Annotated in this window: 35 protein-coding genes and 2 pseudogenes; 18 read left to right on the top strand and 19 right to left on the bottom strand. The window is 69.1% G+C overall.

Features of this window, described 5'->3' with window-relative positions; translation table 11 throughout:
• Window positions 1–134: 134 nt before the first annotated feature.
• From AMK16_RS33515 to AMK16_RS33505, 3 genes are all read right to left on the bottom strand, one after another.
• Entirely contained in the window at window positions 135–338 is a 204-nt protein-coding gene (locus tag AMK16_RS33515) for a cold-shock protein (protein WP_073921114.1), read from the bottom strand.
• Window positions 339–667: 329 nt separating this feature from the next.
• Window positions 668–964, bottom strand: a complete 297-nt coding sequence (locus AMK16_RS33510; protein WP_073921113.1) for a helix-turn-helix domain-containing protein — start codon at window positions 962–964, stop codon at window positions 668–670.
• A 508-nt stretch (window positions 965–1,472) separates the two neighbouring features.
• Window positions 1,473–1,730, bottom strand: coding sequence for a hypothetical protein (locus AMK16_RS33505; RefSeq protein WP_073921112.1), 258 nt, complete (start codon window positions 1,728–1,730; stop codon window positions 1,473–1,475).
• A 128-nt stretch (window positions 1,731–1,858) separates the two neighbouring features.
• Here AMK16_RS33505 and AMK16_RS33500 point away from each other — a divergent pair, with 128 nt between their 5' ends.
• On the top strand, window positions 1,859–2,113 hold the full coding sequence (locus tag AMK16_RS33500) for a hypothetical protein (RefSeq protein ID WP_073921111.1): 255 nt from the start codon (window positions 1,859–1,861) through the stop codon (window positions 2,111–2,113).
• A 68-nt stretch (window positions 2,114–2,181) separates the two neighbouring features.
• On the opposite strand, the gene AMK16_RS35595 is transcribed toward AMK16_RS33500, so the two are convergent.
• The gene (locus tag AMK16_RS35595) at window positions 2,182–2,661 is read right to left on the bottom strand and encodes a hypothetical protein (RefSeq protein ID WP_199885687.1); all 480 of its coding nucleotides are present in this window, start codon (window positions 2,659–2,661) and stop codon (window positions 2,182–2,184) included.
• Between the two features lie 276 nt (window positions 2,662–2,937).
• On the opposite strand from AMK16_RS35595, the gene AMK16_RS33490 reads away from it, so the two are divergent.
• Complete coding sequence (locus tag AMK16_RS33490; RefSeq protein ID WP_073921109.1) at window positions 2,938–3,234, top strand: hypothetical protein; 297 nt, start codon at window positions 2,938–2,940, stop codon at window positions 3,232–3,234.
• Window positions 3,235–3,488: 254 nt separating this feature from the next.
• Here AMK16_RS33490 and AMK16_RS33485 read toward each other — a convergent pair whose 3' ends face one another.
• A complete protein-coding gene (locus AMK16_RS33485) occupies window positions 3,489–7,742 on the bottom strand; it encodes a ricin-type beta-trefoil lectin domain protein (RefSeq protein ID WP_079191909.1) in 4,254 nt (1,417 codons plus the stop codon).
• Window positions 7,743–8,551: 809 nt separating this feature from the next.
• Here AMK16_RS33485 and AMK16_RS33480 point away from each other — a divergent pair.
• Both AMK16_RS33480 and AMK16_RS38705 read left to right on the top strand, forming a co-directional pair.
• The gene (locus tag AMK16_RS33480; RefSeq protein ID WP_073921108.1) at window positions 8,552–15,355 is read left to right on the top strand and encodes an RHS repeat-associated core domain-containing protein; all 6,804 of its coding nucleotides are present in this window, start codon (window positions 8,552–8,554) and stop codon (window positions 15,353–15,355) included.
• Window positions 15,352–15,801: a DUF6896 domain-containing protein gene (locus AMK16_RS38705; RefSeq protein WP_443333635.1), complete on the top strand. Its 450-nt coding sequence runs from the start codon at window positions 15,352–15,354 to the stop codon at window positions 15,799–15,801. The genes AMK16_RS33480 and AMK16_RS38705 overlap by 4 nt, the downstream gene beginning before the upstream one ends.
• Window positions 15,802–15,914: 113 nt before the next feature.
• Here the strand turns inward: AMK16_RS38705 and AMK16_RS33475 are convergent, their stop codons facing one another.
• From AMK16_RS33475 to AMK16_RS37950, 5 genes and pseudogenes are all read right to left on the bottom strand, one after another.
• On the bottom strand, window positions 15,915–17,030 hold the full coding sequence (locus tag AMK16_RS33475) for a tyrosine-type recombinase/integrase (protein WP_242439054.1): 1,116 nt from the start codon (window positions 17,028–17,030) through the stop codon (window positions 15,915–15,917).
• Window positions 17,031–17,188: 158 nt separating this feature from the next.
• Window positions 17,189–17,716 (bottom strand): annotated as a pseudogene (locus tag AMK16_RS33470) (aldo/keto reductase); the annotation flags it as partial.
• Window positions 17,616–20,357, bottom strand: coding sequence for an RNaseH domain-containing protein (locus tag AMK16_RS33465; protein ID WP_073921107.1), 2,742 nt, complete (start codon window positions 20,355–20,357; stop codon window positions 17,616–17,618). The pseudogene AMK16_RS33470 and the gene AMK16_RS33465, both read right to left, overlap by 101 nt.
• 259 nt (window positions 20,358–20,616) lie before the next feature.
• Window positions 20,617–21,237, bottom strand: a complete 621-nt coding sequence (locus tag AMK16_RS37955; RefSeq protein ID WP_242439053.1) for a hypothetical protein — start codon at window positions 21,235–21,237, stop codon at window positions 20,617–20,619.
• Between the two features lie 176 nt (window positions 21,238–21,413).
• Window positions 21,414–21,857, bottom strand: coding sequence for a helix-turn-helix domain-containing protein (locus tag AMK16_RS37950; RefSeq protein ID WP_242439052.1), 444 nt, complete (start codon window positions 21,855–21,857; stop codon window positions 21,414–21,416).
• Between the two features lie 484 nt (window positions 21,858–22,341).
• On the opposite strand from AMK16_RS37950, the gene AMK16_RS33455 reads away from it, so the two are divergent.
• Together AMK16_RS33455 and AMK16_RS33450 are read left to right on the top strand one after the other, a co-directional pair.
• On the top strand, window positions 22,342–22,581 hold the full coding sequence (locus AMK16_RS33455; protein WP_073921106.1) for a DUF397 domain-containing protein: 240 nt from the start codon (window positions 22,342–22,344) through the stop codon (window positions 22,579–22,581).
• A 116-nt stretch (window positions 22,582–22,697) separates the two neighbouring features.
• Entirely contained in the window at window positions 22,698–23,633 is a 936-nt protein-coding gene (locus AMK16_RS33450; protein WP_206780528.1) for a helix-turn-helix domain-containing protein, read from the top strand.
• On the opposite strand, the gene AMK16_RS33445 is transcribed toward AMK16_RS33450, so the two are convergent.
• The 3 genes from AMK16_RS33445 to AMK16_RS33435 all read right to left on the bottom strand — a co-directional run bounded on the left by AMK16_RS33445 (window position 23,630) and on the right by AMK16_RS33435 (window position 25,610).
• Entirely contained in the window at window positions 23,630–24,421 is a 792-nt protein-coding gene (locus tag AMK16_RS33445) for an SAM-dependent methyltransferase (RefSeq protein ID WP_073921104.1), read from the bottom strand. The two genes, AMK16_RS33450 and AMK16_RS33445, sit on opposite strands and share 4 nt — an antisense overlap.
• 244 nt (window positions 24,422–24,665) lie before the next feature.
• The gene (locus tag AMK16_RS33440) at window positions 24,666–25,133 is read right to left on the bottom strand and encodes a hypothetical protein (RefSeq protein ID WP_143196931.1); all 468 of its coding nucleotides are present in this window, start codon (window positions 25,131–25,133) and stop codon (window positions 24,666–24,668) included.
• Window positions 25,134–25,352: 219 nt separating this feature from the next.
• A complete protein-coding gene (locus AMK16_RS33435) occupies window positions 25,353–25,610 on the bottom strand; it encodes a hypothetical protein (protein ID WP_073921102.1) in 258 nt (85 codons plus the stop codon).
• Between the two features lie 744 nt (window positions 25,611–26,354).
• On the opposite strand from AMK16_RS33435, the gene AMK16_RS37945 reads away from it, so the two are divergent.
• Window positions 26,355–26,648 (top strand): hypothetical protein, encoded by a 294-nt coding sequence (locus tag AMK16_RS37945; RefSeq protein WP_242439051.1) that lies wholly within the window; start codon window positions 26,355–26,357, stop codon window positions 26,646–26,648.
• A 430-nt stretch (window positions 26,649–27,078) separates the two neighbouring features.
• Here the strand turns inward: AMK16_RS37945 and AMK16_RS37940 are convergent, their stop codons facing one another.
• Window positions 27,079–27,630 carry an excalibur calcium-binding domain-containing protein gene (locus AMK16_RS37940; protein ID WP_242439050.1) on the bottom strand — a complete coding sequence of 184 codons (552 nt, stop codon included), beginning with the start codon at window positions 27,628–27,630 and terminating at the stop codon, window positions 27,079–27,081.
• A gap of 393 nt (window positions 27,631–28,023) precedes the next feature.
• On the opposite strand from AMK16_RS37940, the pseudogene AMK16_RS37930 reads away from it, so the two are divergent.
• Window positions 28,024–28,222 (top strand): annotated as a pseudogene (locus AMK16_RS37930) (PfkB family carbohydrate kinase); the annotation flags it as partial.
• Window positions 28,223–28,499: 277 nt separating this feature from the next.
• Here the strand turns inward: AMK16_RS37930 and AMK16_RS33415 are convergent.
• Entirely contained in the window at window positions 28,500–28,688 is a 189-nt protein-coding gene (locus AMK16_RS33415; protein WP_073921101.1) for a hypothetical protein, read from the bottom strand.
• Window positions 28,689–28,989: 301 nt separating this feature from the next.
• On the opposite strand from AMK16_RS33415, the gene AMK16_RS33410 reads away from it, so the two are divergent.
• The 4 genes from AMK16_RS33410 to AMK16_RS33395 all read left to right on the top strand — a co-directional run bounded on the left by AMK16_RS33410 (window position 28,990) and on the right by AMK16_RS33395 (window position 31,812).
• Complete coding sequence (locus AMK16_RS33410) at window positions 28,990–30,423, top strand: PP2C family protein-serine/threonine phosphatase (protein ID WP_242439049.1); 1,434 nt, start codon at window positions 28,990–28,992, stop codon at window positions 30,421–30,423.
• A complete protein-coding gene (locus tag AMK16_RS33405) occupies window positions 30,420–30,791 on the top strand; it encodes an STAS domain-containing protein (protein ID WP_073921099.1) in 372 nt (123 codons plus the stop codon). Before AMK16_RS33410 ends, AMK16_RS33405 begins: the two co-directional genes overlap by 4 nt.
• 395 nt (window positions 30,792–31,186) lie before the next feature.
• Window positions 31,187–31,450, top strand: a complete 264-nt coding sequence (locus tag AMK16_RS33400; protein ID WP_073921098.1) for a hypothetical protein — start codon at window positions 31,187–31,189, stop codon at window positions 31,448–31,450.
• Window positions 31,447–31,812 (top strand): hypothetical protein, encoded by a 366-nt coding sequence (locus AMK16_RS33395; RefSeq protein ID WP_073921097.1) that lies wholly within the window; start codon window positions 31,447–31,449, stop codon window positions 31,810–31,812. The genes AMK16_RS33400 and AMK16_RS33395 overlap by 4 nt, the downstream gene beginning before the upstream one ends.
• Before the next feature lie 698 nt (window positions 31,813–32,510).
• Here AMK16_RS33395 and AMK16_RS33390 read toward each other — a convergent pair.
• Window positions 32,511–32,981 (bottom strand): lamin tail domain-containing protein, encoded by a 471-nt coding sequence (locus AMK16_RS33390; RefSeq protein ID WP_073921096.1) that lies wholly within the window; start codon window positions 32,979–32,981, stop codon window positions 32,511–32,513.
• Window positions 32,982–33,848: 867 nt separating this feature from the next.
• Here AMK16_RS33390 and AMK16_RS38700 point away from each other — a divergent pair.
• Window positions 33,849–34,328, top strand: a complete 480-nt coding sequence (locus AMK16_RS38700; RefSeq protein ID WP_443333634.1) for a hypothetical protein — start codon at window positions 33,849–33,851, stop codon at window positions 34,326–34,328.
• Window positions 34,329–34,351: 23 nt separating this feature from the next.
• Window positions 34,352–34,717 carry a hypothetical protein gene (locus AMK16_RS38695; protein ID WP_443333633.1) on the top strand — a complete coding sequence of 122 codons (366 nt, stop codon included), beginning with the start codon at window positions 34,352–34,354 and terminating at the stop codon, window positions 34,715–34,717.
• Here the strand turns inward: AMK16_RS38695 and AMK16_RS33380 are convergent.
• A complete protein-coding gene (locus AMK16_RS33380; protein ID WP_073921095.1) occupies window positions 34,656–35,060 on the bottom strand; it encodes a hypothetical protein in 405 nt (134 codons plus the stop codon). The genes AMK16_RS38695 and AMK16_RS33380 overlap by 62 nt on opposite strands.
• A 64-nt stretch (window positions 35,061–35,124) precedes the next feature.
• The gene (locus AMK16_RS33375) at window positions 35,125–41,949 is read right to left on the bottom strand and encodes a ricin-type beta-trefoil lectin domain protein (RefSeq protein ID WP_242439048.1); all 6,825 of its coding nucleotides are present in this window, start codon (window positions 41,947–41,949) and stop codon (window positions 35,125–35,127) included.
• Window positions 41,950–42,616: 667 nt separating this feature from the next.
• On the opposite strand from AMK16_RS33375, the gene AMK16_RS33370 reads away from it, so the two are divergent.
• Window positions 42,617–45,616 carry an FG-GAP-like repeat-containing protein gene (locus AMK16_RS33370; RefSeq protein ID WP_073921094.1) on the top strand — a complete coding sequence of 1,000 codons (3,000 nt, stop codon included), beginning with the start codon at window positions 42,617–42,619 and terminating at the stop codon, window positions 45,614–45,616.
• Between the two features lie 336 nt (window positions 45,617–45,952).
• Here the strand turns inward: AMK16_RS33370 and AMK16_RS36470 are convergent, their stop codons facing one another.
• A complete protein-coding gene (locus tag AMK16_RS36470; RefSeq protein WP_073921093.1) occupies window positions 45,953–46,405 on the bottom strand; it encodes a DUF4344 domain-containing metallopeptidase in 453 nt (150 codons plus the stop codon).
• On the opposite strand from AMK16_RS36470, the gene AMK16_RS36465 reads away from it, so the two are divergent.
• From AMK16_RS36465 to AMK16_RS33350, 3 genes are all read left to right on the top strand, one after another.
• A complete protein-coding gene (locus AMK16_RS36465) occupies window positions 46,397–46,657 on the top strand; it encodes a hypothetical protein (RefSeq protein WP_073921092.1) in 261 nt (86 codons plus the stop codon). The two genes, AMK16_RS36470 and AMK16_RS36465, sit on opposite strands and share 9 nt — an antisense overlap.
• Window positions 46,647–47,777, top strand: coding sequence for a GNAT family N-acetyltransferase (locus tag AMK16_RS33355; protein ID WP_079191905.1), 1,131 nt, complete (start codon window positions 46,647–46,649; stop codon window positions 47,775–47,777). The genes AMK16_RS36465 and AMK16_RS33355 overlap by 11 nt, the downstream gene beginning before the upstream one ends.
• Window positions 47,774–48,794: MFS transporter (locus AMK16_RS33350; RefSeq protein WP_073921090.1), on the top strand; the 1,021-nt coding region annotated here is incomplete at its 3' end. The genes AMK16_RS33355 and AMK16_RS33350, both read left to right, overlap by 4 nt.

The raw sequence follows: 48,794 nt of genomic DNA, 5'->3' as shown, positions 1-48,794 counted from the left end.
GGTGACCCCGTTTCACGGGGTCCGGGCTTGCAGCCTGTTGGGGTGTCCGCTTCGCTCCCACCCCTTGGGTCCTTCCGGCTCCGCCTCTAGGACCTGGGCCCGCTGACGCGGGCCCGGCCAGCAGCGAGGAGGGGTTAGAGGGGGTGGATCTGCTGGGCCTGGGGGCCCTTCTGGCCCTGGCCGACCTCAAACTCGACCCGCTGACCCTCCTGCAGCTCCTTGAACCCGTTGCTCTGGATCTCCGAGTAGTGCGCGAACACGTCCGGACCGCCACCATCCTGCTCGATGAACCCGAACCCCTTCTCCGCGTTGAACCACTTCACAGTGCCCTGAGCCATGTCTGTTCCTTCGCCTTTCACGCCCGCGATCCCATCGCCGCGGTACGCTCCCCTCCTGCCCAAGCCCCAAGAACGAAAACGTGAGTACTCGATCACAACCGACCGCTGAGCCAAGGTGCCGGAACCTTCACGGGCCATCCCCGTGCAGCGAGAGCAGACCTAACGTGTTTCAAAATGGGCTCCAGATTAGCTCTGGAACGAAGGGCCTGCCCCGGAGAGCAGACATCCCCGGCGGCTATGACACGTATCGAGCTTCGGCACACCGGGGCGTCGTACGCGACCTCATCGACGCATCACCCGGCCGGCTCGACGGAGGCCTGCTCTCCCTCCTACGGGGTGATGGTCGTCTGAAGGCCGCCGACCGTGGCCGCCCGGCGGTGGGCCGGGAGGCACTTCACTGCATGGTCCACCCCGCAGAACAGGTCGGACACCGGGATGCCGTAGTGCGCGGACAGCCGGTCGAGGTCGGCCAGCGTCCACGACGACCCGCCGGACTCCCCCGACTGTTTGCGGGAAACCTGCCCCTGACTCAGCCTCAGGCCCTGGCCGAGATCGGTTTGCGACTCCCCCGTCGCGTACATCAGTGCCGCAACCGTCAACCGCAACAGAGCCTCTGAACTCGACATATGGGCAACTCCCATCAAAGATGCACTGGTTGCATACAGGGTAGCCGGTCCGGGCCCCCGAGAGCCGCAGGCGACCGGCTCCCGGATACCGCCCGGGACACTGGGGGGTGACCGAACGTCGCCGCGCCCTGGGTACTGTTCCGGGTACCCCACCTGCTCTGCTTCAGCCATCGGGCGCGGCCGGCCGTGCCGGTGAACGCGCCCGAAGGCCGCCCGGCGATTCGCCCGTAGGGGGCGGCGGCGGTGCGTGGTGTGGCACCCTGCGGCAAGCACCCAAAGCAAAGACTGGGACGGGGCCTTGGGGCGTCTACTGCGCCCCGCTGCGCGTCGACCGAGCAGGGTTGCGCGCGTAACCCCGCGCCCCGCTGCCCGTTGGAGACTGCGGCACCGTCCGTGCCCCCACGGCTGACGGCCGCCCGCTCCCGGCGGTGGGCTCCCCGCCCGGACACCCGCCGCCGGACCCGCCCCGACCGCGCCAAAAGTGCCCCGCTCACCGCAGGCGGGAAGCTCAGGTGACGGTGACGCGCAGAACGTACGGCTCCCCGCCGCTGATCGCCCGCGCCTGCTCCCGCAGGCCCGCACGCGAGAACCCGAGCAACGCACGGTCCGCGGCGCGTGCCAGCAAGGGCAGGATCTCGGGCGCGGGACGGCCGCGGTGCATACGGGCAAGCTCCGCGAAGGCCTGCTGATAGGGGGCGCCGTAGGTGCCAGAGCTGTCCGTGAGCAGCCGGTCCAGGTGCTCCCCGCTCACGCTGATTTCACCCATGTCTGCTCCCTTCCCGCCGGGTCGGCCGGTCCGGGCCCTCGTCTTCGACGGTACGGAGGGGCACTGACAGGCAGACCCCGGCGGGGGTACCGCGCCCGTCGCCGCTGGTCGCGCGGGGGTGGTGACCGGTGGCGGCGGCACGAGTTGTCCCGGTATGGACATGGACGACGAAGAATTTCCTCGGCGTACTCCTGGACGCCCTCACCGAGACCCGCCTGAAGCTGCTGACCGGCGACGAAGCCAGAACGGTCATGATGCTGCTCGGCGCCCACGAGGAAGAGACGCGCTCCGAAGAGGTCCGCGCCGCCGCAGGCGAGATGCGCTTCCGCCTCGGCTCACGCCTCGCCCTGCCCGCCGACACCGCCGGGGCCGCAGCCGTGTGACCGCAGACCGCGCCTTCACCCGGACGCCGCGGAACGCCCCTCCCCGAACCCGACCACGTCCCCGGCGGTCACATCCAGGCGCAGCCGCCGGAATCGCATCGGGTGCCGGAAGACGCCGCCCAGGTCCACGCTGGTGTCGGCGCTGAACTCCGCCCCCAGCTCGGGGCGGACCAGGGTGACGTCCAGGACGTCACGGGCCCCCCACGCCGAGGCGAACCGCACCCCCTCCCACGCATGCCCGGGTCGGCCAGGACCAGGTGCTCACCGACGGACCGGGAGGCGTCCGGGCGCAGGGGGATGGTGCGGCCGATCGCGTGCAGGCGGCCCGCTTGGTCGCGGCGGCCGAGGACGAGAAGCTGCGGGCGGGCCAGGCTGCCGGTGACGGAGCCGATGATCCCTTCGGTGGTGTCACGGCGGCGCACCTTCGTCCAGCCGCGGACCGAAGGCCGGTAGGGCTGGGACATGCCCTTGACCACGACCCCTTCGAGACCAGGCACATCCGTCCACGACTCCAGCCACTCCCGGGCCTCGGCGACGTCGGTGGTCATCGGACAAACGGCGCCGCGGTACAAGGTGGCCACGCCTGCCGCGCCGGCCAGGGCCGACAGTACGAAACCGCCTGCGCCAGACCGGGTGGCCCACCCGCCAGGCGGCCGCGAGCAGCACGCCGGTCAGCAGCAGGCCGTCGACAGCGATCCGGTCCCGGGCCGACAGCGCCCACCAGGCCGCCCGTACCCGGTCCGCGTATGCCCGGAAGCCGCGCCGTCCGGGTGCGGGCGACAGCCGCCACCGACCGCGAAGTGTGTGGGCGGTAGGCGCATTACATGACGTTCTCCGCCCCCGGTGGGGTGCCTGAGAGCGAGCACTTCTTTCCGGGGGAGCTGACGAGCGAGATGGTCAAGGCGTACAACGCCGACCATGAGAATGTGGACCTCGTCAGGATGCGGTATGCCTTTGAGATAGAAGGGGGCGAGCTGCCGGTCCTGCGACTGGCTGATGGAAAGACCCTGGTGACATGCTCATTCGTACGCACTGACCAGTGGGCGGGCATGAACGCGAAATTTCGGTACGGGACCAAGGGGCATGGGGATGTACGCGCGCGCCTGGGCGAGAACGTGTGATGGGAGCGCACGACAGTGAAGCGGAGCGTGACGGTGACGTTCGAGGTGTCACCGAACGCTTCGGCCGATGTGGCGGGTGCAATTGCCCCACCGCACCGCTGCTGTCTGCGGAGGGAGACCCGGCGTAGGCTGGCGGGCTGTGCCGAGCGTGGTCGACGGCGCCCTCGAAGGCGGTGTGAGCGGCGGCAGCGAGACGGTGGCCGCTCCCTGGGACTCAAGGGAGCGGCCACCGTGCGTGTGGACAGTGGATCTGACTACGGGGTGGGCACGGGGAGTGGGGCCGTGCTCAGAGTGGGGATGGTCCAGCGTTGGGCCGGGCTGGTGTTGCAGTCGAACAGCCAGAGCTGGTGTCCGGGGGTGGTGTCGAAGTTGCCGAGGTCGAGGCAGCGGCCGGAGGCCGGGTTGTGGATGCCGTTGTCGGCTCGTGGCTGGAACTGCTGGCTCGGAGCCGCGTTGTCGCAGGTGCGGAGCTCGATGAGGGTGGTGTTGGCGGTGCCGGCGTTCGCCGCGTTGAGGCATTTGCCTGCGGTGCGGATGGTTCCGTCGGCCCGTATCTGGAACTTCTGGGCGTCGGTGCCGTTGCAGGCGGCGATCTGGATCTTGTTGCCGTCGTCGGCCCGGTTGTAGTCGTTGTCGGCGCAGTTGGCGGCCGAGTCCGTCAGCGCGATGGGGCTTGCCGCGTCGGGGGCAGTGGGGGCGGCTGCGTAAGGGTAGACGGCGAGGTTGCTGATGCCGCCCTTCTGGAGGAAGGCGCTCCCGGCCCCGTTTGCCTTGTAACGGCCGAGGACGAGCGGTCCGCTGGGCGCCGGGCTCGTGGACGCCCGGTGCTGGCCGCTTCCGGCGAGGGTGTCGTTGACGTACAGGCTCATGCGGCCGGTCTCGGCGCTGTAGACGGCCGTCAGGCGGGTCCACGTGTCAGGTGTGACGCGGGCGGCGTCGCTGACCGTGCTGGTGAAGTCGAACGGCCAGCTGTTGTCATCGGCGTAACCGAGGGCGAAGTACCACCGCTTGTTCCCGGAATCGGCGTAGAGGATGAAGGAGCTGGTGCGGTTTCCGTCCTGGCTGGCGATGACGCCGCCGTTGGAGTCGGTCTTGGCCCACGTGCTGAGGGTGAAGCTCCTGCGCGTGTCCACGGCCAGGCGGGAGGCAGTGACGGTTGACGGGGCCTTGCCGTCGAACGCCGCGTACTTCGTCGGGCGTCCGCCGACGGTGGCGTCCGTGAACGTGACGCCGGAGGCAGTCGCGTGGTTGGTGCCGACCGCGTCAGGAGTGGTGGTGCCGGTCTGGCCCGTCAGCTTCCACTGGGCTGTCGGCATGTTGAGGTTGCCCAGCGCGACTGTGGCCGGAACGATGCCGGTGACGGTCGGGTGGGGGACGGTGGTTCCGTTCGGCGCGGTGCCTGCGCCGGTGAAGGCGGTCAGCTGCTGGTTGGCGTCGACGGCCCACAGGTCGGGCAGCCCGTCTCCGTTCAGGTCGCCGTCGGAGCCGATCCGCGAGTACGTCTTCGGGTCGATCGTGCCGGAGATGAGGCCCGCTGCCGGATTGGTGAAACCGGTGAGGTCGGGGGTTTGGGGCGTGCCCTTGACGGAGAAGGCGTGCAGGGTGCCGTCGGTCTTGGACCGGGCCCACAGGGTCGGGAAGTCGGTCCCCTGCGCGCGACCGGGAGTGACCACCTCGTATTCGTCCCACCGCGTGTCGTTGGCGGACAGCAGGATGGATCGCGAGGCGAGCTTGTTGGCGGTTCCGGCCGTTGCGAGCCAGAGGCGTCCGTTTTCGACGAACACCAGGGAGGTTCGTTCCAGTGCCCCGTCCTTCGCGGTGTCACCGGAGATAGAGCCAAAAGCCGCGATTTGGCTGGTCTTTGACCAGTCGGCGCCGTAGCCGTGGGTGGTGCAGTCGAGTGCCGTTCCGGCGGGGGTGACGCAGCTGCCGGGCTTGGCCACGGAGACCGGTGCTGAGCCGTCGAGGCCACCGGTCGCGTTGTTGAGGTAGAGGTAGAGGTTGGACTGCCCGGGCTGGTGGGCGAAGAGGTCGTCGACGTTCTTGTCGCCCAGGCTGCCGCGGTGGGTGGTGTGGATGCCGGTCCAGCCGTTCCATCCGGGGGCGAGCTGCGGACGGGCGCTGGGCGCCGCAGCCGGGTCCGTGCCTCCGCCGATCACGCGCAGCGCGCCGGAGCTGTCGGGCAGGAGGATGTCGGTCTTCCGGTCGCCGGTGAGGTCACCGAAGATCGGCGCCGGGCTGTTGGGGTTGGCGGGTACGTAGAAGCTGTAGGCGACGGGCTGGGAGAGATTGCCGGCGTTGTCCTGGGTCTGCAGGTAGAGCTGGTTCGTGCCCCATCGCTGCGGGGTGAGCCTGACGGTGGCTTTGCCGTCGGTGAGCTTGGCGATGTTGGTGTCGGTGTCGGTGCACTTCCAGTTGACCGCGGCGGCCTTGACCGGGTCGGTGGTCCAGCGCGCGCAGGCCAGACCGGAGGAGCGGCCGCCGGCGGCCGGCGCGGGGTCGGTGCCGGAGAGGGTGAAGGTGCCCTCCTCGTTCACCCGCTTGGGGTGGGCGTCGATGCTGCCGGAGGCGGGGAAGTCGGTGGATGCGACGGCTGCGGTGGGCGGGGTCCGGTCGACGCGCAGGAAGCACCACTCCGTTGCCGCGCTGGTCAGCGTTCCGTCCGTGGTGTGCGCCATCCAGCCGTACTGGTGTCCGTCGGTCAGCGGACCGGCGTCGACGGTAGCGTCCCCGTAGTCGCCGTTCCAGCCCGTCTGCAGGTACGTGCTCTTGCCCGAGTCGTCGTCGTCCCAGTACTGGAACGTCGTCTGCAGCGGCCGATTCGTGGGCGACCAGGTGGCGGTGGTGAGGGTGACGTTGTTGTTGGCGCCGACCCAGCCGGGGTTGTCCCACGGGTTCGCGGTGCCGGGGGTGCGGCAGTCTGCGTACGCGGCGGTGCCGGCGAAGCCGGGGGTGGGCCGGGTGCGGGGCCACCACACGGTGGGCGTGATGTCGTACTCGACGACGATGTGCGGGGTGTTGTTGTAGCGCTGGCGGTAGTACTTGTTGTACTCGTCGTCCGGTGCCAGGCCGAGGGTGATGGTGGGCCAGTTGGAGCGGACCGCGTTCTTGACCAGGTCCGTGACGTTGAAGTCGATCTGGCCGGTTCCGGACATGGTGGTGTGCCCGGCCTGGCCGCAGCCCTGCATGGTGGAGCCGGTGCCGCAGGGCTGCCGGTTCCAGCTGGTCGGGTTGCCGATGGCGCTGGTGGAGTACAGGCCCATCGGGGTGGGCGTGCTGGGGCTGGAGGAGGAGATCACCGTGGCGGAGAACGTCGCGTTGATGACCTCGGCGTTCTGGAGCCTGGAGTCGACGCCGATCTGGAAGTAGGCGCGGGTGCGGCCGATACCGGTGCACGGCGGGTTCCCGATGTTGTAGCCGCAGTAGCCGGTAGCCGGCTTGTCCTGCCCGTACTCGGTGCCGTTGAACTCGTTGGTGTCCGGATATGCCTCCTGGACCTGGGCCCAGGCCTGGTTGGTGTTGTCGAGGACCGGGTTGATGCCCGGATCGATGTACCAGGGGCCGGTGCCCTTGCCCAGCAGCTCCGCATCCGGGACGAGCTCGATGCCCTTGGCGTCGGCGGTCGTCCGGACGGGCTTCACCAAGGCACCTGCGCCCGGGCCGTCGGCGCTGGACGTCGCAGGCGGCTGCTCCGCGGTCGGCGCGGACTGCGGTGCGTCGGCCCCGGCCGACTTGCTCAGGCGCGGAGCCGCAGCGGCGGCCGGGGCCGGCGCGGTCGCCGCCGAGTCCCACATGAAGGAGGTCGGGCCGCTGAAGCGCGTCCGGCCGTCGGCGTCCTTGATGGCGAGGTTGCCCGCGAAGTCACTGGTGACGGTCAGCCCGTCGGCTTCCACGTCCAGCCGGAGCTTCTTGACCGCGGGGTTCGCCGCGGCCTGGGCGGTGCGGACGGTGAGGACCTGGCTCCAGCCGCCCTGCCGGTTGGCCGTCAGCCGCAAGTCCACGTCCGGGAGCACGTTGGCGTACAGCGCGCTGTCCCCGAGCAGGGTGGGCCTGGGCAGTGCGAACGGTGCCTTGAAGGCCAGGCGCTTGCCGTCGGCCGTGGACATGGTGGCCATGGGGCCCGTGCCGCCGCCGGAGAAGCTGAGCTTGGAGGGCACGGCAGCCGGGACCACGGTGCCGTCCGCAGCGGCGCCGAGGGTGGCGTCGAGCGGGCGCCACTTCCCGTCCGCGCCCTTGAGGCGCTCGGGAACGGGCGCGGCGTCCCTGGTCAGCGTGCCGCCGGGGGTGGCGAAGGTTTGGGAGTCCGCGGTGGTCAGGTCGGCGACGGGCACCCGCTTCCCGCTGCTCCTGGCCTCGTCGAGCGCCTTGGTGATGGCCGTGTCCTGCGCGCTCGGCGCCGGGGTGGATGCAGGCGCGGGCCAGGCCGTCTGACCGGGTCCGTGACCGCGGGCACCGGTGTCGGCCGCGGCGGCCGGAGCCGCGATGAGCCCGGCGGCGAGGGAGAGCACGGCGGCTCCGGCAGCGGGTAGGACACCTACGCGCTGCGCCCTTCGTCTGAGGCCCCCCGGCCGCAGTGTCCATGGTGCAAGAAATGACGGCCTCACGTGTATGGCCCCCCTGAGCTGTGAGACGGACAGAAGTCAACGGCACTTTTTCTTCACGACTGCAATCCTGTCAACGCATTTCGGGCGACGTGTGTCCGTTTTGGGGGGCGAACATCCGCGATACCCGATGAGTGACATGAGTCACGCCAGGGGAATCTGAGACTCCGCTGATAAATCGAACGGACAGTACGTAAGGTGCGTGTGCTCCGGATCCCGTCGGCCCGGACTTTGCGCTTTCTGTGTCCTGTGGGGGGATTCGGTTGTCTCGTAGACGTGGTTTCTTCGTGCGCTTGCGCCCGGGGCGGTCGCGGGTAGCGGTCGTTGCGGCGCTGGCCGTTCTGGTTTCCGGATTCGGGCTGCCCGTGGTCGAGGCGGCGGATAAACCGCCCGCGGTGTGGGTGCCGCCCAATACGCCGCTGCCGGAGGCGAAACCGGTCAAGGGGGCGAACGCCAAGCTTCCGGCCAAGCAGACTCAGGCTGGCCGGAAATGGATCCCAGATTCGAACAGCAAGCTTCCTTCCGGGACTGTGACCCTCGCCCTCGGTGGGAAAAGTGCTGCCCGCGGAACGCCCGGGGCCGGAGCGATTCGGGCGGGAGAGCTTCCTGTCTGGATCGCACCTGTAAATGGCGTGAATCGATCGGCAAGTCTATCCTCTCTGGCCATCGGCGGAACGGGAGCCGACTCAGGCCAGGGCGACACCCTGCACATCGACGTGAAGGACCCCGTCAAGACCCGCGCCGCCGGGGTCCACGGCGCCCTCGTCTCACTGAGCGGCGCTGCCGGCTCCGCCCTCCCGGGCAAGGTGGAGGTCGGCCTCGACGTCTCGGCATGGGCCAGGGCCGCCGGCGCCAACTGGGCCGACCGCGCCCGTTTGGTGCAGCTGCCCCCCTGTGCCTTGACCACCCCGGGCGCCCCGGGGTGCACCACTCGTACGCCCCTGGCCTCGCACCGGGACGCTTCCGGACGCCTGGTCGCGCAGGTCGACGTACCCGAGAACCGCGCGCCCTCCGCCCTGACGCGCACAGCGCAGCCCGGCGAGACCGGCAGCGCCGCGGCTGCCCCGCAGGTGCTCGCCACCCAGGACGTGGCGCTCGCGGTCGAGGCGGCCCCGAACGGCCCCAGCGGCGACTTCTCGGCCACGCCGCTGCAGCCCTCCGCCTCCTGGCAGGCCGGGGCCAACGCCGCAAACTTCACGTACGGCTACACCGTCGAGGTCCCCAACGGCATCGCCGGCGCCGGGCCGGGCATCTCCCTCGGCTACGACTCCTCCTCCGTGGACGGGCGCACCGCATCGACCAACGCGCAGGCCGGCCCGTTCGGCGAGGGCTGGGAGTGGAGCCCCGGCTCGGTCTCCCGCTCGTACAAGGGCTGCAAGGACGCGGGGATCAAGGACTCGGGCGACGAGTGCTGGGCCGGCGACATCCTCTCGCTGAACCTCGCCGGGCACTCCGGGCAGATCGTCCGCGACGACACCACGTGCGTGTACCGCCTCGAGGGCGACGACGGCACGAAGATCGAGCGGCTGACCGGCCAGCGCAACCCCGCCTGGAAGGGCGAGGCGTTCAAGGTCACCACCACCGACGGCACGCAGTACTACTTCGGCTCCAACCGCCTCCCCGGCGGTGACGGCACCGACCCCGAGGCCAAGTCGGTCTCGACCGTGCCGGTGTACTTCAACAGCGGCCAGGACAAGTGCCTCGGCGCCGCCACCCCGGCCAACGGCTCCTGGCAGCAGCTCGGCTGGCAGTGGAACCTCGACTACGTCGTCGACCCGCACCAGAACCTCATCACCTACCGCTACGAGCAGGAGGACAACTACTACGGCCGTGGCGGCGGCCAGAACAACGGCACCGGCACCTCCACCAAGTACCAGCGGGGCAGCTATCCCACCCGGGTCGGCTACGGCCAGCGCCTGCCCGACCAGATCGCCGCCAAAGGCGCCGCCAAACCCGCGGCGCAAGTGTGGCTGGACACCGCCGAGCGCTGCTTCGCAGCCGGCCCCATCACCTGCGCTCCGGCGCAGCGCACCAAGGCCAACGCCAAGTCCTGGCCCGACACCCCCGTCGACCAGGAATGCGCGGCCACGGGCCAGTGTCTGAACCTCTCCCCCACCTACTTCACGACCAAGCGCACCACGAAGATCAACACCGAGGTGCTGGCCGGCAGCAGCTACCGACCGGTCGACACCTACGTCCTCAGCCAGTCCTTCCAGGACCCCGGTGACGGCACCTCCCCCACGCTGTGGCTCGACTCGATCGTCCGCAAGGCCTCCAACGGCATGCCGGAGCAGGCGCTGCCCGCGGTCTCCTTCCAGCCGCTCCAGATCCCCAACCGCGTCGACGGCGTGGTCAAACGCCCCGACGGCACGGAAGCCTCGGCGCCGCGCTACTACCGGCCCCGCATCCAGAAGATCACCACCGAGACCGGCGGCCTGATCAACGTCGTCTACAAGGCGCCGGAGTGCTCCCGCAACAAGGGCACGATGCCGTCCGCCGAGGACGCCAACACCATGGCCTGCATGCCGGTCAAGTGGTACCTGCCCGGCCAGTCCTACGCGGACCCCGTGAGCGACTGGTTCAACAAGGTCGTGGTCCAGTCGGTCACCCAGCAGGACATGGTCGCCGGCCAGGTCACCACCGTCACGGACTACGAGTACGGCGGCGGCATCGCCTGGCACCGCAACGACTCCGAGTTCACCGACCCCAAGACCCGCACCTGGGACCAGTTCCGCGGCTTCGCCACCGTCACCACCCGCACCGGCAACGGCAACGCCGCAGAGGCCCCGCGCACCAAGAGCGTGGCCCTGTACCTGCGCGGCATGGACGGCGACGTCCTCGCCAACGGCAGCAAGCGCAGCGTCACCGTCGCCGACGCGCAGGGCGGCACCATCAAGGACGAGAACGTCCTGTCCGGACGGGTCCGCCAGACCGTAACCTACGACCGCGATGGCGGGAGCGTGGTGTCTGACGAGGTCACCACCCCCTGGCTGGGCAAGAACGCCACCGCGACGCGCACCCAGTCGGGCGGCCTGCCGGCCATCACGGCCCGCGCGCAGAACACCGCCAAGGTCACCACCCGCGCCAAGCTCGCGGACGGCACCTGGCGTACCAGCGAGCGCACCTCCGAGTACGACGACACCCTCTTCTCCCGGCCCACCGTCGTCGACGACAAGAGCGACCTGTCCCGGCCCGACCAGCGCCTGTGCACCACCTTCGAGTACGCGGCCGGCCCCGGCGGCGCCCTCAGCGAGCTGGTCTCCCGCACCCTGGTCCTCAAGGGCGCCTGCGGCCAGACCCCGACGACCGCCAACATCGTCGGCGACACCCTGACCGCCTTCGACAATCAGCCCGCCGGGCAGGCCGGAGCCACGGCGGACCAGACCGGCACCTCGGTCCTGGAGGCGTACGACGCCGCGGGCAAGCCGGTCTACCGCCTCAACTCGACCTCCACGTACGACGCCTACGGGCGCGTCATCGGCAACACCAACAAGACCCGTAAGGACGCCGCCCACCCCGACGGTGCGCTGACCACCACGCAGTACACGCCGGCCATCGGCGCCCTGCCCACCGAAGTCACCCACACCAACCCGCTCGGCTGGAAGACCACCACCACCCTCGACGCTGGCCGCTCGCTCCCGCTCAAGACCACCGACGAGAACAAGCACGTCGCCGAACGCGAGTACGACGCCTTCGGCCGGATCACCGCCGTCTGGCAACCGGGCCAGGAGAAGGCGAACGCCGCCCTGCCCGTGCGCAAGTACGCCTACGCGATGAACGGGACGAACGCGCCGTCCAGCGTCCTGAGCCAGGCTCTGATGAACGACAACTCGTACACGTCCAGCTACACCGTCTACGACGGGCTCGGACGCATCCGCCAGACCCAGGCGAACCCCGCCTCCGGGACCACGGGCCGCCTGATTACGGACGCGTTCTTCGACTCCCACGGCTGGCAGGCCAAGACCAGCGCCGCCTACTACAACGACGAGGCCCGGCCCTCCGGCACCCTCTTCTTGCCCAACGGCGGCGTCAACCCCGACAGCAAGCTGCCCGCGCAGACAGTCTCAGTCTTCGACGGCCTGGGCCGGACCACCGCCTCGATCTTCCAGTCCTACGGCGTCGAGCAGTGGCGCTCGAAGACGGAGTACCCGGGCGCCGACGAGACCCGCACCATCCCGCCGAACGGCGGCTACGCGACGGCAACCATCAGCAACGGCACCACCTCGCTGCTGCGCCAGTACAAGGCCAACACCCCCACCGGCCCGTACGACGAGACGACGTACGAGTCCAACACGCAGGGCCAGGAGCTGCGCCGCAAGGACGCCGCAGGAAACGAGTGGACCTTCGCCTACGATCTCCTCGGCCGCGTGGTGAAGACCACCGACCCGGACGCCGGCACCAGCACCACGGTCTACGACGACGGCAAGAACCTCACCACCGTCACCGACGGCCGGAACAAGAGCGCCACCACGGTCACGGACCTGCTCGGCCGCCCCGTCGCGACGTACGAGGGCACGACGGTCGACCCGGCCAAGCAGGTGGGTGCCTTCTCCTACGACACCAAGGCCCTCGGTAAGCCGTCCACGAGCACCCGCTACGTCGGCGGAGCCGCCGGCAGCGCCTACGTCTCCGAAGTCACCGGCTATGACGCCGGTTACCGCCCCCTCGGTACCAAGACCACCATCCCGGCCGTCGAGAAGGCGCTGGCAGGCACCTACGAGACCAAGAACACCTACGACGCATACGGCCAGCTGGCGACCACCGAGCTTCCCGGCGTTCCGAAGGCCGGACTCGGCGTCGAGAGCATGGCGTTCTCCATGGACGCCGCGGGCAACCTCACAGCGTTCGACGGCACGATCGGCACGAGCCGCTCCCCGTACGTGGTGGACCTGCGGCGTGACCCGTACGGCAACGTCATCCGCACCACGGTCGGCAAGAGCGCCAAGCAGATCGTCTCCACGGTCGCCTACGACATCGCGACCGGCCGGCAGATCCGCTCGACCCTCGACAAGCAGACCGACGCGACATCCAGCGTCGACGTCGTCGACTACACCTACAACCAGGTCGGCCAGCTGACCTCGATCGGCAACACCCAGGACGGCGCCAAGCGCGACCTGCAGTGCTTCACGCACGACTACCTCGGCCGGCTGACCCAGGCCTGGACCGACACCGGCACCCAGACCACGGTCCCTCAGCCCAGCGTCCCCAGCATCGGCGGCTGTGCGAATGCCGGCGGCCCGGCGGTCGACGGTGCCGGCAAGCCCAGCGTGGGCGGCCCGACGCCGTACTGGCAGCAGTACGAGTACGACCTTCTCGGCAACCGCACCAAGCTGGTCAAGAAGGACGTCACCGGCAACGCGGCCAAGGACACCACGGTCACCCAGACCTTCGGCGGCCGCCAGAACACGGGCAGCGGCACGGGCGGCCCGCACGCCCTGATGAACTCCACGGAGACCAGCCCCTCCGGCACGAAGGTGACCTCGTACACCTACGACGCCGGCGGCAACACCGCCTCCATCACCAGCACCCCGGGTACCAAGACCCTGACCTGGAACGACCAGGGCAAGCTCGACAAGATCACCGGCACCGGCCAGAGTGCCGGCACCAGCTACCTCTACGACACGGGCGGCAACCAGCTCATCCGCCGCGACCCGGGCAGCACCACGCTCAGCCTCGGCACCGACCAGATCACGCTCGACACCGTCACGGGCAAGGTCACCGACATCCGTACGTACGCGGCCCCCGGCGGTCTGTCCGTCACCCGCACCACCACCGGCGGCACGTCCACCCTCGCCTACCAGTGCTCCGACCACCACGGCACCGGGGGCGTCCAGTTCAACGCCGCCGACCTGGCCCAAGTCCGGCGCTCCTCCGACCCCTTCGGCAACGACCGCGGCACCCCGCCCGCTCCGGGCGCGTGGGCCGGCGACAAGGGCTTCATCGGCGGCACGAAGGAGACATCGACCGGCTTCACCCTTCTGGGCGCCCGCGAGTACGACCCGACGACGGGCCGCTTCATCAGCCCGGACCCGATCATCGACGCGGGCGATCCGCAGCAGTGGAACGCGTACGCGTACTCCAACAACAACCCCGTCAACTCATCCGACCCGACCGGCCTCAAGAACGCCTGTGACTTCCCTGAGGAGTGCGCAAACAACCACGCCGATGGCCTCGACAAGCCGTACATCTACAACCCTCCCAGCAGCGGGGATGACGGACAGACCGCGCTGAACAACGCCCACGGACAGCTCAACAACGCCAAGAAGCGCCGGGACCACCTGCTCCACGAGGTCATCAACATCGTCGGTGACCTGATCGGTTACAACGACGCCCGCGACTGCTTCACCAAGGGCGACGCGATGGCCTGCATCAACACGGCGCTGAACTTCGTCCCCTGGGGCAAGATCGCCAAGGCCATCAGGGTCGGCATCAAGGCCTTCAAGGTCTACAAGGAGCTGAACAAGGCCTACGACGCCGTCCACGAGGCGGAACGCGGAGTGGCCCGCGCGGCAGAAGCGATGACCCGGGCCAAGACAGCAGCCAAGGAAGCCCGCGCAGCCGAGGCCAAGGCAGCCGAATCAGCCTCCCAGAAAGCCGGCAAGGAGACCGCGGGCGACAGCGCAGGCACGGAAGCCAAATCCACCCGAGAGGCATCCGACGCCGAAGCGGGGGCCGCCGACTCTGTCGAGTCCCACAGCAACGGCGGCGCAGACACCGAGACCACCGTCTCCTGCGAGCTCAACAGCTTCCCGACCGGCACCCGCGTCCAGATGGCCGACGGCACCACCAAGGAAATCCAGGACGTCCGCGTCGGCGACACCGTCCTCGCGACCGACCCACAGACCGGCGAAACCCGTCCCCAGCGGGTGACCGACACCATCACCACCCCCGACGACAAAGACTTCACCGACCTCACCCTCACCGACGAATCCAACCCCCGCGCCCCGCCCGTCCAGCTCACCTCCACCCTCCACCACCCGCACTGGAACGACACCCGCCACCAGTGGGTCGACGCGGGCGACTTCAACCCGGGTGACCACCTCCACCGCCCCGACGGCACCACCCTCACCGTCAAAACGAAGCGCAACTACCCCTACGCAGTCACCACGCACAACCTCACCGTCAACAACTTCCACACGTACTATGTGCTGGCCGGGGCTACGCCGGTCCTCGTTCACAACTGCGGAACAGCAGATCCTCACAGTCTCAAGCGAACCGAGGCGCTTTCCGGTAACGCATCCAAGCGGAACGTGGACAATCTGACGGCGTCCATGAAGGAAGGCGGCTGGCAGGGTGGTCCGATCAAGGTTGCGCAGCATAATGATGAGCTGTACATCCTGGACGGTCACCACCGTGTCGCAGCGGCCAAGCGTGCTGGGATTGATGTCCCCTATCAGGTCGTGCCGGAAGAGGAGCTGATCGCCCGCTACTCGGGCGGCATCGACGATGTGATTACCGCATGGGCTGAAGTGGGGCCCGATAAACTCGTGAACCGTCACAAGAGGCCGGGGTACAGATGATGAGCAACGCTTCCGCCGAGGTGACGGAGTATGTTGAGACCCTCGCTCGTGTTCAAGCGGAAGTCTTGCGAAGTCTCCCTGACCTGGGTTCGAGCCTGGCAGCGATCGTGAGGCGTGTGCGTACAGGCCAGCTGTCAAAGTCTGGATCAATCTCGGGTGGGATCGAGTACGCGGTACACGGCGACGGTTGCCTGTTTGTTTCGAGCGATGGTCGGGAAATCGATATCGATTTCCTTATCGACGGAACCCCTGTATTCGATTCGTGGCGGATTGAGAGATTCTCCGCGAGTCGGGGGATTGCATCGAAGGTCACGGCAGATGAGTTGACCCGGGAGTGCCGTCTAATGGCTTCATCCGGGACTCTCGAAGAGGTCAGTGAAGGATGGTTCTCGGTGAAACCCGAGCAATCTACTGATGGTCGGCTGATAGGCGATAGTCAAGACTAACGCGGCGACCAAGTTGCAATAGAGCAGGTAATGCATGAGGCCCCACCGGTCGATCTTCCGGTGGGGCCTCTGGCGCGTGCTGGAGTGTCTGACGGCAGTAGTTGACGGCAACGTCAGCGGATGGGTGCTGCGCAGGGCGGCGGTTCGTCACGGTCGTCGGGTTGGCTGGTGGTCTCGTCGGAGCGCCGGAGGGTGCGGCCGAGGAGGTCGATGGCGTCGCGTTGGAGGCGGAGTCTGACGTGGGCGTAGACGGTGGCGGTGACGCCGATGTGGGCGTGGCCGAGGAGTTCTTTGATCACGATGAGTTCGACGCCTTGCTCCAGGAGGAGGGTGGCGGTGGAGTGGCGTAGGTCGTGGAAGCGGATGCGGCGGAGCCCTGCCCGATCGAGGAGGGCGCGGAAGTGGCGATTGAGGTTCGCGGGATCGATCGGCCCTCCTGCCCGAGTGCTGAAGACGAGGCCGTTGTCCCTCCAGTCGTCCGCTGCCGCCTCTCGTTCTCCTTCCTGTACCTCACGGTGTTCCTTGAATGACTGGATGCACTCGCTGGGGAGGGCGATGCGTCGTTCGGAGGCTCGGGTCTTGGTGGGCAGGACGGTGAGCCCGCCGGTCTGGGTGCGCTGGAGGGTACGGCGAATGCTGGCAGTGCCCTTCTGGAGGTCGAGGTCTTCCCACTGAAGGCCGAGGAGTTCGCCCTTGCGGAGTCCCGTTCGGAGGGCGAGTTCGTACAGCGCGAACAGGCGGTGATTGCGAACAGCAGCGAGGAACTGGCGGGCTTCGTCTGCCGTGAGCGGTTCGAACCGACGGGGGCGCGGCGTACCCGTGCGGACGTTGCGGGCGACATTGCGTGTGATCTCCTCCTCGCGGACGGCGTGCTCCAGGGCGGACTTGAGGACGGAGTGGATGTACGCCAGCGTCAGCGGGGAGAGCCGCTTGGAGCAGCACGCTCCGGCGGCGCAGCAACGGGGCTGATCACGGCCGGCATCGATGCTGCGGGCGCAGCACTGGCAGGTGGTGCGGACCTGGTTGAGCCAGGTACGGACGTCCTTGGCGGCGAGCTTGGCGAGCTTCTTCTTGCCCAGGCCGGGGATGAGGTGCTGGTGGACGCAGGCGGTGTAGCGGGTGTGGGTGTTCTCGCGGAGCTGGTGCCGGGAACGCGGTCGCGTGGCCGCAGACCCTTCTGCCGACGCCCTGCGGTATGCAGGTTCCGGCGGGCTCGTTCTTCCGGGCACACGCGAACGTCTCCGGCTGCATGAGCGCCGCACCACCACGGGGACCGGTCAGTCTCCAGCGGAACACAGCCGAATGTCCCGGACCTGTTCTCGTACTGGCCGCAGCGAACGACATGCAGGGCTGCGCAGCGGAACGGGGGCGGTGAGGCGCGGCGGGTTTAGCTGTTGACGAAGGTGAGGCTGGTGGCGTCGTAGCGGGTGCCTGCGACCTGCTCGGGCGGGGCGGCCGCCTCGATGGCGGCGAGCTCCTCCGGGGACAGCTCGACGGCCAGGGCGGCGAGGTTCTCCTCCAGGTAGCGCTGGCGCCGGGTGCCGGGGATCGGCACCACGTCGTCGCCCCGGTGCTGCACCCATGCCAGGGCGAGCTGGCCGGTGGTGACCCCCTTCGCCGCAGCCAGCTCGTTCAGCTTCGCAACGATCGTCAGGTTCCGTTCGAGGTTGCCGTCGGCGAAGCGCGGCTGGCTGCGCCGCACGTCGGTCTCCGCCAGCCCTTCGACCGAACTGTACTGGCCGGTCAGGAAGCCGCGTCCGAGCCGGCGAGTGAGACCACCGAGGCCCACCAGCATGCGCCGAAGTGGGCCGCGTTCAGTCCTCGACTTCGGAGTCTGCATCGACGGTGCGCCGGTATTCCCAATGGTTCTTGTCCATCTGAATGCCAAGGTGGATGGGGGCTGGGTAGCGGGTGCGGTGGTTCCAGTGCAAGGCGTGGTCGCACAGGCGGGCCGCCGCCAGGCCGTAGGTGAGTGGTGCGTGGTCGTCGGGAGCGTGGAGCACGCTGATTTCCGTTGCGGTGTGGCTGTACCAGGTTTCGGCTTGTTCCGCAGCGGAGGTGCTGGCCCACCGTGAGTACTTCTCGCCTGCGCGGGCGTAGCGGGAGCTACCGATGTATTGCTGGGGCAAGTTGCACAGGATGAACGTGTTGGTGGTGCTCTCCATTTGGAACAGGCCGGTGGCGAGCTTGCCCTCGTGGGTCTCGACGGAGGTCTCGTCGGTGTAGTCAAGTCGTTCGACGAGGGCGGGCGAGGCTACGTGGTCGCTGCCGGCGGTGACGCGCAGGACGGCCCGGGGGCGATGGTCGGCGGGGAGGGCGAAGCCGGGCAGTGCGGGACGCCCGTCAAGGGTGCCGTCGGGGCCGGGGGCGCGGCCCAGGTGGCGGTTGGCCAGCAGCGGCCAGATGCTGCGAGCCTGGTCGCCGGAGACGTAGACGATGTAGCCCGTGGCGGTGCCGGCGTAGGCGCCGAGGTCCCACAGGGCCCGGTCGATGGAGCGGGGCAGCTGTGCGTCCCTGCGGCGACCGTCGGGCAGGCGCCGGCTGCGGTGGAGGGTGTTGGCTGTAGCGTAGTCGAGCCAGGAGCCGCCGGGAGACTGCTCGTCGGGCAGGTAGGCCAGGGTTCGCCACAGTCCTTCAGGCCGGGGAGCGAGTGCGACGAGGGTCCAGATGAGGCGGGGATGCTCGGTGGCCGGGCCGCGGCGGCGGCCTCGCTGCTCGCGCAGGTGCAGGCCGACGTGGACGAGGGGTTCTTTGAGGCCGTGGGGGCCGTAGGCCAGGGCGTCCGTAAGGCGAGGGTGGACCAGGCCTGCGGTGCGGTGGAGGTCGGCGACTGCCATGTGGCCGCGGTGGTCGCCTGCGAGTTCGCTGCCCAACTGGTCGAGGGCGGTGGTGATCTTGCGGGCCTTCTTGCGCGGGTTGCGGCGTCCGGGCTTGTGGGGGGTGAGGAATTCGGTGAGCACGCCGAGGCGGGCGAGTTCGCGGCTGGCGTGAGGCTTGGCGTCGAGCTCGTACGGGTCGGTGACGGTGGCGTCGGGCTTGCGGGAGGCTCGGCGCTGGCGGGCCCAGGCCTTCGCGTCGTACTCGGTCTCGCACAGGGCAAGTAGTCGGGTGCCTTCGGGGGCGTCCAGACCTTCGAGCTGGCGGGCGAGGGCGGGGCGCTGCGCGTGGTGGTCACCGTGTCTGAGCAGTTCGTCGGCGGGCTGGAGGTATGCCTCGACGTGGTCGGTGAGCGGGACGACCTTGTTCTCCGGCATGCCGGCAGCGGCCAGGTCGGGGCGGTTGAAGTGGTAGGCGAGCAGGCGCTGCATGCGGGTGCGCTCGCTCTGGCGGCGGTACAGGACGAGGAAGCGCAGGTGTTCGCGGCCGGCGGCTGCGATGATCTTGCTCAGGCGGGGGTCGTCGAGCAGGACGCTGTCGCGGCCCTCGGTGGTGGTGCGGCGGCTGCCGAATGGGCGTCCGGCGACGTGGTGGGTGCGCAGGAGCGGCTGTCCGAGGGCGGTGCTGGTGTGGCGGGCGAGTTCGCGGCGGGTGTGCATGCCGACGCCTTTGCCCAGGGAGAAGGTGCCGGAGAAGGAGATGAGGGCGCGCAGGGCGCCCGGTTGTCCGGCGAGGTCGCAGGCGTGGGGGGCGAGGAACTCGGTCTCATCATCGGCGCGGGGGAAGACGCTTTCGCCGTGCAGGCGAGTCCAGGCGTCCAGTGCCAGGCGGGTGGTGTGGTCCAGGTGGGTGTGCTCGCCTCTGCCGCCCAGCTGCAGTTTGAGCAGGGGGCCGTCGGCGGCACGGGGGGCGAACCAGGCGGTGCGGGCGCTTTTGAGGGTGTTGCTGAGGCGCGAGACGCGGGGCTGGATTGTGGCGACGGGGGCGTTGAGCCCGGGGTGGGATTTGACGGCTACTTCGAGGCGCAGGGTGGCGTAGTGGATCCGGGTCTTCCACGCTGGGTCCTCTTCGCCGATGGTCTCGGTGGTGTCGCCATCGCCGTAGGCGGCGCCCCAGGTGTTCGTCCACAGCAGGTCGGTGTCCCATACCTGCAGGCAGTTGGCCAGGTCGGGCCGGAAGCGGACGGTCTTACCGTCGATCTGCCAGGGCTGGGAGGCCAGCTGGTTCGCGATGGCCCAGCTGGCGGCCCTCCAGGCCCAGCCGGGGGCGTCGATGCAGGCACCGGTGCGGGTGAAGTGTTCCCACAGTGAGGTCTCCTCGGGAGTGGTGCTGGCGATGAGGTCGGCGATCTCGCTCTGGTAGGCGAAGGAGAACTGGTCGCCGTCGGTCTGCAGCAGGGCCTGCTCCCACAGGACGATCGCGGCGTGCAGGTCGTCGGGGTTCAGGGGGCGGCTGGTGGCCAGGAATTTCGGCGGGTCGGTCTTGCTTGCGGGGTACAGGTCTGCACAGGTGTAGCCGGTGGCGCGCAGGACTGTGAGCAGGCCCGTGTAGGGCAGGTTGGCCGTGGATCCGGTGATGCCGCGGTACTCCTGCCGCAGTGCCGGCCATGCGCGGCCGATCTTGTCGGGCAGGGGGTAGAGGAAGGTGGTGCCGAGGAGATTCTCATTTGGTATGCGCATCCCGGACGAGACCCGTGACCAACTCTCCGCGAAGTTTGCGGTGTTGTTCCGGTGGCCGGGCCAGTGCCTCGAAGGGGAGTGCGGCACCGGCCCGGCAGGTTCGCAGCAACCAGGTGCGGCCGGTGGCTGCTGCGGTGGATCAGGCCGCGCTCGGGCCGAGGCTCACGGGGCAGACCGCTCGGCTGGTGGGACCAGGGCGCGCAGCGCCTTATGGCGAGTCGGCGTTCGGTGCGGTCCAACTGGCATATGCGCCCCGACGTCAGGACACGAGCTCCATCCCGCGCACCAGCCCCGACAAGGACGCGGCCTGCGACGGGACGCCCCGGCGAACCATGTCGCCAACGAGCTCCCGGGCCATCGGGTGGGCGTGCACGTAGTGCGGTGCGCGTTGCGCGGCCGACCGCAGGGTGACCACGGCGTCGCCGGAGCGGCCCATGCGGTGCATGGCCCGTGCCTCGTCGATCCGGTAGTGGGTGATGCGCTCCCGGCTCGGCATCGCCGCCACGGCGACGTCGTCGACGAACGACAGCCCGGTGTCGGGCGCGTCGACTTCGACGCCCGCCTCGGTCGTGTGCACCAGGACGTTCGCTCGGGAGAACACGGTCTGCCACCTCAGATCGTGATGCCCGTCCGGAAGCCGACCGGAGACCTCCAGTGCGCGGGTGGCCTGGCTCCAGGCCCCGTCCGCGTCGCCGGCGCGTGCGCAGGCTACGACCTGACGCAGCACCAGGGCGCCCTCCAGTACGAGGGCGTCGGTGTCCCCCGTCGCCGAGATCGGCTCCAGAGCGCGCAGGGCGGCGTCCGCGACCGCCTGCGTCTCGCGGGCCGAACCCTGGTGGAGCAGGGCGCCGCACCGGTCCCACGCGACGGCGGCCTTCACGATCGGGTCGTCCAGCTGAGTCGCCGCCCCGGCCGCGACTTCCGCCGCGACCCACGCCAGGTCGGGCAGACCGGTCTGGTTGAGGGTCTGGCCGGCGTTGCGGGCCGCGTCGACCAGGAGCCGCAGGGCCTCGTCCCACTCGGCGGTGCCGCGCTCGTGTATCAGGATCGTGGTGTTCAGGTCCTCCAGCAGGGCGGGCAGGAGGCCTGCGACCGCGGGAAGTTCGCGCCCTGGCGGTGCCGGTTGGTGGCGGCGGCCTGGTCCCGGACACGCTGGACGTCGGCGGCCGGCCCGGACGGTACGAGACCCGGGTGTCCGGAGAGGATGAGGGAGGAGCGGCGCAGCGCCGCGCGGAGCGCGGGCACGTGCGGGACGGCGGAGCCCTGTTCGCGGCGCAGCCGGTAGGGCTGTCCGAGCAGCCACACGACGTCGACCTCGCAGACCGTGGCCACGGCCGTGATCAGGGAGTAGCGGTCCAGGGAGAGGCGGCCGGCCTCGACGTCCTCGGCCCAACGCTCCGAGCGGCCCACCAGCCCGGCCATCTCCGCCTGCGTCAGGCCTGCCGCGATCCGGGCCACACGCACGCGCGCCCCGATACCGGTGTCAGGGGGATGGGTCATGAGCGGCACCTCTCCGGTCTGCACTCCTCACGCGGACGGTACTCCCCACAGTCGACCCGCGGACACGCCAACTACCCAACATAGGCGCCCAACTTCTACGCCTCGGTCCTCTGGGGAGGCGTGGTCGGCGGACAGGCACACGCTGGTGAACAGCGCCGGTCAGTCCGGTCCCCAGGGCGGTCGCGGCGGATGAGCGGATCCGACGACAGAACGGCTCTCCCGGGCGGGCAGAGCTCCGGGTGTCTGGTTTCTCGGCCATTCTCAGCCGTTCCGCGCCCTCGGGCTAGAGACGGATTTGGAGGATTTAGTGACCGGAAAGAACGCTCTTCCGAGGGACGGCGGCCGAGCCCGGAAGGCGGATAGGCTCGTCGCTGCCCGCCGGCTGGTGAAACTTTCACGGCGATGCCAGGGAACACCGTCAGTTCCTGCCCAGCAGGCTGGGCAATGGGAAGTCTCTGCTGGTCAACAGCGATCTGGAGGTTTCATGACCAACCACTACGACAACGGGATCAACGCCATGGATTTTGAGGGGGTCGTCTGGAGGAAAGCGCGCGCGAGCGACGCGTACAACAACTGCGTTGAAATTGCACGAGTGGCAGAAGATGCCGTTGCGTTACGAAACTCCCGGTTCCCTGAAGGGCCCGCACTTGTGTTCACACGGGCGGAGATCGACGCGTTCCTCGCGGGTGCACGGGGCGGGGAGTTCGATGGCATGACCGTCTGAAAATGCTTGGCCCCGGGTTGCGTCTGTACGCGCCGGACTCCAGGATCACGGCTGGCACGGGTTCGCAATGTGACCGGGGAGAGAATGTGGCCGCTCGGCCGAGGCCGTTTGAAGTCGTGGGCGGAAGCGAGCCGATCCGGGCGCCGGAGCCGGCCTCTTCTGTCCCGCCCATCGTGCGGCGCCTGCTGGGCGCCGCACTGGTGCGGCACCGGACCGCCTACGGGCTGACCGGCGACGATGTGGTGCGCGCTGGGGCCGTCTCGTCGCCAGCGAAGCTGAGTCGCATCGAGAACGGTGCCTCGAACGTCAGGTTCAGCGAAGACGACATCAGGCGCATGCTGGACCTCTACGAGGTGCCCCGTGAGGGTGAGGAGTACCGCAGCGTGATGATGCGGGCCCAGCTCGTCCTGGACACCGAGCGGCCGTGGTGGTGGCGTCACAAGGGCGTGGTGGCCGCTGCCTTCAGCGATCTCCTGCACGTTGAGGGCCGCGCCAGCGAGATCCAGACCTACGAGGGCAACTACGTTCCCGGCCTGCTCCAGACCACCGCCTACATGAACGCCGTGTTCGAGGTTCCCAAGCTGGACGAAGCCGGCAACCGCACCGAGCTGGAACAGCGCAGGGACGTGAGGAAGCAGCGCCAGCAGCTGCTTGAGCGCACCGATCCGCCGGAGTTCACGGCCCTGATTGATGAGGCCCTGCTGCGTCGGCCGTTCGGCGGTCCGGCCGTCATGCGCGAACAGCTGCGGTATCTGTTCAGCCTCTGCGAGAACCGGGACCGGGTGCACATTCGGGTGTTCCCGACGTCGGCGTGGGGCATTTGCCCGCCCCTGACCACCGCGATGACGCTGCTCAAGCTCCCGGAGGCGGAGGGGCCCTCCGAAATGCTGTACGTGGAAGCGGCGAACGTCACCGCGGTGTGGGTGGAGGAACGTCTGCGCCTGGAGGAGCACCGGGCGTCCCTGCACGGGGTGCGCCAGCACGCGCTCGGCAAGGCTGACACGCTCCGTTTCCTCCAGGCCCGGATCGACGACCTCGTGGACCAGAGCTAGCGGACCCGCGCGACGCCGCCGAATTCGATCCATTCCCGGGTCTGCTGCCGGGGGAAGATGTCTGTATCCGGCCGCCACGTGGACACTTCCACCGGCCGTGGGTGCTCGACGAGTTCGAGGCCGTCGAACAGCGAGCGGACCTCTTCCGTGCTGCGCACCCGCCCCCAAGTGCCACCGGTGATCTCCCGCATGAACGAGGTGACCTCCTCGCGCAGGGCGGCGTCGTCGCTGGCGAGCTGGGAGATGACCATGTAGCTCCCGGCCGGAAGGCGGCGCGCGACGTTCTTGACCAGGCCCCAAGGGTCGTCTTCGTCCGGGATGCAGTGCAGGACGGACACGAACAGCGCCGCGACCGGCTGGTCGTCCTCCACCAGCCGGCGGACCTCCGGGACGGCGAAGATGCCGTCGGTGTCGCGGAAGTCGGCCCCTATGACCCAGGTATTCCGCAGGTCTTCTTCGAGCATCACCCGCCCGTGGGCGATGACAAGGGGATCGTTGTCGATGTAGACGACCCGCGCCTGCGGATGCGTCTGCCGGGCGACCTCGTGGACGTTGGGCCGGGTGGGCAGCCCGGACCCGTGGTCCAGGAAGCGGAAGACTCCCGCTTCACGGGCGAGGTAGCGCACAGCCCTCACCAGAAAGGCGCGGTTGATCCGCGCGAGTTCCCGTGTCGAGGGAGCCATCTTCAGCAGCTCGGCACAGGCGGCACGGTCGGAGGGATAATTGTCCGTGCCATCGATTAAATAGTCGTACATGCGTGCGACGCTGGGTTTGCTGACATCGATCATGGAATAGGTCGGCCCCCAGGATGGTGCCGGACCACGCAGGCGGCGGCTCCGGCCTCGACGGTAGGCACGCCATGTTAAGAGCCCGGCAGGGAAGGTGACCAGGCCCCCTCCCCTGCCGGGGTGACGCACGGGGGCGCAAACCAGCCGGGTCTTCCGCGTCCCGCATCCCGGGCGCGCGCTCCTTCAAGCCGGTCGCCTGTCGGGTTATCCGAATGCGCCGCACGCATGCGCCGGGCAATTCCCTTCAGGTTCCGGGAGCGTGCCGTGCGGCGCGGAACAGTACGTCGAACTCGCGCACCGGCAGGCCCATCGCTTCGGCGGCCTGTCGCCCGGACAGGCCCAGGTGCTCGCCGAGGATCACCGCGTCCGCCCGCCGGGCCGACTCTCCCCGGACCGGCCGGCGTCCGCCGGCCCGGGCGTTGACCAGTTCGGTGAGCAGCTGCCAGGAGATCGCGGCGGGGGCGGCGCAGGTCAGCGCCGACGCCCACAGCGGCGCGAGCTCGTCCAGCGCCGCGGCAGCCGTCTCCGCACCGGCACGGGCACTGCCGAGCCGCAGGGCCGCGTAGCGGGCATAGACGGCGTGGTGGGTGACGCAGAACGCTTCGTAGGCGAGGGCGATCACGCCACCACGTGTGGGGTGCGGCCCCTCCGAGGGTGGCAGCCCGGCGGAGGTGTGCGGGCGGGAGGCGTGAGCGGGAAAGGTGTCGGGCATCAGAACCTCGGCCGGTCGTGATCGGCGGGATGCGGACATGACGGTGCGCGGGAGTTGTCCGGTTCTCGACGCACTGCCGCACGTCCGTGGTCGAGGACGAGGGGCGTTGTCGATGGGTCGCCTGCAGCGGCGGCGGACGGCGATCCGTCGGGCACGCTGAGTCCGGAGCTCGCCTGACGGCGGCGCCGTCCCCTCATCAGGGCGACGCCGCCGCCGAGTTCAGAAGCGCCGCAGGCGCTGAAACATCACGACGCTGCGGTCGCCGAACGCAGCGGGCGCGACCATGAGCAGTACTTCCTCGGAGGCCGCTCCCTGCAGCACGGCCCAGATCGCGGCGCCCGTCAGCACGGACCCGAAACGGAGCATCACCGAAAGGGTGCTGAGGGTTTCCGTTTGCGCAGCCCAAAACAACGGAATGGTACCTTCGGGCAACGCCGGAAAAAGGGCAACAAATTTCCGGTACGCGCGTTCAATCACGGCTGTCTCTCCTTAGGTCGGATGGGCGCCCGGTCGAACGCGCAGGGTCCCGGGGGTTGCCGCCCTCGGGACCCTTTCTCGTTTCGCAGTGCGTGTCCGAGTCCAGGTCCCGAACGGTAACCACGCCGATGCCCGCACCACCACGCCGGCCGCCGGCGTGAAACTGGGGTGCGCAGAAACGGCTCCCGCGCACCCGCAGTGCCCCCACCCCCTGTAGAGCACGTTTTCGAAAACGCTGCGACAAATCCGCCAATCAAGCGATCAGATAATGCAATCGACGCATCTCCCGGTGTCGGAGCCGGGCGACCGACACGCCTTCCACGTTCACCCGAACGGAGCACATCTTCAGTTCGACGGCCGCCTCACCATGCAATTTCACAGCATCACGAGGCCGCCGGAATCCGCCTACGAGCCGCCTGCCGCCTGCACGGTCGCCCCGCCCCTCCCACATGCCCTCCGAGCAGGGCAAGCGGACAGGCGCCCCACACGACACCTCCGGCGACCGGGCAGGCGGCGTCGCACTGGCATGAAGGCCCTGCCGCCGGAGAAGCACAGCCTGACCCTGCGCATGCTCGTCAACAACCAGTCTGATCAAGAACCTGACGTTGCGCGGTCTGCCCGCGCTCGCCCCGTGCGCCCCTACCCCGTTCTCGCGGCTCCGGCCGCCCATTCCGCTCCCGCCGCCACGGTGGCACCGGTGGCCGCTGGTGTGGCGGGCCCGGCCGGGTGCGTGCTCCGTTGCCGTTGTTCGAGGCGATCGACCGGCCGCCGATGGCTGTCGAGCACCGCGAGGGCTACAGCCGGAACCTGTACAAGCACTGGAACAAGGGCCTGAACGCCAGGGATGGCTGGGACACCCGCAGGGAGGTCATCCTCGCTGAAGCCATCAAGGCGCCGCAGGTGGCGGCCGGCTGCAAGCTGACCGGCGGATCCTGGCGCTCCGCCTACGACAACATCGTGGTGACGGACGCCGCCCGCCTGGACGTCGACCACTTTGTGCCGCTCGCCGAGGTGTACGACTTTGAACAGGTGCCGTAGTCGGCGGCGCGGCGGGAGGCGTACGCGAACGACCAGAACAGCCCATACACCTTGATCGCGGTCTCCGCCGCCTCCAAACAGGAGCAAGGCCGGCAAGGACCCGGCGGAGTGGCTGTTCTCGGACGGCTCCTACCACTGCACGTACGCCGCAACCTGGGTCGGTAAGAAGCTGCGCTGGGACCTGACCGTCGACGAGAACGAGCGCCAGGCCCTCCTCGGGTTCGCCGAGGACTGCCGCAACACCGCCGTCGTCTGCGAACCCGCCCCCTGACCGACCCGAGGCAGGCCGCTGCCGGGCACGAAGAGCACGCCCCGCGCACGCCCTCCGTGTCCGGCCATCAAGACGAACTTGTGCTGCCGCCCGAAATGCCCGGGTCGGGACTTGCGTCCGGCCGGGCATCCCCGGGTCGGGCGGCTCTTGTGGTGGTGTCTACTCGCAGGCGACCCCGTCGCCGTCACGGTCGAGGTGACGCCCGTATCCGGGGTCCCCGCGGCGGATCGGGTCAGCATCAGCGGCTCGGACGTCAGTGCAGTTGCGGTAGCTGACCGCCTTGCTGGGACCGTCAGCGTTGCCGTCGTCGGGGGTGGCTCGGCCGCCGCTGCCGGAACCGGATTGTGGGCCGCCGGGGGCGGGGGGCGCCTGCCGGGGTCCTGTGGTCTTTGCCACGTCTTGGGACGGGGACAGCACGGTGGGTGCCGGCGTGGGCACGGCGACGGAAGAGGCCGACGCCGTGGCCGGAATGGGGGCGGGGGTGAGCGTCACCATCACCGTGGCCGTCGCAGTCGCGGTGGCCGTGACGGTCGGCTGCGGGGCGCCCTTGGCGTCGTCCCGCGGCTTTTGCCCACCTGGATCCGCGGCCACCAGCACGATGAACCAGACACAGGCCAGCGTGACCGTGACGGCCCTGGCCGACTTGCCCCAGCGAGCCCAGAACGCCAGCACCGCACCCAGCGGCGGAAGCACGGCCGTAGCGGCGATCACGACGGGAACAGCAAGGGCCGGATGCCAGCGGCGGCCCTCGCCCCGCGGCGGCACATCGGAAACATGAGGCTGGGACACGACTCTCCCCTGGTCGACATTCACACGGGCCCGGCCCGCCCTTCCCAGCGTGATCAAAACCGCCCGGAAGCCGGAGCCGCACCCGCCTCCTGCACTCCCAACGACGACACCCCCGCCAGAACACGCAACCCGCCGGCGCCGTTCGAGCCGCACGCCCGCCCAGGGCCAGGCGCGGCCGTCTGGGCCACGCCCCCGTCACCGAGGCCTCGGATGCACGGGCGACACGGTGGACGGAGTGGGTGAAATCCCCCTCGGCGTGGGTGAGGGCGGCGGCAATCAGCGCCGTGTTGGGGACGGCGTGGACCCAGCACGCTCATGACGGCCATCGCCCTGCTCGGCAGTACGAACATGGACGTCGTCGCCTACGTCCCCAAGGCCCCCGGCTCGGGGAGACCGTCACCGGCCACGCCTTCCGCACGGTCCCCGGCGGAAAGGGAGCCAACCGAGCCGTCACCCCCGCCCGCTGCGGCGGGAGGTGCTGATGATCGGCGCAGTCGGGGCCGCCGAGTTCGGGCGGATCTGCTGCGCCGCATGAGCATCCCCACCACCTCGGCCAACAGCGGGTGTGTACACGCCCCTGCCATGCCGCAGTCGCTGCAACAGACCAGCTGACGAACACCGGCGCCCACTCATGGTCAGTCCGGGCGGAGCTCCCTTGCTGCGGTGCCTGCGGCTTGGTGGATTTAGGCTGGAACCGGCGGCCGGCGCGGTGAGCGGCCCCCGGTCGTCACCCGTGGGCACCTGCCCCTCCCCCACTGTGCAGGTGCCCACCCCAGCATCGGCGGGCGGCACTATCCCGTGGCTGCGGCCGGACCCCCGACCAACCGGGGCACGTCCTCCACGGCCGCATCCAGACGCAGGCGCACGTACCGGATCGGATGTCGGTAGACACCACCGCGGTCGACGGAGGTGTCGGCGCTGATCTCCGCGACGAGGCCGGGCTGGACAAGGGTGGTGTCGAGGACGTCGCGGGCCCCCACACCGACGAGAACGTCACACCGGTCCAGGGATGGGCGGAGTCGGCGGGGTCAGGTGCTCGGCGAGCTCGCGGGCCGCGTCAGGACGCAGCGGGACCGTGCGGCCGACGGAACGGAGGCGTCCAGTCGGGTCGTGACGGCCGAGGGTGAGCGGGCGATCAGCCCGGCGTCCGCCATCTCCGGGGGCGGGCGGTCCGCTGTCTGTGCCATCCCGTTTGGTCCAGGTTTCTTGACGCCCGGTGGGCCGGTCTAGGCTGCGACAGTCGTCGGCCACCGAGGCCGGCGCGGCAAGGAAAGGCAAACGATGCCGCAAGCGGGACACGCGACCGGCCCGGCGGGCACGCCGGGCCGGCGAACGCTCAGTGCGGCAGACGAAGCGGCCCGGATGGACGCGGTGCGCCGCTATGACATCCTCGACACCCCGCCGGACGGTGCGTTCGACCGTGTCGCGGCGTTGGCGGCCCGGCTGTTCAAGGTGCCGGTGGCGAGCGTGACGATCGTGGATGAGGACCGGATCTGGTTCAAGGCCGCCCACGGTCTGGAAGGCGTCAGCGAGATCGTCCGGGAGCCGGGCCTGTGCGGTTCGGCGATCCTGTCCGACGAGGCACTGGTGATCCCGGACACGCTCGCCGATCCCGTCGCCTTCGACAATGGCTTGGTCGCCGGGCCGATGGGCGTCCGTTTCTATGCCGCGGCTCCGATCATCACCGGCGACGGGCACCGGCTGGGCACCGTCAACATCCTCGACACCAGGCCGCGCCTGATCACCGAGGACGACACCGCCACCCTCGCGGACCTGGCCGCGATCGTGCTGGACGAGATGGAAATGCGCCTGGCCGCCTTGAACGCCCTGCGCGCCGAGCAGGAGCGGCGCCGGGAGCAGGAGGAGGCCCGCGAGCGCGCGGAGCGCGACATGGCTGCCATTCAGGCGTTCGCCTCCACCCTTCAGCGCACTCTGCTGCCGCCGGCGCTTCCGGTGGTGCCGGGGCTGGAGCTGGCCTGCCACTACGCCACCGCCTCCCCGCAGGACGTGGGCGGCGACTTCTACGACGTCTTCCCCCTCGACGGCGTGAGGTGGGCGTTCTTCCTCGGAGACGTGTGCGGCAAGGGCCCCGAAGCCGCCGCCCTGACCTCCCTGACCCGCTACACCCTGCGCGCCGCAGCCCTGATCGACCCCGACCCCGACAAAGTCCTCACCTCGCTGAACACGGCGCTGCTGCTGGACCCGGCTGTCGGCACACGGTTCTGTACCGCCGTCTTCGGCGTCCTTGAACCGCACGAGGAGGAAGGGTTCACCGTCACGGTGGCCACCGGCGGGCACCCGCCGGCCTATCACCTGCGCGGCCAGGGGACAGTCGAAGCGGTGCAGCCCAAGGGCGGCATGCTCATCGGCGCCGTCGATGGCGCATGCTTCGCCTCCCACAGCATCCACCTCGCCCCGGGTGAAGGACTGCTCCTCTACACCGACGGGCTGACCGAGGCCCGCACCCTGGGCGGAGACATGATCGGAGAGGAGGGCTTGACCCGTTTCCTCGCCGCGCGCACCGGGCCCATCAGTGCGGCGGAGGTCATAGGGGACACCGTCGGCCTCATCGACGCCATGCCCCATGGGGCCGGTGACGATGTCGCCCTGCTGGCGTTGTCCGTCCCCCTCGCCGACGCCGCGGACGCCCTCACCACGACCGTCACCGCCCACACCATCGCCCCCGCCGGCGAGATGCCGGAGAGCCGCCCGTGACCGACTTCCGCCTCACCGCACAGCACACCGACGGCGACCTCGCCCTGGCCCACGTCGCCGGATACCTCGACATAGACACCGCCCCCCACCTGCGCACCCAGGCACTCGCCCTGATTGAACAAGGCCACCGCCACCTGATCCTGGACCTCGCAGCCGTCACCTTCTGCGACTCCTCCGGCCTCAACGCCCTGATCGGCATCTTCCGCTGCGCCAAGACCGCCGACGGCACTCTGGCCCTCGCCGCCGTCCCCGACCGCCTTCAGCGGATGCTGGACCTCACCGGCGTCAGCGCCCTGCTGCCCGCCCACCCCACCGCCGCCCACGCCCTCGTCGCGCACACCCCCAGCCAAGACAGGGCCACCGCGTAACCTCTCCCACGGTGGCCGCCAGACAAAGTGGGGGGCCGCTGCATCTGGTATTCGAGAGGGGCCCGCAGTTCGCCGCGCGTTGCCTCGAATGGCGGGTCCCTTCCCCGTGGGACCCGACAGTGACCTCGGGCGTCCTACGCACCTCGACGCCGTGTGACGCAAAAGAGCTCCGGACCGCACGGTCCGGAGCTCTTGTGTGCACGTATCCGCCTCGCTCATTTACGGCCGCTCGTTGAGAGCGCGGGCCGCGTACCGTCTTTGGAGCCGACCGGGGGCTGCGGCTGCAGCAGTTTCAGTTTCGAGCTGCGGAGGGCGTCCGGCTGGGCGGAAGAGCGATATGGCCGGTCCTTCCGTTTGCTAGCGATTGGTATCAGGGGCTAGCTATGGTGGTGGGTATGGGAAAGCAGACGAACATCCGACTGGACGAGGGCGTCAAGGCGGCCGCCGAGGAAAGGGCCAAGCGCCGCGGTTTGAGCCTGCAGGGGTACGTGGCCGATCTGATCGAGCAGGACGTGAAGGAGTCACGCGCCGCCTTCATGGCCGGCGCCGCGGCGTTCCTGGCCGCGTACACCGACCGGTTCGAGGCGGAATGCGGTGAGGACCGGTACCCCGGCCTCGCCGCAGGCCTGTCAGAGCCGGCACCGAGGGACGCCGCGTGAACCTCCGGATCGACCTCGCCTGGATCTTGGCAGTAGCCCAGCAGATCCCGGGAGACCCCCAGGTCGTCGACTACGGGGTGCCAGTCGCAGCGGAAGCACGTCATCGTGCGGAGGTCCTCGACCACGAGGTCTACCCCGAGCCGCACCACAAGGCGGCGGCTCTGCTGTGCGAGCTCGCCAGAAACCCCAGCCTGGAGGTGAGGAACCTGCTGTTCGCAGCCACGGTGACCGCGGCCTACCTGTCGGCGTGCGGACTCCCCGTGAGCCCAGGCCTGGACACCGTTCTCCCCCTGGCCCGCGCGGCACGGGACGGGCTTCCAGTGCGGGACGTCGCCGCTCAGATCAAGACCTGGACGAGCTGATCCACCCACCCGGGCAGCTCGTAGCCTGTGCCGGCACGCTCCACCATGTGCGTGGAGAAACCCAGCCCGTCAGCGACCAAACCGTACGTGCGTGGCGCTCAAGTCGCCGTCGGCCCGCAACTGCTCCAGCGAGTCACGGCCGCGACCCACTCCTCCTTCGCCACCTCCACATGGCCCGAAGTCCTCAACCGCCACTGCCACTTCCTGTGTCCAACGCCGCTCACGTTCTCGTGTCCAACGACAATCGACACACCACCCCGCCCAACCGGCCCCCGCCACCCCCGAACCGGACACGGCTGGCAGGTCGCACCGGATCCCCGACACCCTCGTCCTCGTCACGCAGCTCGCCACCTGCGCCGCACCTACCTCACCGTCGGCGACGCCGGATTCGCCGACGTCATCAGCGCCGTCGGCGCGCTCTACGACACCTGGCGCACACGACGATGAACCCGCCGAGCGCCCTCCGGGCAACGCCCCTTGTGGATGGCCCGTGGCCGCGGCGCTGCGCAGGCCTGCGGCGCCAGCTTCCGAAGTTCGGACAGGAGCCGCCGGTGCGCGCAGCAGTGCGGGCCGTCGCCCGGTGGGGCGACGGCCCGTGCTCGTGTGCCGGTCAGCTACTGGTTGCCGTGCGGTTCGGCCGCGGAGTCATGTCACGCAAGTTCCGCGGATAGGGTGCCGGGCCTGCGGCTGGTTGGAGGTTAGCGGCGGCGTCCCCAGGTCTCGGTGTCGATGGTGCGGCCGCGGTCGTCGCGCAGGGTGGCGGTGTCGCCGTGGTTGTCCCAGACGTAGTCGCGGCGGTCCTGGAAGAGGTCGGTGCGGGTGTCGCGGCCGTTGCCGGTGTGGATACGGATGGTGGCGCGGCCGCCGATGCGGACGTTGTCGAAGCGGTAGCGGTTGCCGTCGTCATCGCGCAGGGTCCAGCCGCGGAGGTTGATGGTGTCGCGGGTGGTGTTGGTGATCTCCAGCCACTCGTTGTTCAGGGACCGGTTGGAGCGGTCGTCGCGTCCGGGGCTGTCGGCCTGGACCCGGCTGATCTCCACCCGCGGGTGCCGCTGGTGGTGGCGGTCGCCGTCGTGAGCGGCCGCTGGCAGCGCGGCGGCGGAGACGAGGGCGCCGGCCGTCAGGAGGGTGGCGGCGATACGGCGTACGGAGGAAGAAGCAGAGGACATGGGTGGCGCTCCCTCAAGAACAGCGCTCCACCAGCCGAAACAGGGCGGTGAAGGCACTTTCGGATTCGGCCCGAAGTGAGCCGAGGGCCACACTCTCGACCCGACACGACCCCCGGCGCAGCCCCGCCGACGGCGGTTACCAGACGTGGACATATCCGTCACTGTCGCCTGCGCGATGCACGTATTCCGCCCGAACGTGCCCCTGACATTCACTGACCGCTACACGCATCCGTCCCCCGAACCGGACAGGAGGGTCGGCATGCTCCGGCGCACCACCGGGCGCACTCCCGCGCCGCCTCACCCGCCCGGACCAGTGGATCAAGTAACAGCCGTTCTTGCCGAATTCTTCGCACGTAAATCCGTAATCGGAACATGTTTCCTGTCCTGCGGCAGACCTTCGCCCGCCCGGAACCGCGGAAGCCCGACGCCAGCAGGGTGGTCTCAGCTGTCCTGTGCGGTCAGAAGGAGCACCGGGGCCTTGGAGCGGGTGGTCCCGAGCCGGTGGCCACCGCCTCGGCGGACACGCCGCCGTCACACAGCGCGCTGGCCGCCTCCCGCCCGACCCCGGAGGCGATCCGCTCCAACACACCGACGGCGCGGAGCGCGGCCAGCGGCGCGTCCGCGGCTGTGGCGGTCAGCTGCTCGGTGATCTCGACCAGGAGGGCGGCCAGCCGGGCAGCGGTACCGCCTTGTCGCGGACGAGGGACAGGTGGGCGTTCCAGTCCGCGAGCGGTCCAGTCGGGTCGAGGTCCGCCTCGTACAGCGGCCGGTCGCCGATCGCATCCCAGTCCAGCGGATATTCGGTCCGGGCTCCACGTCGTCACCGATCTCGCCGAAGCACAGCAGCGGGTCGACGCGATCGCCGCCATGCGTGCTGAACTGCCCGTCGGGATCGACGGCGTAGTGATCAAGATGAACGACACGGCAGAGCAGGCGACGGCCGGGTTCGGCTTTCGCTTCCCTCACTGGGCCATCGCGGTCAAGCTCGCGGCGGTCGAGCGACAGACCGTGCTGGAGGACGTCGTGTGGGAGGTCGGCCGCACCGGGGTCCTCGCCCCTACCGCGATTCTCGCCCCGGTCGAGATCGACGGCTCCACCGTCACCCGGGCCACGCTGCACAACCCCGCCGACATCCGGCGCCGGGACCTCCACCTTGGCGACACCGTGACGGCCTACAAGGCCGGCGACATCATCCCCCGCGTGCAGGGGGCCGTGGTGCAGCTGCGCCCGGCGGGGGCGCTGGAGGTGCCGCTGCCCGAGGTCTGCCCCAACTGTGGCGGGGAATCAACAAGACGCAGGAACGCTGGCGATGCGCGCAAGGAACCGCGTGCGCGCTCCCGGCGCTGATCGGGTACGCCGCCGGACGCGAGATGCTCGACATCGACGGCCTCGGCAAGACGTACGTGGCGACCCTGGCCGAGTCCGGTGACGTCACCGACGTCGCCGATCTATTCACCCTGACTGCCGAGCAGCTCACCACGGCGTCCGGCAGCGCCAAGCGGGCCGCCAAACTCGCCGACCAGATCGAGGCCGCCAAGAAGCTCCACCTCAGCCGGATCTTCTGTTCCCTGGGCGTCCTGGGCACCGGGCGCAGCATGTCCCGCCGCATCGCCCGGCACTTCCGAGACATGAAGGACATCCGCCAGGCCGCCACCGGTGTCCGGGAAAAATCGCTCATCCGTCCAAGCTGCGCGGCTCTTCGTAGCCGTTCGCGAGGAACAGGGCCTTGGACATGAGGCCGAGAGTCTCCTTGGAAAGGTTCTCGCAGTTGTAGCGGAGCGAGATGGGGTAGTCCCCGCACAGGCTGAGGATGAAGCACAGGACGGCGATGTCCTCACCCCACTCGCCGAGCGCACCCGCGTCAATGGCCGCGTCGACGCGCTTGACGTCGAATCCGGCCCACACCGTGCCGTCTTCCTGGACCCCGCCGTCGACGTACGGCCGCAGTCGCGGATCCTGGAGCCAGACACCGTGGTGTTCCAGCAGCCAGACGCCCGCTTCCAGGGCCCACAGGCCGCTCGTGCCCGCCTGCAGGGCCTGGAGGAATTCGGCAGAAGAACTCTGAGAAAAATCGATCATTCGACCATGATATACGGCCGGGGCAGAGGGAATTTCCCCCTGCCCCGGCCGATATGTCGATGCATCAGCGCGGTCTGTACGACTTCTTGACGAAGTCAGCAATCCGCTGGGCCGTGGTGGCGGGCACCGTGCCCCCGAGCGCGGGGTACGGGTTTCCGGCCATCGGCGTCCGGAAGGCGCCGGCCTTCCCGAGGCCCCTTACCTGGGTCTTCAGATAGGGGCCCTTGTGGACCAGATCCTTGTGGTTGTAATTCTTGTCTCCCACTTCGTAGAAGACCATGACCTCCGGGTCGTTCGGGAAGAAGAACCGCACTCCCCTTCCGCCCATCGCGGCCGTGCTCGGCATCGGCGCGGACGACATCCCCGCCTTCTCCGCAAGTGCGGCGATGTAGGGGAACCGCTGCCCGCGCATGTGCTCGGGATCCAGGAGCATGGCGAGTGCGGCGGCCGCCGAGAGTCCCGCTGCGGCGCTGGCCGGCTCCTGTATTGCCAACTCGTTGTCGATGGTGACACGGAGCTCGAAGTCCTCGACGGACGTGGCGGCCGGCCGTTCCTTCGGGCATTCCTCCGGCGCTCCGGCACAGAACTCGTTCCAGAACACCTCGCTCATGTTCTGAAGGGCAAGGTCCGGGTGATTACCTGGGGCAAAAAGATTCGTCTTCGACTGAATCTTCTTGATCGCCGCCTTCCAGGCCTTCTTGCCCTTTTCAGAAAGCAGCTCCGGCGGCTGAGCCCGGATGGTCAGCTTGGTGGTCGCGCCGTGGGAGGACGAGTCGCCGTGGTAGTAGTACTCGATCTTCCCGTCTTCGTCGTAGCAGCCCTCGGTGGTGCAGCCGGGCCCGTGGTCCGGAGTCCAGGCGCTGTTGTCGTTGTTGGCGCTGCAGCCGTCGCAGAAGAGGCCCGACGGGTCGGAACCGGTGATCGGGTTGCCGTTGGCGTAGGTGTACCCGTTCATCTGGAGCGGGTCGGCCATGTCGATCACGGGATCGACGGAGATGAAGCGGCCGGTGGCCGGTTCGTATTCGCGTGCGCCGATGTGGGTCAGGCCCGTGGCGGTGTCGTCGTTGCCGGTGCCGAGGAAGGTGCGGCTGCCGGGCCAGTTGTCGGTGACGGCGCCGCGCTGGTTGCCGTACGGGTCGAGCTTGCGGCGGGTGACGCGCTGCCCGGTCGTGGCCTCGACCGCGATGGTAGCGGTGTTGTGGTGGTCGGCCAGCAGGACCGTCAGCTTGTGGCCGGTGTTCTTGCCGTTGGTTTGACGGGTGGTGGTGACGCCGCCGGGGCCGCTGTAGTAGCGGATGGCGTCGATGGCCTGGCCGGCCTTGTTGACGGTGATCTCGGCTTCGCCGAGGTGCAGGGTGCGAGAGCTGCCGGTTTCCTCGATGAGGCGGTTGCCCTCGGCGTCGTAGATGTAGGTGGTGGTGTTGTCGGCCGGTGTCCACTGCTGGTTGGTGCCATTGTTGCAGGCGTAGACCAGGAGGTCCGTGCCGTCCGCGTCGTTGCCGTTCGGGACGTCGACGCAGGCGTCGGCGGCCGCGTTGTAGAGGGTCTTGTCGGCAGGACGGCGGACGAACTTCTGCTCGGGCCCGCCGTTGCACGTGGCCAGGACTGCCTTGCCGCCCTGGGCGGCCAGGCACTTGTCCAGCGCACGCACGGTGTCGCCGCTCAGCTTCCACTGCTGTGCCCTGGACTCGTTGCACGGCCACAGCTGGATGGCCGTGCCGTCCGCGGTCGCACCCCCGGCCACGTCGAGGCACTTGCCCGAGAGGCCCGTGATCGTCACGGCGCCGATGCCGGGGCTGCTCGCCGAGGTGAGCTTGTTGCGGCGGTCCCAGGTCAGGGACTGGGTGTCGGCGTCGATCTTTCGGCTCGTGGTGTTGCCGGAGGAGTCGTACGCGTAGGTGGACAGGGAGTTGGCCGTGGACGTGGCCGTCCGGACGGTCTTCTCCGCCTTGGACAGGGCGTGGGGCTTCGTCTTGACCGGGGGCTGGCCGCCGGCCGAGACGTCGACGCCGTAGGTGTAGTTCGTCTCGTCGTCGAGCGCGCCGTTGGCCAGGTCGCGGTTGATCAGCTTGGTGCGGTTGCCGATCTTGTCGAACTGGTACTCCTGCCAGTAGCCGTCCCCGTCCGGGCCGGCGGTGACATCGGCCGGCGACGGCCCGGTGCACGCGGCGGTCGTGCCCGTCCACGCCTTTCTAAGCTGGCCCACCGCGTCGTACGCGTAGCACTGCCGGTCGACCTTGCCGCCGACCTGCGTGTCCGTGACGGAGGTCGGGTTGCCGATCGCGTCGTAGGTGTAGGAGATCGCCGAGATGCGGTTCGGACTGGCCGTCTCGCGGTCGCTGATCGCCTGGGACAGCAGACCGGTCGACGGGTCGTAGAGGTTCGTCGACCACACCCGGTTCGGGGCCTTGCCCGACGTGGTTCGCAGCACCTCGCCGAACGGGCTGTACACGGCCTCGGCGGTGTACCAGGAAAGACCCGACACGGTCTGGGTCATGCCGTCGGCGTTGTAACGCGTGATCAGCTTTTCGGCTGCCAGGCCACCCGGGAGGGCCGGCAGGGAGGTCGACTGGATCTGGCCCGTGGGCGTATAGGCCGTGCTGTAGGCGTAGGTGCCGGCGAGGCCCTTCGCGGCGGGCACGTCCGGGATCGTGATCTTCGTACCGGTCGCCCGGTACTCGGCGTCGTAGCCGGTCACCTCACTCTTGAACGCGGCGCCGCCCTCGTACCGGGTGGCCGCGACGGGCTGGCCCCTCCCGCTGGCCAGCGTGTCATAGGTCCAGGACGCCACCAGGGGGCCGTCCGCAGCGTCGTCGCGCAACTCGGTCCTGCGGCCGAGCACGTCGTACGTGGTGTGCTGCGCCCGTCCCGACGAGTCCTTGGACCACACCGTGCGGCCGAGGACGTCGTAGCCGAAGGAGGCCTTGCCCATGTCGGGGTCGTCGGACGAGACCATGTGGCCGCGAGCGTCGTAGGCATACGACCACTTGTTGCCGGCCGGGTCGGAGACCTGGGCGAGCTTGCCCTTCGCGTCGAACGCGTAGGAGGTGTCGTTCCAGGTGGTGAGGTCCGTCGCGGTGTACTGCTGCACCAGCGTGGTGCGGCCCAGTGCGTCCGTCCACGTCTTGGAAGCGCGGCTGCCCGCCAGCGGAGCGGAACCGTCTGCGGACATTCCCGTCCGCGTTAGGGTCCAGTCGCCCTCGTAGCGCGTGACGGTCGAGCTCTTCGCCACGTCGGCGTGGAGCTCCGTGGTGCGGACGGGGCGGCCGGTGCCGTCGTAGGCCGTCTTCGTGGAGTTCGGAACGTGGAAGACGGTCTCCGGGACGAAGATGTCCTGGCCCGGGGCGCCCTCGGCGTAGTAGCCGTTGTTGGTCCGGCTGACCGTGCCGCTCGCACTGTGGAAGGTGTCGGTGACCAGGCGTCCGCCGCCCAGGGCGTCGGTCTGGGTTTGGCGCGGGCGCAGCAGTCCGTCGGAGATCTCGATCGTGGTGGCGTAGGTGCCGTTGTCGCGCAGGGTGCGCGACACCACGGTGGGAGGCTCGTGCTCGGAGATCTGGTAGTCGAAGGTGAGCGCCGCCTTGTCGGTGGCCGGCTTCTGCGAGGCCGTCCAGACCGCGGTGCTGCGGCCCAGTTCGTCGTAGGCCAGCGTGGTCTTGCGGTTGTTGGCGTCGGCGACCTCCAGGGGGAGGCCGCGGGCGGGGTCGACCTTGGTGGTCTGTGTGTGCCCGGCCTCGTTGGTGACCGTGGTGCTGAACACCGGGCCGGTGGCGGGGGTGTAGGCCGTCGTCTTGGCCTGGCCCGCTGCGTTGATGAGCTTGGTGGGGCGGCCCAGCGCGTCGTACTCGGTGCGCCGGTCGTTGATCCAGCCCGTGCCCGCCTCGTCGTTGGTGTCGACCTGGAAGGTGAGTCCCTTGACGGGGGCGGTGCCGAAGGCGTTCAGGGCGTCGTAGGAGGTACGGGTGTCCGAGATCAGGGCGCCTGTCGCGGCCTGCGCGCAGTCACCGACGGTCGCCCGCATCCGCTGGGGCAGACCCACCAGGTTCTTCGCCGCGTTCTCGACGTAGGTGGTGGTGGCGCACGTTGCCGCCACGGTGGTCCAGCCCGTGCCGTTCGAGGTGAACGCCTCGTTCTGCATGGTGAGCGGGAGGCCGTTGGCGGGATCGAAGGTGCCCTTGGTCCGGATCAGGTTCGTCCGGCCTCCGCTGATCGACTGGTAGGCGTCGGATCGGATGGTGCCCGTACGGAAGGCCTCCAGCGGCGTGGTGTCGACGCGGGGACGGGTCGCGGTCTTCTGGTTCCAAGGCCAGGTGACCGTGCGCTCGACGACGCTGCCGCCGGTCTTGGAGTACGTGATGGTCTCAGCCGTCTGCCCCTGGTAGACGGGCAGGTCCTCGCCCAGCTCCTCCGTGCCGGTGGAGTCCTTGATCGTGATCTTGGGCCGCCCGGCGTCGCCGGACATGCCCCGGAAGTACCAGGTCCGGCTCTGGGACTGTTCGGTCGCGTCGGCCTGGCCCGCGTTGGCGGTCACGCCGCGCTGCGTCACTACGGAGGCGTAGCCGCGCCACTGGCTGTAGGTGCGCAGCTCGGGCTTGAGGAACTCGTCGTCGTCCTTGGCCCAGGCCGCGTTGCCTTCGTAGGTGTAGCTGGTGGTGACGTCGGGCTGGCGCGCGACGCGGTCCTTCTCGACGACCTTGTCGACGACGTACTTGTTGAACCACTCGATCGGAGGCGTCTCCAGCTCACCGTCCGGGGACCAGTGGACCGGGTAGCAGCGGGTCGTGTTCTCCTCAGGCTTCGGGTGAGTGGTGCCGACCGCGCACGGAGCGGAGTAGTCGACGTACGTCTCACCACCGGTCTCGTTGCGGATGGTCTCCACGCGGAGGCGGTCGAAGTCGGGGGTCGCGTCGGTGGCGCTCTTCGCGACGCGGTTCGGCATGTCCTGGACGTTGGCCACGAAGGACACCGGCGGCAGCGGAACGCTGAGCTGGTTACCGTTGGCGTCCTTCGCAGTCCCGTAGCCGGTGCGGGTGATCGACTCGAGCCACAGCGGCGGGTGGGTGTCCGTGCGCTGTTTGGGGAAGGACTGGGTGAGAGTCCACCGGTCCACGAGGGACAGGCCAGTGGAGCCCTCGGTGCGCTGGCCGTAGGTGGTGACCGCGGTCAGCCGCTTGCGGGTCCAGAAGGTGGGCGAGGTGACGTAGCAGTCTTTGTCGGCCTTGCAGTGAAGGGTGGACGGGGTGTCCCACCACGGCTGCTTGTCCGCGAAGTTCTTCGACTCGAACTCGGTGTCCGAGCAGTCCGTCGAGCCTTCCTTGACACAGCGCTCGCTGACGGTGAACTCGATCTTGCCGGCCGGCGCGCCGGTCAGGTTGGTGGCACGCAGGCCGTACACGATCTGAGTGGGATAGCCGCCCCGTGTGTAGGAGACCTTCTCCTTGAACTTCTCGTTCTTGGCGTAGTGGTTGGTCTCCTTCGCCCAGTCGACGACGACCGCGTTGCCGTGGACGTCCTCGACGTAGTCGAGGTTCCAGCGCCAGCCCTGGGTGCAGGACGATGCCGCGTACGAGGTCTGGTAGCACGGCTCGCCGGGGTGGTTGCCGAACACGGGAACGGAGAAGACGGAATTCGTCACTGCGCGGGTGCCGGCGCCGTCGACGTCGTGGCGGCCGAAGAAGTAGCGCGTTCCGTCGCGGGTGGTGACCACCCAGTACTCGCCGTCCTTGGCGCCGTTGGCAACGGCGGCATCCGTCTTCTGCTCGACCTTGGCGCCGTCGTCGTTCGCGGGGATCCACTTGCCGGTGGTGGCGTCGCGGACGAGCTCAGTGGTGGCGCCGCCGAGCGACATGACGACGTTGTCGCCGGACCAGCAGAGGTCGCTCTTCTTCTTGTCCGTGATGTTGTCGTTGTTCGGCGCGCTCGGGGCGGCCTTGCGGTCGTCGGAACAGGTGCGGTACCTGCGCTCGATGAAGCCGGGCTCGTACGACCACCCGTCACCGATCCATGACGCCTGACCGTTCGCGACGGAGGTCTTGCCGTCCACCGTCTGCGAGGAGTAGCTGAAGGCGACCTTGGGGGCCGGACCCGCCGGGGGGGCCGGAACCGTGAGCGGGTAGCTCCAGGAGAACCCGCCGCCGCTGCCGCCCGCTGTCCAGGAACCGGACGGCTGCAGGGGCGTGGCCTTGTAGGTACCACCCGCGCCGGAGGCGCCGTCGGAGGCTGCCAGCACCATCGGCCCGCCTCCGCCGACCGCCATCGTGCGCAGGCCCTGCCCGGGCGCATTTGCGGGGTCGACGGTGGCGCGGACCGTGCCGGTGGCCGGGTCGTTCGTGCTCGGGACCTCCTTGGAGACCGAGCACTCGGGGAGTTCCGGGGTGGTCAGGAAGCACTCGGGGAGCTGCTTGAGCACCAGGCGGGTGGCCCATTCCGTGCCGTAGAGGTCCTCGAACTTCTGGTAGTCCAGCTGGATGTCGACGGGCGTGACCCCGTCGACCGGCGGGGTCACCTTGATGAGCGCGCCGTCGACGTTGGCCGCCTCGGTCGCGATACGTGTCTCGACCGCCACCGACCAGGTGCCCGACGGTGCGGGCGGTGTCGGGTTCGCCTCCGTGGGCGAGGCCTTGCCGATGCTGACCGGCAGAGTGCCCGCCTGGACGAGTTGGTCACCGGAGAGCGCGACACTGGCCGACCCACCGGCCGGCGGGGTGATCTTCGACGGTTCGTACTCGGCCGGAGGCTGGACGGGAACCCCGGACCAGCCTTGGAGCTTGGCCGCCTCGGCCTCGTCGAGTTTGGCCTTGGCATCCTGCTGGAGGCCCGGCAGCTGGACGCCACTGCGGTCACCCGGTGGTGCTGCCCAGGCCTGGATGGGCAAGAGAGTTGCGACCAGCACCACCGACAAGGTGATGCCGGTGCGCCCGGCGAGGCGCGCGCTATCGGCGCGCGTCCTCCTGTTTCCGGGCAGGCGGAAATTGCGCGCCGACAACGGCGACATGCGGACCCCCCACGATCTGCCTCCGCGGACTAGCGGGCGGAGCCAGGAAACTGACAAATAGCCAGCTGATTGTGCGGCCGGGGTGGCTGAAAATCTACAAACCAGTAACTGATGTGGCCTTTGTCACTTACAGGCTTCAGAGCTCGGTGCAATCGGCGCAAACCACGACCAAATGGCCACTCAGGTTATGTTCCCAAGGGGTGGCGATTCGCCCGGATGGTTCATGCTCTGCTCGCGCCTTCCGTGTGAATGGCCAGCCGGGAGCGACCTTCCGGGTTCGGGGCCGATGGCCGAAAGACATTTGTGAGCGCCGAGGGCTGTGGAAGCACGGGCCCGAGGGGGGAGAAGTACAACCATGGCTGTCAGTGAGTCGGTGGAACCGAGACCGCCAACACCCACTACAGAAGCAGCAGTTGCCGTGCCCAATCGCCCTTGGTTCAGGCGCCGGAAGGCCATGGGCGGTCTCGCCGCTCTGCTTGCGGTGGCTGTGGCGGTGCCGGTGGGTGGGCGGCTGGGTGGGTACGGGGAGCCCCAGAAGAAGGCTTCCGATGAAGCCCATGGCCGAATGACTGCCGCGCAGGCGCGGAAGTTGGCCGCTGAGCGGGGCAAGGACGTCGAGGTCTCCGCGGAGCGGAACGCAAACACCACGACGTGGGCGCAGCCCGATGGTCTGTTCAAGAAGCAGATCTCCAGCTCTGCCGTCCGGGCCAAGGTCGGTGACGAGTGGAAGCCGGTCGATACCGATCTGCAGCAGGTGGAGGGCGGGTTCGCCGCGAAGGCGGTGAACGGTGCCGTCGTGTTCAGCGCGGGTACTCCCGGTGCTGGGCGGTCTTCGCGTGGTGGGGTGCGTTCGGCGTTGACGGCGGATGTGCCTGGTCAGGTGTGGACCGAGCTGGTGCGGCTGAACGTTGACGGGCATGACATGTCGGTGAGCTGGCCCGGCGTGCTGCCGGCGCCGGTGATCGATGGTCCGCGTGCGCTGTATGAGAATGTCCGGCCGGGTGTCGATCTGATGATGACGGCGCAGGACGGTGGCTATTCGCACCTGCTCGTCGTGAAGGACAAGCAGGCCGCCGCTGATCCGCTGCTCGCGGAGCTGAACTACCGCCTGGCCTCGCCCGATCTGCAGTTCCAGCTCGACGCCGAATCCGGTGCGCTTTCCGCCCGGGACGCAAAGGGCGAGGAGGTGGCGGGTTCTCCGTCGCCTCTGATGTGGGATTCCTCCGGCAAGGTCGCCACCACCGATGATGTGCCGGCGTGGAAGCCTTCGGCGGCAGCGAAGAAGCACCCCACCCTGGGCCTGGCCGGCCTGGCCGGCGCCGAGCGCGCGCACCTGTCGGTGGCCGCCGCGTCGTTCAAGGACGGCACCCTGTCCCTGAAGCCCGACGCCGGGCTCTTGAACGCCGCGGAAACGGTCTATCCGGTGTTCGTCGACCCTTCGTTCAAGGGTCACAAGCATTCGTGGTCGCTGCTCTACAAGACGGCCGGTAATTCCAGCTTCTACAACGGCCAGAATTACAACGCGTCGGGCACGAACGAGGCCCGTGTCGGTTACGAATCGGATTCCGGCGGCACCTCCCGCTCGGTGTTCAATTTCTACTTCGGCTCCGAGCTGCACGGGGCGGGTATCCAGTCGGCTTCCGTGCGCGCCCTGCAGACCTATTCGTGGTCGTGCAGCCAGAAGGCCATGGACATCTACTCCACGCCGTGGGTTTCCTCGTCGTCGACGTGGAACAACACGACCGGCTGGTGGGGCAACAAGGTCTCCACCGAGATGGCCGGCTACGGCTACAACTCCACCTGCCCCGACAACTGGGTCGCCCCCGACATCAAGGGTCTGGTCACCCAGGCCGCCGGCGCCAACTGGGGCGCATTGTCCCTCGGTTTCAAGGCGCCCAATGAGTCGGACTCGTACTATTGGAAGAAGCTCCTCGCCAACGGTGAGAGCGCCCCGTACATCGAGGTCGTCTACAACACCCGCCCCGACATCCCCGTCGCCGCGAACATGAACACCTCCCCCGGCGGCCCCTGCCTGACCAGCAGCCCAGGTACCAGCATCGGCAAGACCGACGTGTCCTTCCAGGTCAAGGGCACCGACCGGGACGGCAACCTCAAGCAGGTCCAGATCGAGGTCTGGGACGCAGCCTCCGGGGCGGACATTGCCAACGAATGGCTGTGGCCCAACAGCGACGGCGTGGTCACCAAGTCTGTTCCCTGGGCGTCCTTCACCTCCGGCCGCAAATACTTCTGGCTATCGCGCACCACGGACTGGGACGGCTTTGGATCCGCCGGCTCCGGTCCGGCCGACTCCGGTGGCGGCGGATGGTGCACCTTCACCATCGACCACACCGCCCCAGCCAACCCGACCGTCCGCTCCACGCACTTCCCCGCCCCGGGCCCGGACGGCGCCCAGTGGTCGCTGGCGCCGGCTTCCACCCCGGACCAGGTCCTCGAGTTCCTCGGCAACGGCACCCCCGCCACCAGCGTCCGCGAGTACCAGTGGTCCCTGAACCGGACCACCTACGACCAGAAGGCCACCCCCACCGCCGGTGACCTGGCCTCCATCAAGATCCAGGTCGACACCGCAGGCCCCAACGTCCTGTACGTACGCACCGTCAACACGGCCGGGAACATCTCCGTCCCCACCGAATACCTCTTCTACGTCTCCCCACGCGCAGGCACCGACAAGCCCGGTGACGTCACCGGCGACGGATTCCCCGACCTCCTCGCCGTCGACAAGGACGGCAACCTGCGCACCTACGCAGGTGACCGCAACGGTGACACCGACGCGTTCATCCCCGGCGCCGTCGACAACGGCAAGCCCGTCGCCCCCGGTCACTTCAAGGACGCGGCCTCCACGATCCCGGCCTTGGTCGGACACGCCACCGACTGGCACCCCGGCGACGGCATCACCGACATGATCGCCCGGATGCCCGACGGGAAGCTGTACATCTACCCCGGCACCGGCACCGGCCAGTTCGACGCCGGCCGCCGCATCGAAATGCAGCTCCCCGCCTCCGCACCCGACCCGGCGACGTTCCGGCAGATCGTGGTCACCGAGGACGTCGACGGCGACGGCCTGCCCGACTTGTTCGCACTCGACGCCGACGGCTTCTGGGCGTTCTCCGGCTACACCGGCTCCAGCTTCGCCTCCTACCGCAAGATGGCTACCGGCTGGGCCGCCCGCGACATCGTCGGCGTCCGGGACATCTCCGGGGACAACATCCCCGACCTCCTCTTCCGCGACAACGCCAACGCCAACCGCACCATGGCCCTGCGCAAGGGCAAGGCAGGCGTCAACGGCGGAGCCGACCTCACCTCCCTCCAGTTCGCGGCCAACGCGGAGGGCGGCGTCGACTACACCTACGCCACCACCGCCTGGACCCGCGCCGCCTGGCCCAAGGTCCTGGGCACCGAGGACACCACCGGCGACGGCATCCCCGACATCTGGGGCGTCCAGGCCTCCGACGGAAACCAGTACTACTTCCGAGGCGGCACCACCACCTACGGAGAAGCCAGCGGACGCGACGAAGACGGCTGGAACACTTTCCTCACCATCGGATAGCTACTTGGTGCACGAAGCCCGGCCAGGAGACCATTCCTCGGCCGGGCTTCGGCGTACCCGGGGATCAACGACGAAGGAGCGGGATCAGGTCTCGGGTCCAGGCGTCGCGGGCGGCGGTCCAGGTGGCGGCGCAGTGGGTTCGGGGCGGGGTGGCGAGTTCCGGGTGGCGGTGGGGGCCTCGCCGTGGACCGCGCAGCGGTGGGATTCGGCGCGGGTGGCCGGTGGGGCGTGTTCATACGCAGGGTCCGGGGTGGGGTCGGCGGCGGCCGCGAAGTCGTAGGCGCGGGCGGCCGTGAGGAGGGTGTCCTCGCCCTCCGGGTGGCCACGTCAGCAGCATCAGCTGGGACGGTCGGCGGCGTCCTCTTCGGCGCGGTCGCCTGCCTCGGGGAGGTCCAGCGCATCGCGGAGGGCGTGGCCAGCCTCGTGGTAGAGGGTTTCGCGGACGCTGTCGGCGAGGTCCTCGTCCGGGTTGGTCCGGGACTCCGCGTGCTCGAACAGTTCGCGTTCCTCGGCGAGGTCCTCGTAGCAGAGGTCGATGCGGCGCGCCTCCGGGTCGTAGGCGGTGCCTTCCCCGGAGCAGGAGCGGGCGACGACGGTGACGCGGTGCGGGAGGTCGACGTACGCGTTGAGGTCGGCGAGCACGAAATCGGCGATCTGCCAGTTCCGCAGGAAGCGGTGGCCGGTCCGGTCTGCGGCCGTCGCGGGTTCTTCGTAGCGCAGCGGCTCGACGGTGCGGTGGTATACCAGGACCGCGCTGATGAGCAGCCCGGCCGCTTGGGCGTGTATCAAAACGTACGCAACGTCTGGCTGATCAACCGGCGGCCCGGTCCCGGCCGGGAGGACGGGTGGCAGCAGCGCATCGAATCGCTGCCCACCTTCGTCGCCCTGACCACGAAGGTCGTCCCCGGGCAGACGGTGCCGCTCACCGTGGACCTGCCGTCGGCACCGGGTTTCGTGTCCCTGGCGGGCGGGCTCGCCGAGGTCGAACGCGACCACCGGCTCCTTCGCGAGATGGAAGGAGGGGGACTGTATGTCGGCTGAGCCACTACGAGTGGAAATCCTGGACCGGCTTGACGAGAACGACCGTCGGGCGTGGGATCAACTGGCAGCCCCGAAGTCGTTCTACGCGGGGACACGCTGGCTGGAGTTCCAGCGCGAGCAGGAGCAGGGCGGACGCGTTCACCACGTGTGCGTCCGCTCCGGCGACCGCTTGGTCGGTGCCGTCGCGGTGTTCGTCGTGGACCGGCCCAGCAGCGGCAACTACCATCCCGGCAAGCTCTTCCCCGACGCGGCGGACCAGGGCGATCGGCCGGTCACCCTGGTCGGCAGCTCCCGCGGTTTCTACAGCGGCCCGCTGCTCTCCGACGACCGGGCGCTGGAGCCACTGCTGGACGCGGTGCAGGACATCGCCGACACGCACAGCGACGGGCTCGCCTGGTGGCTCTACGCCACCTCGGCGGACGCGGCCCTGCTCGCCCGCCGCAGCGGTGTCACCCCGCGCCTGCTCAACGGCGAGTGCGTCATCCCCCTGCCCGGCAGCGGTTTCGAGGACTACCTCGAAGGCCTGATCAGCAGCAGAAGGAAGCGGATCCGTCGCGACCTGCGCGAGTTCGAGTCAGCCGGTCTGCGTCTGAGCCGAGCGCGACTGTCCGACGAATACCAGCGGTGCGGTGCGCTCCTGGCGGCGACCCAGCAGAAGTACGGCGTGCAGGCATCGGCCGATGCCATGACGCTTTGGCTGGAACAGCTCAGCCGTGCCGCGCGGGATACCGGTCGGCTGCACCTGTGCATGAACGCGGAAGAGCAGCCGATCGGTTTCTCCCTGATCTTCATCGAGGGACAGACGACTTACACGCGCGCCATCGGATTCGACTACGAGCGGGCGCCGCACGTGGGCGAGTACTTCCAGCTGAGCTGCTATCAGCCGATCCGCGACGCATACGCCGACGGTGCGACGGCCTTGCACCTGGGCGCCGGCGCCTACCAGGCCAAGGCGCGGCGTGGCGCCGTCGTCCACCCAATGTGGGCCGTCCCGACCCGGCCCGGCGCCTGGGATGCCACGGCTACCAAGGCGTACAACACCGGGCAGGCCGAGGCGCTGCGTGCCGAGCTGCCCGGTGAGGACCTGGAGTGGACCCACGACAGCGAAGGCTGGCTGTGAAGGGCCTCCGTTCGATGATCCCGCCGTCGCGCAACGGACGTATCCTCGCGATCGGCGGCACCGTCGACTCCCTGGGATCCGGCTTGTTCCTCGCGGCCTCCACGCTGTACTTCGTGCAGGTCGTCGGGCTGCCGATGGTCGCGGTGGGCGCGGCGCTCGGCATCGGCAGCGTCTGCGGTCTGCTCAGTCCGGTACCGATGGGCCGGCTCGCCGACCGGATCGGTGCCAACCGGGTGTTCATCGGGCTACTGGTGATTCGCGGGTTCGGATACGCGGGCTACGCACTGGTCGACGGCTATCCGGCCTACCTCGGGCTGACCTGCCTGCTCGCTGCCGCGGACGCGGCCAGCGGCCCGCTGTTCCAAGCGGTGATCGGCGACGTGGTGCCAGCCGAGGAACGCAGCGTGACCATGACGTCGATCCGGGCCATTCGCAACATCGGACTCAGCGTCGGATTCCTCCTGGCCGGAGGCGTCCAAGCACTGCACTGGACACCGGCGTTCCAGATCCTGTTCGCCGTCAACGGCGTGTCGTTCATCGCCACAGGCCTGGCGATCCGGCGCGTGCGCGTTACGGCGACGGCCCGTAAGGCCGATGCCGATGGGGTGGGCGATTCCGCCGCGGAAATTCCCGCGCCCTACCGTGACAAGAGGTTCGTCGGGCTCGTCGTGGCGAATGCGTTCGCGATGCTGCACGACTCCGTCATGTTCGTACTGCTGCCGCTGTGGGTGGTCAAGGTACTGGACCTGCCGCCCTCGCTCTCTTCGGTGCTACTGGCCGTCAACACCGTCCAGACCGCGCTCTTCCAAGGCTACCTCGGCCGGGCCGTACAGGGACTCGACCGCTCCGTTCGCACCACTCGCCTCGCCTGCGGACTGCTTGTTCTGACCTGTGCTCTCTTCGCCGCGGCAGCCGTCGTCGGGGGAACGCTGGCAGTGACCGGCGCTGTGGCCGGAGTCATGGTCCTGACACTCGCGGAGAATCTGCTCGTCGCGGCGAGCTGGGAGCTGTCCTACG

The sequence above is a fragment of the Streptomyces sp. CB00455 genome (genome assembly GCF_001905445.1).
In the GTDB taxonomy this organism is placed as follows: Bacteria; Actinomycetota; Actinomycetes; order Streptomycetales; family Streptomycetaceae; genus Streptomyces.
Note: the sequence above shows the minus strand (reverse complement) of the source record. Positions and strands in the feature narration are given on the sequence as shown.

Bases quoted from the DNA above. Each gene is read 5' to 3' on its own strand.
- AMK16_RS33515 (WP_073921114.1), bottom strand. From the start codon at position 338: ATGGCTCAGGGCACTGTGAAGTGGTTCAACGCGGAGAAGGGGTTCGGG.
- AMK16_RS33510 (WP_073921113.1), bottom strand. From the start codon at position 964: ATGTCGAGTTCAGAGGCTCTGTTGCGGTTGACGGTTGCGGCACTGATG.
- AMK16_RS33505 (WP_073921112.1), bottom strand. From the start codon at position 1,730: ATGGGTGAAATCAGCGTGAGCGGGGAGCACCTGGACCGGCTGCTCACG.
- AMK16_RS35595 (WP_199885687.1), bottom strand. From the start codon at position 2,661: ATGACCACCGACGTCGCCGAGGCCCGGGAGTGGCTGGAGTCGTGGACG.
- AMK16_RS33490 (WP_073921109.1), top strand. From the start codon at position 2,938: ATGACGTTCTCCGCCCCCGGTGGGGTGCCTGAGAGCGAGCACTTCTTT.
- AMK16_RS38705 (WP_443333635.1), top strand. From the start codon at position 15,352: ATGATGAGCAACGCTTCCGCCGAGGTGACGGAGTATGTTGAGACCCTC.
- AMK16_RS33465 (WP_073921107.1), bottom strand. From the start codon at position 20,357: ATGCGCATACCAAATGAGAATCTCCTCGGCACCACCTTCCTCTACCCC.
- AMK16_RS37950 (WP_242439052.1), bottom strand. From the start codon at position 21,857: ATGACCCATCCCCCTGACACCGGTATCGGGGCGCGCGTGCGTGTGGCC.
- AMK16_RS33455 (WP_073921106.1), top strand. From the start codon at position 22,342: ATGACCAACCACTACGACAACGGGATCAACGCCATGGATTTTGAGGGG.
- AMK16_RS33445 (WP_073921104.1), bottom strand. From the start codon at position 24,421: ATGATCGATGTCAGCAAACCCAGCGTCGCACGCATGTACGACTATTTA.
- AMK16_RS33440 (WP_143196931.1), bottom strand. From the start codon at position 25,133: ATGCCCGACACCTTTCCCGCTCACGCCTCCCGCCCGCACACCTCCGCC.
- AMK16_RS33410 (WP_242439049.1), top strand. From the start codon at position 28,990: ATGCCGCAAGCGGGACACGCGACCGGCCCGGCGGGCACGCCGGGCCGG.
- AMK16_RS33400 (WP_073921098.1), top strand. From the start codon at position 31,187: ATGGGAAAGCAGACGAACATCCGACTGGACGAGGGCGTCAAGGCGGCC.
- AMK16_RS33390 (WP_073921096.1), bottom strand. From the start codon at position 32,981: ATGTCCTCTGCTTCTTCCTCCGTACGCCGTATCGCCGCCACCCTCCTG.
- AMK16_RS38700 (WP_443333634.1), top strand. From the start codon at position 33,849: ATGCGTGCTGAACTGCCCGTCGGGATCGACGGCGTAGTGATCAAGATG.
- AMK16_RS38695 (WP_443333633.1), top strand. From the start codon at position 34,352: ATGCTCGACATCGACGGCCTCGGCAAGACGTACGTGGCGACCCTGGCC.
- AMK16_RS33380 (WP_073921095.1), bottom strand. From the start codon at position 35,060: ATGATCGATTTTTCTCAGAGTTCTTCTGCCGAATTCCTCCAGGCCCTG.
- AMK16_RS33370 (WP_073921094.1), top strand. From the start codon at position 42,617: ATGACTGCCGCGCAGGCGCGGAAGTTGGCCGCTGAGCGGGGCAAGGAC.
- AMK16_RS33355 (WP_079191905.1), top strand. From the start codon at position 46,647: ATGTCGGCTGAGCCACTACGAGTGGAAATCCTGGACCGGCTTGACGAG.